This is a genomic window from Pseudomonas sp. MT3, assembly GCF_054720805.1.
The window spans coordinates 1-56136 of record NZ_JBTVPY010000008.1 but is presented as its reverse complement, the minus strand read 5'-3'; the positions used below and the strand labels follow the sequence as shown (position 1 = coordinate 56136).

Here is a 56136-nt window from a genome sequence, read left to right as displayed (position 1 = left end):
AGCTCGACGACCAGTGCTGGCCGGCCGCCCTGGCCGACCTGGACAAGAAGCAGCTCAAGCCGATCTTCAGCACCGACTTCACCCGCCAGCGCGCCGAGATCGCCTGGGGTCGCGGCAAGACCAAGGTGGTCATCGAGGCCGCGCTGGACCTGGGCAAGGTCATCGCCGGCAAGCAGGAAGAGGAAATCTGCGAGCTGGAGCTGGAACTGCGCCAGGGCGAACCCGCCGCGCTGCTGGAACTGGCGCTGGAACTGGCCGCCGACCTGGCGCTGATGCCCTGCGACATCAGCAAGGCCGAGCGCGGCTACCGGCTGTTCGACCCGGCCAGCTACAGCATCCAGCCCGATACCCAGAAGCTGCTGGCGGAAACTCCGCTCGACGGCGCCTTCGCCGCGCTGGCCTGGGCGCTGCTGGGCAGCAGCCAGCGCCTGGCCGAGCAATACCGCTTCAACGGCCACTGGCGTCTGCTGGAAGACTGGCTACGCCAGCTGGTGGACCTGCGCGCCCTGCTCGGCAGCCTCGGCCAGGCCGTGCCGCGCGCCACTACCCGCGAGCTGCGCGCCGCCCTCGATGCGCTGATCGCCGACTGGCTGCCGCGCATCGAACAGGGCCGCGACGACGAAGCCGTGCGCCAGCAGATGCCGGACGCCTTCCGCGAGGAACTGGCGAACACCCGCTGGGGCCAGTTCTCCCTGGGCATCTCGCGCTGGCTGCTGGCCAAGGCCTGGACCGAGGCGCGCAACGAGCGCGCCAACCGCCTGGGCGGCGCCGCGGTCGGCAAGTGGCTGCAACGCACGCTCGCCGAAGAGGCCCAGGCCATGCCGCTGCAACGCGCCCAGCAACTGCCCGAAGTGCTCGCCGACCAACTGCCGCGCCTGCAGCGCATGCTGGTCTGGCTGCGCCCGGCGCGCGGCGTACTGGACCTGCCGGAGGTCGACCGCCTGTACGGTGAACTGGCCAAGCTGGAAGAACTGCTGGCCGCCCCGGAGGCCGAGGATCGCCTGGATGCCCTGGCGGCCCAGGCCCATACTGTGCTCACCCTCAAGCCGTGGAAGGCGCTTTTGAAATAAGCTCCGGGCGAGCTCGCCGGCCCTTGTAGGAGCGAGCTTGCTCGCGAACCAGGCCTGGCACCAAGCCAAAGCGGTTCGCGAGCAAGCTCGCTCCTACATAAGCCTGTCACTTCACGCCAGGACCAACAGGAGTTCAGATGTCCGCCTACGCCCCCTCCGCCCAGGACCGCTTGCTCGACCTGGGCGATATTCTGCGCGAACTGGTGAGCCAGGGCCGCGTCGCCCAGGATGACGCCGAGCAGTGCCTGGCCATCCGCCGCAGCGCGGTGAACAACCAGCAGCACCCGCTGGAGTTTCTCGCCGCGCAGCAGGTCGAAGATCGCCAGCGCTGCGGGCGCAAGCTCGACCTCGACGCCCTGGTGCACTGGCTGGCGGACTACTCAGGGCAGCCCTATCGGCGCATCGACCCGCTGAAGATCGACGTGGCGGCGGTCACCCCGCTGATGTCCTACGCCTTCGCCCAGCGCCACCAGATCCTCGCGGTGGCCGTGGCGCCGGACGAAGTCACCATCGCCAGCGCGCAGCCTTTCGTGCAGGCCTGGGAAAGCAACCTGATCCACGTCCTCAAGCGCCCGATCAAGCGTGTGGTCGCCAGCCCCACCGACATCCAGCGCTTCACCGTGGAGTTCTACCGGCTGGCCAAGTCGGTCAGCGGCGCCACCGCCAAGGACCAGAAGGTCAGCGGCGTGGGCAACTTCGAACAACTGCTCAACCTGGGCGCGGCGGACCAGGAGCCCGATGCCAACGACGCGCACATCGTCACCATCGTCGACTGGCTGTTCCAGTACGCCTTCCAGCAGCGCGCCAGCGATATCCACATCGAGCCGCGCCGCGAGCAGGGCACGGTGCGCTTCCGCATCGACGGCGTGCTGCACAATGTCTACCAGTTCCCGCCGCAGGTCACGATGGCGGTGGTCAGCCGCCTCAAGTCCCTGGGCCGGATGAACGTCGCCGAGAAGCGCAAGCCGCAGGACGGCCGGGTAAAGACCAAGACCCCGGACGGCGCCGAGGTCGAGCTGCGCCTGTCGACCCTGCCCACGGCCTTCGGCGAGAAGATGGTGATGCGGATCTTCGACCCCGAAGTGCTGCTCAAGACCTTCGACCAGCTCGGCTTCTCGCCGGACGACCTGCGCCGCTGGCAGAGCATGACCAGCCAGCCCAACGGCATCATCCTGGTCACCGGCCCCACCGGCTCGGGCAAGACCACCACGCTGTACACCACGCTCAAGCAACTGGCCACCGACGAGGTGAACGTCTGCACCATCGAGGACCCGATCGAGATGATCGAGCCCTCGTTCAACCAGATGCAGGTGCAGCACAACATCGAGCTGACCTTCGCCAGCGGCGTGCGCGCCCTGCTGCGCCAGGACCCGGACATCATCATGGTCGGCGAGATCCGCGACCTGGAAACCGCCGAGATGGCGATCCAGGCGGCGCTCACCGGCCACCTGGTGCTCTCCACCCTGCACACCAACGACTCGCCCACCGCCATCACCCGCCTGCTGGAACTGGGCGTGCCCTACTACCTGATCCGCGCCACCGTGCTCGGCGTCATGGCCCAGCGCCTGGTGCGCACCCTGTGTCCGCACTGCAAGGAACCGATGGAACTGGACGAGGCGGACTGGCAGGAACTGACCCGGCCGTGGAACGCCCCGCTGCCGACCAGCGCCCATCGCGCCGTCGGTTGCCTGGAGTGCCGCGACACCGGCTACCGGGGCCGCGCCGGGGTCTACGAGATCATGCTGCTGAGCGAAACCGTGAAGGAGCAGATCAGCGCGGACACCGACCTGATCCCGCTGCGCCGCCAGGCCTTCAAGGAGGGCATGCGCAGCTTGCGCCTGTCCGGCGCGCAGAAGGTCGCCGCCGGGCTGACCACCATCGAGGAAGTACTGCGGGTCACTCCGCAGAGCGAGCAGAAGTAGCCTGTCGGCGGGGTATCGCCCTTCCGGCCGGCGCGGGGGTTGGTCCACGATAGCGCGCAGGGCCCGTAGCCGCCCCACAGGCAGTTTTCGACCAAGGAGCTTTTCACATGGAAATCGGTAGTGTCGTCCTGTTGTTCGTCATCCTGGCCATCGCCATCGTCCTGATGGGCTTCAAGGTGGTCCCGCAAGGCTTCGAATGGACGGTGGAGCGCTTCGGCCGCTACACCCATACGCTCAAGCCGGGCCTGAGCATCATCATCCCGGTGGTCGACCGCATCGGCCAGAAGATCAACATGATGGAGCGCGTGCTGGACGTCCCGCCGCAGGAAGCGATCAGCGCCGACAATGCCATCGTGCAGATCGATGCCGTGTGCTTCTTCCAGGTGGTCGACGCGGCGCAAGCGGCCTATGAAGTGAGCGGGCTGGAAAACGCCGTGCGCAACCTGGTGATGACCAACATCCGCACCGTGCTCGGCTCGATGGAGCTGGACCACATGCTCAGCCAGCGCGACGCGATCAACGAACGCCTGCTGCGCACCGTCGACGAGGCCACCGCGCCCTGGGGGCTGAAGGTCACCCGCATCGAGATCAAGGACATCAGCCCACCGGCCGACCTGGTGGAAGCGATGGCCAGCCAGATGAAGGCCGAACGCCTGAAGCGCGCGCAGATCCTCGAGGCCGAGGGCAAGCGCGCGGCGGAAATCCTCACCGCCGAAGGCAAGAAGCAGGCTCAGATCCTCGAAGCCGAAGGCCTGCGCCAGTCGGCCTTCCTCGAATCCGAGGCGCGCGAGCGCCAGGCCGAGGCCGAAGCCAAGGCGACCCGGGTGGTCTCCGAGGCCATCGCCAGCGGCAACGTGCAGGCGATCAACTACTTCGTCGCGCAGAAGTACGTCGACGCCCTCGGCCAACTGGCCAGTTCCAACAACAGCAAGATCGTGCTGATGCCGCTGGAAGCCAGCCAGGTGATCGGCGCGGTCGGCGGCATCGGCGAGATCGTCAAGGCCACCTTCGGTGACGCCAAGGGCCGCAACTGATGGCCGCCTTTCTGCAAAATCTCGGCTTCTGGGACTGGCTGGGCCTGGCCATCGTCCTGTTGATCCTGGAAATCTTCGGCGCCGGCGGCTACCTGCTGTGGATCGGCATCGCCGCGGCGCTGACCGGCGTTCTGGCATTCCTGCTGCCGGGGCTGGACTGGCTCTGGCAGTGCCTGGCCTTCGGCGTGCTGGCGATCCTCACCGCGCTGTACTGGTGGAACCACCAGCGCCTGAACAAGCGCCAGGCCGAACCCTCCGGCCTCAACCGCCGCGGCAGCGAGCTGGTCGGCCGCCAGTTCGCCCTGCACGACGCCATCGTCGGCGGCCGCGGCAAGATCCGCGTCGGCGACAGCGTCTGGCTGGTCAGCGGGCCTGACCTGCCCGCCGGCGCGCAGGTGCGCGTGACCGGGCAGGACGGTGTGCTGCTGCTCGTCGAGCCGATCTGAGCTCCGATCAAACCGGTATCTGTAGGAGCGAGCTTGCTCGCGAACCCGCCCCCGCTGCGGAGTTCGGTTCGCGAGCAAGGACTGGGCGTCCCCTTCGGTCCTACGAAAAGCAGAAAGCCGCCCTAGGGCGGCTTTTTCATTCAGGCGAAACTCAGCTCGCCGCCGGCTGCGCCGGGGCCCGGCGGTAGGCCCAGACCATCAGCGCGATACCGCCGAGGATCATCGGCACGCACAGCACCTGGCCCATCGTCAGCCAGCCCCAGGCGAGGTAGCCCAGTTGGGCGTCCGGTACGCGGACGAACTCGACGATGAAGCGGAAGATGCCGTAGCAGAGCACGAACAGGCCGGACACCGAGGCGGTCGGGCGCGGCTTGCGGGTGAACAGCCAGAGCACGACGAACAGCGCCACGCCCTCCAGGGCGAACTGGTACAGCTGCGACGGGTGGCGCGGCTCCGGGCCGCCGGTGGGGAAGATCATCGCCCAGGGCACGTCGGTCACCTTGCCCCATAGCTCGCCGTTGATGAAGTTGCCGATGCGCCCGGCGCCCAGGCCGATCGGCACCAGCGGCGCGATCAGGTCCATCAGCTGGAAGAAGCTCTTGTTGTTGCGCTTGCCGAACCACCAGGTGGCCAGCATCACGCCGATCAGCCCGCCGTGGAACGACATGCCGCCCTTCCATACCTCGAAGATCAGCGTCGGGTTGGCGATGTACTCGTCCAGGTTGTAGAACAGCACGTAGCCCAGGCGACCGCCCAGCACCACGCCGCAGGCCACCCAGAACACCAGGTCGGAGAGCTTCTCCTTGGTCCAGGTCGGGTCGAACTGCTTGAGCTGGCGCGACGCCAGCAGCCAGGCGCCGCCGATACCGATCAGGTACATCAGGCCGTACCAGTGGATTTTCAGCGGCCCGAGCGCTACGGCGACCGGGTCGATCTGTGGATAAGGCAGCATCCGCTTCTCCTAGCAGGAATTCAGATCAGGAAACTCAGCCCCACGCTGAACAACAGCAGGGCGAACAAACGCTTGAGTACCAGGGGCGGCAGGCGGTGCGCCAGTCGCGCCCCGATGCGCGCGAAAAACATGCTGGTCAGGGCGATGCCCACCAGCGCCGGCAGATAGACGAAGCCGATGCTCATCTCCGGCAACTGCGCGTTGTGCCAGCCGACGACGATGAACGATATCGCACCGGCGATGGCAATCGGCAGTCCACAGGCGGACGAAGTCGCAACCGCCTGTTGCATGGGGACGCCACGCCAGGACAGGAACGGCACGGTCAGCGAGCCGCCGCCGATGCCGAAGATCGCCGATGCCCAGCCGATCACACTGCCGGCGACGCCCAGTCCGACGCGGCCGGGCGGCTCGCCGCTGCCCTTGGGCTGCAAGCCGAGCGCCATCTGGATCGATACCAGGATGGCGAAAACCCCGATGATCTTCTGCAGCACCGGCCCCTGGATCTTCGACGCGGTGAGCGCCCCCAGGGCACTGCCGAGCAGGATACCGACGGTCATCCAGATGAACAGCGACCAGCGCACCGCGCCACGGCGGTGATGTTCGAGAATCGAGTTGACCGACGTGAAGATGATGGTCGCCAGTGAAGTGCCGACCGCCATTTGCGTCAGCACATCGGGCGAAAAACCGTGGGCGGTGAAACTGAACACCAGGGCCGGGACGATGATCAGCCCGCCGCCGACGCCGAACAGGCCGGCCAGCACACCGGCGCAGGCGCCCAGTACCAGATAGAGCACGAACTCCATGTGGGCAACCTCGGACGAATGAAAGCGGGCATGGTAGCCGATGCGCCCCAGGCGCTCCAGCCACCCACGGGCTCCGGCGGACTTGATAGACTGCCGGCACACTGAGGAGTTTGCCGGATGTGCCTGATCGTCTTCGCCTGGCGTCCCGACCACGCCATGCCGCTGATCGTTGCCGCCAACCGCGACGAGTTCTACGCCCGCCCCACCCTGCCGCTGGCGGCGTGGGAGGATTCCCCCGGCCTGTACGCCGGCCGCGACCTGGAAGCCGGCGGCACCTGGATGGGCATCGCGCCCGGTGGCCGCTTCGCGGCGCTGACCAACGTCCGTGATCCAGGCCAGCCGCTGGGGCCGCGCTCGCGGGGCGAACTGGTCGCCGCCTTCCTGCAAGGCCGCCAGGCGCCATTGGAGTACCTGCAGCACGTCGCGCGCCGCGCCAGCGACTACAGCGGTTTCAACCTGCTGGTCGGGGACGCGGAACAGCTCTGCTACTTCAACCCGCGCATCGGCCCGCCGACAGCCGTGGCCCCCGGCGTGCATGGCCTGTCCAATGCCGCGCTGGATACGCCCTGGCCGAAGCTGCTCCGCGCCTGCAACGCCCTGGAAACCCGGCTCGAACGGCCGGACGCCGGAGCGCTCCTCTCGCTGCTGGCCGACGAACGCCAGGCCAGCGACGGGGAGCTGCCTGAAACCGGCGTGGGCCTGGCCACCGAGAAGCTGTTGTCGAGCGTGTTCATTGCCAGCCAGAACTACGGCACCCGCGCCAGCACGGCGCTGATCGTCCACGCGGACGGCCACCGCGAGCTGCTGGAGCGCAGCTTCGGCCCCAGCGGCGCGCGCCTGGGCGATGTGCGCCTGAGCGTCTAGCAGGCCACGATGCAGTCGCGTTGCTGCTTGGCGCGATAGAGCCCGTCGTCCAGCCGGCGCATCAGCCCCATCAGATCCTCTGCGGGGCGCATCGCGGTAACGGCGAAACTGGCGGTGAGCTGCACCGGCAGGGAGATATCCGCGCGGCGCAGGCTCAGGCGCAGCCGCTCGGCCAGTTCCCGCGCCTCCTCGCAGGCGGTTTCCGGCAGCAGCACGATGAATTCCTCACCACCCCAGCGGGCGAAACAGTCTTCCTCTCGCAACCGCCGCCGCACCACTTCCGCCACGGCCACCAGCACGCGATCGCCGGCCGGATGCCCCAGGCTGTCGTTGATGCGTTTGAAATGGTCGAGGTCGAACATCATCACGGCGCAGGCATGGCCGTGGCGCTGCAGACGCTGCCATTCGGCGTGCAACTGCTGCTCGAAGCGGCGGCGGTTGGCAATCTGCGTCAGCGGATCGATCTCGGAGAGGCGCAGCGCTATGGCCGCCTGCTCGGCAAGCGCCTGGTTGGCCCGGCGCAGCGCCTCGGTGCGCGCGTCCACCAAGGCCTCCAGTTGCTGGTTGAGCGCCTGCAGTTCCAGATTCTTCTGCTGCAGCGCCAGCTCGGCCAGCTTGCGTTCGTGGATGTTGCGATGGGCGCCGATCATCCGGGTCGCCCGTCCCGTCTCGTCGTACTCGACGAAGCGCCCATGATCGCTGACCCACAAGTAGCTGCCGTCGAGGCAACGACAACGGTATTCCTCGGCGTACTGCTGGCTGCGCCCCTCGACGTAGGCGTTGAAGCCGTTCATCACCTGCTCGAAGTCTTCCGGGTGGATGACCTCATGCCAGGTGGCGACGTTCTCCGGCAGGCTGTCCGCATCGTAGCCGAGCATGGCGTACCAGCCGGGGCTGCGGCTGACATGGTTGCTACGGATGTGCCAGTCCCAGATGCCGTCGCTGACGATGTCCAGCGCCAGGCGCAAGGTGAGGGTATTGTCGTGGGAGTCCGTGCCAGGGTCGACGTCGAGCTCGCCCATAAGCTTCGCCTTGGCCGGCACGCCGGCCTCACCGTCTTGGAGCCCCCCGGCAATGCACGGAGCCGGGAGGATAGGAGGCCCGGCGTCAGGCCTGGATGGTTGCCGCCGGGTTGATCACGCGACCGAGGCCGAGGTTGCGCAAGGCCAGGTGCAGCGAACTGTGGATGACCTGCGGATTGTCGAAGGTCATCAGTTGGCTGAGCAGTTCGTGCGCCTTGGACAGGGTCATCTGGCGCAGCAGCCATTTCACCTTGGGCAGGTTGGTGGCGTTCATCGACAGCGAGTCGAAGCCCATGGCCATCAGCAGCACGGCGGCGGCCGGATCGCCGGCCATCTCGCCGCAGATGCTCACCGGCTTGCCTTCGGCATGGGAGTCGTCGACCACCTTCTTCAGCGCCTGCAGCACGGCCGGGTGCAGGTAGTCGTAGAGGTCGGCGACGCGCGGGTTGTTGCGGTCCACCGCCAGCAGGTACTGGGTCAGGTCGTTGGAACCGACCGAGAGGAAGTCCACCTGGCGCGCCAGTTCGCGGGTCTGGTACACCGCCGCGGGGATCTCCACCATCATGCCGATCGGCGGCATGGGGATGTCCACGCCCTCGTCGCGCACCTCGCCCCAGGCGCGGTGGATCAGGTGCAGCGCTTCTTCCAGCTCGTGGGTGCCGGAAATCATCGGCAGCAGGATGCGCAGGTTGTCCAGGCCTTCACTGGCCTTGAGCATGGCGCGGGTCTGCACCAGGAAGATTTCCGGGTGGTCGAGGGTGACGCGGATGCCGCGCCAGCCGAGGAAGGGGTTGTCTTCCTTGATCGGGAAGTAGGACAGCGCCTTGTCGCCGCCGATGTCCAGGGTGCGCATGGTCACCGGCAGCGGGTGGAAGGCGGAAAGCTGCTCGCGGTAGATGGCGAGCTGTTCCTTCTCGCTGGGGAAGCGGTCGTTGATCATGAACGGCACTTCGGTGCGGTACAGGCCGACACCCTCGGCGCCGCGCTCCTGGGCACGCGCCACGTCCGCCAGCAGGCCGGTGTTGACCCACAGCGGCATACGGTGGCCGTCCAGCGTCTCGCAGGGCAGCTCGCGCAATGCGGCCAGGCCCTTGCTCAGTTCTTTCTCTTCGGCGACCACTTCGCCGTACTGCTTGACCAGCTGCGGCGACGGGTTGGTGTAGATCTCGCCGTGGTAGCCGTCGACGATCAGGTCGATGCCATCGACCTTGGAATACGGCAGGTCGACCGCGCCCATGACCGTGGGGATGCCCATCGCGCGGGCGAGGATAGCGACGTGGGAGTTGCCCGAGCCAAGCACGGACACCAGGCCCACCAGCTTGCCCTCGGGCACTTCGCCAAGCATGGCCGGCGACAGCTCCTCACTGACGATGATGGTCTGGTCCGGGTAGGCCAGGGTCTGCTTACGCTCCTCCTGCAGGTAGGCGAGGATGCGGCGGCCGATATCCTTCACGTCGGAGGCGCGCTCGCGCAGGTAGGCGTCGTCCATCAGCTCGAAACGCTGCACGTGCTCCATCACCACCTGGCGCAGGGCGCCCTGGGCCCACTGGCCGGCGCGGATGATGCGCTTGACCTCCAGGCCGATGGAAGCGTCGTCGAGCATCATCAGGTAGACATCGAACAGCGCGCGTTCTTCCTTGCGCAGCTGGGTGGCCAGCTTGCTGGAGAGGTTGCGCATGTCCTCGCGGACCGATTCCAGCGCCTGCTTGAACAGCTCGACCTCGGCCTCGACGTCATCGATGGGCTTGTCCGGGACCACTTCCAGGTCGGCCGGCGGCAGCACCACCACGGCCTTGCCCACGGCCACGCCGGGCGCGCCAGGGACGCCGACGAACTTGGCCTCGCTGATGCCCTTGCCGAGCTTGCCCAGGCCACGGATCGTGCCGGTCGCCTCGGCATGGGCAATCACACCGGCGAGTTGCGCGCTCATGGTGACGAGGAAGGCCTCCTCGCCTTCGTCGAACTGGCGCTTTTCCTTCTGCTGCACGACCAGGACGCCCATCACCCGACGGTGGTGGATGATCGGCGCGCCGAGGAAGGAGGCATAGCGTTCCTCGCCGGTTTCGGCGAAGTAGCGGTAACGGGGGTGTTCGGAGGCGTTCTCGAGGTTCAGCGGCTCCTCGCGGGTGCCGACCAGGCCGACCAGGCCCTCGTTCGGCGCCATGCTGACCTTGCCGATGGAGCGCTTGTTCAGGCCCTCGGTGGCCATCAGCACGAAGCGGTTGCTCTCGGCGTCCAGCAGATAGACCGAGCACACCTGGGTGCCCATCGCCTCCTTCACGCGCTGCACGATGATGCCCAGCGCCGCCTTGAGGTCCTTGGCGGAGTTCACTTCCTGGACGATCTTACGCAGCGTGTTGAGCATGGCTCGGGGTCTAACTCCTTGAACTTGCGTGCTAGTCGCGCGCCAGGAGGCGCGGTGCCAATTCCTTCAGGGCCCGGCGGTAGACCTCGCGTTTGAAGGTCACGACCTGGCCGAGCGGGTACCAGTAGCTGACCCAGCGCCAGCCGTCGAACTCCGGTTTGCCGGTCACATCCATGCGCACCCGGCTTTCCTCGCCGGTCAGGCGCAGGAGGAACCATTTCTGCTTCTGCCCGATGCACAGCGGTTGGCTGTTGGTCCGAACCAGGCGTTGCGGCAGGCGGTAACGCAGCCAGCCACGGGTACAGGCAAGAATCCGTACGTCCTGTTCCTCCAGGCCGACTTCTTCGTTCAATTCGCGGAACAGCGCTTCCTCAGGGGTTTCGCGGGCGTTGATGCCACCCTGGGGAAATTGCCAGGCTTCCTGGTTGATTCGCCGTGCCCACAGTACCTGTCCGACATCGTTGCAAAGGATGATGCCGACATTGGGGCGAAAACCATCGGGATCGATCACGGCGGTACATCCTCGAAATCGCGTGTGCCCGCATTGTTCCACAAAGCTTGTGACAGCGGCAACGCGAGGCGCGGCGTCATGTGCAGGGCCGGCAAAAGCCGTTACTCTAGGCGACTTTCCAGCATTGGCAACCAACGGTAATTGAACGTGCGACTGGCTCTCTTCGATCTCGACAACACCCTACTGGCCGGCGACAGCGACCACAGTTGGGGCGAATGGCTGTGCCAGCGCGGGCTGGTGGATGCCGGCGAGTACCAGGCGCGCAACGATACCTTCTACGCCGACTACCTGGCCGGCACCCTGGACGTGTTCGCCTACCAGGCCTTCACCCAGGCCATCCTTGGCCGCAACAGCCTGGAGCAGTTGGCGATCTGGCACCGCCAGTTCATGGCAGAGGTGATCGAGCCGATCATCCTGGCCAAGGGCGAGGCCCTGCTGGCCGAGCACCGCGCCGCCGGCGACAAGCTGGTGATCATCACCGCCACCAACCGTTTCGTCACCGGCCCCATCGCCGAGCGCCTGGGCGTGGAAACGCTGATCGCCACCGAATGCGAAATGAAGGACGGTCTCTACACCGGCCGCACCTTCGACGTGCCCTGCTTCCAGGGCGGCAAGGTGACCCGCCTGCAGCGCTGGCTCGACGAAACCGGCCTGAAGCTGGACGACGCCTGGTTCTACAGCGACTCGCGCAACGACCTGCCGCTGCTGGAACGGGTGGCCAACCCGGTGGCCGTCGACCCCGACGACACCCTGCGCGCCGTCGCCAGCGAACGCGGCTGGCCGGTGATCAGCCTGCGCGGCTGAGAGCCTCGGAGGCCTTGCCGGCCATCCGCTGGAAGATCACCAGGAATACCAGGAACGCCGGCCAACCGGCGAGGCGCGCCATGAGGAAAGAGTGCGCAAGGGCCTGAGCATCTGGGTGACGCTCACGACAGGCGCATCAAACCGGTTTTCCGATCATCAGCACCAGAATCGCGACCACGCACAGCAGCGCCAGCACGAAGAAGACCAGGCCGAACTTCCACTGCCGCGCCGCGCCCGCAGAAATCGGCTCGCCACTGCTCTGTGCCACCAGCGCCAGCCCGCGGATACGCCACAAGCGGGTGGTGAACAGCAGCCAGAACAGCGTGGCGACGATCAGCAGGCAGGCGCTGCCCAGCAGCCAGGTCTGCCCCAGCGGCAGGCCTGCGCCGTGCACCATCTGCCAGCCGGTGACCGGCAGGCTGGCGATGCTGCCGGCGACCAGCACCCAGCCGGCCAGGCCGATACGTTGCAACGCCGTGGCGATCTTCCCGGCGTCGCCGCCGCGCCAGCTGCGCCAGCCGTACCAGGCCAGGCCGATGATCGCGAGGAACGGCAGCACTGCCGCGGCACCGTGGAGGATTCGGAAGGTCTGGTAGCTTTCCATGATCATGCGTTCCTGTGAACAATCCTGCGTTCAGCGAAGACTAGCACCCGCCGCGACGGCCCCGCTCCCCGGCGTCAGCCGAGGAACAGACGATAGGCCGGGTTGTCGCTTTCGTCCCAGTAGGGGTAGCCGATTTCTTCCAGCGCCTCGGCCACCAGGTGCTTCTCCTCGTCCGGCACCTGCAGGCCCGCCACCACGCGGCCATCGGCGGCGCCGTGGTTGCGGTAGTGGAACAGGGTGATGTTCCAGCGCCCGCCCAGGCGGTTGAGGAAGTTGAACAGCGCGCCCGGCCGCTCGGGGAACTCGAAGCGGAACACCTGCTCGCCGGAGACACGCGGAGAATGGCCGCCGACCATGTGGCGGATGTGCAGCTTGGCCAGCTCGTTGTCGGTCAGGTCCAGCACCGGGAAGCCCTGCTCCTGCAACTGCTGCACCAGCGCCGCGCGCGGGTCGTTCTCCGGGTGCGTCTGCACGCCGACGAAGATGTGCGCTTCGCTGTCGGTGTTGTAGCGGTAGTTGAACTCGGTGATCTGGCGCTTGCCGATGGCCTCGCAGAACGCCTTGAAGCTGCCCGGACGCTCGGGGATGGTCACCGCGATGATCGCTTCGCGCTTCTCGCCCAGCTCGGCGCGCTCGGCCACATGGCGCAGGCGGTCGAAGTTGATGTTGGCGCCCGAATCGATGGCCACCAGGGTCTGCCCACTGGCGCTCTCGCGCTCGACGTACTTCTTGATCCCCGCCACCGCCAGCGCCCCGGCCGGCTCGGTGATGGAGCGGGTATCGTCGTAGATGTCCTTGATCGCCGCGCAGATCTCGTCGGTACTGACGGTGATCACTTCATCGACATGCGTCTTGCACAGGTCGAAGGTGTGCTGGCCGATCTGTGCCACGGCCACGCCGTCGGCGAACAGCCCGACCTGCCCCAGCACCACGCGCTCGCCGGCGGCCATCGCGGCCTGCAGGCAATTGGAGTCATCCGGCTCGACGCCGATCACCTTGACGTCCGGGCGCAGGTATTTGACGTAGGCGGCGATACCGGCGATCAGGCCGCCGCCGCCGACCGGGACGAAGATCGCATCCAGGCGCCCCGGATGCTGGCGGAGGACTTCCATCGCCACGGTGCCCTGGCCGGCGATCACTTCCGGATCGTCGTAGGGGTGGATGTAGACGTAGCCCTTCTCTTCCACCAGCTTCAGCGAGTACGCCAGCGCCTCGGGGAAGGCGTCGCCGTGCAGCACGGCCTTGCCGCCACGGGCGCGCACGCCCTGCACTTTCAGCTCCGGCGTGGTGCGCGGCATCACGATGGTCGCCTTGATCCCCAGCTCGCGGGCCGCCAGCGCCACGCCCTGGGCATGGTTGCCCGCCGAGGCGGTGACCACGCCGCGCGCCAGTTCCTCCGGCGTCAGCTGTGCCAGCTTGTTGTAGGCGCCGCGAATCTTGAAGGAGAACACCGGCTGCAGGTCTTCGCGCTTGAGCAGAATCTGGTTGCCCAGGCGCTCGGAGAGCTGGCGGGCGGGCTGCAGGGGCGTTTCCACGGCAACGTCGTAGACACGCGAGGTGAGGATCTTCTTGACGTATTGTTCGAGCATCGGAAGGGCTATATCGGCGGCTTTTCGAGGAACCGCGAGTCTACTCCAGCCGGCACGGCGCGGGCCACCGAACAATCCGCGCGCAGATGACCATAACAGTTGCCCGGCGGCGCAACACCGGCGCGTCGTCGACCGCTATAATCCGCCCTTTCGACCATTCTCCGGCGCCGTTGCGCCCATCCAGGTAAGAAGACCCTCGCCATGAACCAGGATCAGCTCAAGCAGGCTGTGGCCCAGGCCGCCGTCGACCACATCCTTCCGCACCTCGACAGCAAGAGCATCGTCGGCGTGGGCACCGGCTCCACCGCCAACTTCTTCATCGACCTGCTGGCCAGGCACAAGGCCGAGTTCGACGGCGCCGTGGCCAGCTCCGAAGCCACCGCCGCCCGCCTGAAGGGCCACGGCATCCCGGTCTATGACCTGAACACCGTCAGCGAACTGGAGTTCTACGTCGACGGCGCCGACGAGACCAACGAGCGCCTGGAACTGATCAAGGGCGGCGGCGCCGCGTTGACCCGCGAAAAGATCGTCGCCGCGGTGGCCAAGGAATTCATCTGCATTGCCGACGCCAGCAAGCGGGTGCCGATGCTCGGCGGCTTCCCGCTGCCGGTGGAAGTCATCCCCATGGCCCGCAGCCACGTAGCGCGCCAGCTGGTGAAGCTGGGTGGCGACCCGGTGTACCGCGAGGGCGTGCTGACCGACAACGGCAACATCATCCTCGACGTGCACAACCTGCGCATCGACAGCCCGGTACAGCTGGAAGAGGCGATCAACAACATCGTCGGCGTGGTCACCAACGGCCTGTTCGCCGCGCGCCCGGCCGACCTGCTGCTGCTGGGCACCGCCGAAGGCGTGAAGACCCTCAAGGCCTGACCGCCAGGGCGCCATCTGCCCGATGGCGCCTTTCTTCCCGCTCGCGACCGTCTACGCTGGGAATACCAATCACCCAACGGAGAAACGGCATGGCCGGCAAGTTCCATCTCAAGAAGGCCAGTGATGGCCAGTTCCACTTCAACCTGCACGCCAGCAACGGCGAGATCGTGCTGACCAGCGAGCTGTACAAGGCCAAGACCTCGGCGCAGGACGGCATCGAGTCGGTGCGCAAGAACGCCCAGCGCGAAGGCGCCTTCGAGGTGAAGAGCGCCTCCAACGGCAAGCATTACTTCGTGCTCAAGGCCACCAACGGCCAGGTCGTCGGCCAGAGCCAGATGTACGCGAGCCTTGCCAATGCCGAGGGCGGCGTGGCCGCGGTGAAGCGCTACGCGCCAGAGGCCACGATCAGCGACGAAACCTGAAGCGCATCCTTTCGGAGTGCCTCGGACAACACGGCCGGCCCAACGGCCGGCCGTGTATCGCCATTGTTACAGCGAGGCGACACGTCCAGTCGCCCAGGCGTCAAATTCCGGCCATCTTCGGCGAAACGGTCCACATCCTGCTTTGCTCGGCGCACGCATCAAACGATGCGCGACTCAACCGACACAGAGGAAAGTGCCGTGTTCAAACCCTTAGCCGTTGCCGTCAGCCTTGGATGCGCCGCGCTGTCGGCCAATATCGACGCCTATGAATACGGGGACTACGCCGGGGACACCCTGGATACCCTGATCAACGACTATCCCGGGCGTTATCGCGGCACCACCAGCTTCGCCGGGGCCACCGCACTGATGCAGTCGCGCCTGGGCTTCGGCTACCAGACGCAGGTCCAGGACTTCACCTGGGCCGGCAACCGCAGCTCGCAGAACGTCATCGCCAGCGCGCCAGGCAGCAGCGGCCAGTTCGTGGTGCTGGGCGCCCACTACGACACCTACTACGGCCGCCCGACCCTGCAGGGCCTGGACGACAATGGCTCCGGGGCCGCCGTGCTGACCGAGATCGCCCGCAACCTGGGCGGCATTGCCCTGGAAAACGGCCTGGAAGTGGTCGGCTTCGGCGCCGAAGAGGAAGGCCTGCGCGGCTCCCGCGCCTACGTCGCCTCGCTCGGCGACGAGCAGCGCGCCAACCTGCTGGGGATGATCAACCTCGACAGCCTGGTCACCGGCGACAAGATGTACGCCCACGCCGGCTTCAACAGCGTCGACAACCCGGCGCTGGCCGCCTACCGCGAGCAGGTCCTGCGCATCGCCCAGGAGCTGAACATTCCGCTGCTCACCAATCCCGGGCTTGACCCGGCATACCCCACCGGCACCGGCTGCTGCAGCGATGGCGAGAGCTTCGAAGGCCTGAACGTGCCGGTACTGTTCGTCGAGGCGACCAACTGGGAACTCGGCGACCTGGACGGCTACATCCAGACCGACAACCCGGCCATCCCCGGCGGCGCCACCTGGCACAACCCGGCCCTGGACAACGAGCAGGTGCTCACCGGCGCCTTCGGCCAGGAACGCATCGACCAGCGCCTGCGCGACTTCTCGCGCCTGCTCACGCGCCTGCTGCTGGAGCTGACCAACGCCGACCTGCTGGCCTCCACCGCCTCCGGCGGCGCGATGGCGCGACAGATGGAAGACCAGTTGCAGCGCCAGCACCTGGCCCTTACCCGGCTGCATGACCGCCGCTGGCTAAGCCTGCTGGGCAGCACCCGCGCGGTGGGCAGCTTCGACGGCGAAGTCGGCGTGGAAGGCGAAACCACCCCGGAAAGCGGCTTCGACATGCCCGGCGACCCGCGCTCGCACCGCGCCGGCGTGCACCTGCTGGGCGACTACCGCGCCAGCGAGGCACTGACCCTCGGCGGCAGCCTGAGCTTCCAGCGCAGCCGCGACAACCTCGACCACAGCGCCCGCCTGGAAGCGGAAACCTGGCAACTGGGGCTCTACGGTCTGTTCAACGACGGCGGCCCGGCCTGGCTGGGCGGCGAACTGAGCGCCGGCTACAGCGACCTCGACAGCAAGCGCGCGGTCTACCTGCAGGCGAAGAACGGTCCCGTCCTGCTCGACCAGCGCCTCGACGGCGACACCAATGCCTGGTTCTGGGGCGCCCGCGTCGACGGCGGCTACGACTTCGATGTGGCCGGCATCAGGACCGGTCCGCAGGGCGGACTGGACTACGTGCACTACCGCATCGACGACTTCGACGAAGACGACGACCTGCGCACTGCGCTGGGCTTCGAGGAACAGGACTACGACTCGCTGGAGGCCAGCCTCGGCTGGGGCCTGCGCGGCGAACTGGCGCTGGGCAAGCGGATGGCCGTGAAACCCTACGCCAGCGTGCGCTGGGTGAAGGAACTGGAGGACGGCCGGCTGGACGACATCGCGCTGGCCGCCCTGGGCGATGGCCGCACCCGCGAGGCCGACCTGGGCGATGTGGACAAGGATTTCGGCCGCGCCCAGGCCGGCGCGTTGCTGGCCGTCTCCGAGCAACTGGGCGTGTTCGCCGAGGCCAATACGCGCTTCGCCCACAGCGAAGGCAGCCAGGCGTCCTATTCGCTCGGGGTGCAGTGGCAGTTCTGAGGAAGGAGTCGGGGACGCTCAGGGCGTTCCCGTCTCACGCTTCTTGAACACGTAGAACAGGTTGGGTTCGCTGACCAGGTACAGCGTGCCGTTGTCGTCCAGGGTGATGCCCTCGGCCTGCGGCACGCTGCGGCGCAGTCCGTGCATGCCGCGCCGCAGCGACAGCGAGCTGATCGGCTCGCCATCCGCGCTCAGTTCCAGCACCAGCCGCGACTCGTCGGACAGCGCCAGCAGGTGCCCGCTGCGCTCGTCGTACTGCAGGCTGGACAGGTCGCGGACGAACAGGTTGCGGTTGTGCCGCAGGTCGTCCACCACGTGCACGGCAAAGGGTTCGCCGGCCTGCGCCAGGGGGAAGCCGCGCACCTCGTAGATGCGCACCGGATCGCGCTCCTTGGCGACGAACAGGCGCTTGCCGACCGAGTCGTAGGCCAGCCCCTCGAAGCCCTTGTTGCCACCACGCCCGAGGGCCAGCGACAGTTGCTGGGCCTCGCTGGCATCGACGTGCGTGGTGTCGTCGCGCAGGGTCACCTGGAACAGGCGCTGGCGGCGCTCGTCGCTCAGCACGTAGACATCCTTGCTGATGTACTCGATGGCCTCGGTGTCGCCGAAGTCCTCCAGGCTGATCTTGCGCAGAACCCGCCCCTCCAGCGACAGCTCGATGATCTGCGCCGGCTGGTTGGTCACGCTGAAGAGGGTCTGGCGGTCGGGGTCGTAGGTCAGCGCCGAGACATCGTCGTCCAGCCCCTCGATCGGCTGCGCCTCCAGCACCACCCGGTAGTCCGGCAGCCACAGCGACTGCTCGCGCCAGACCTCGGCGTGACGCCACTCCTCGACGGCGAACCAGGCCCGCTCATAGACGCGCAGGACCTGCCCCAGCCAGAGCAACAGCGCCAGTGCGAGCAGCAGCAGTGCGGCGATCAGGCGACGAGGGGTGAGCAGGCGGCGCATGGAGGACTCGATGATCTCGGAAGGGCCGCGCAGCTTCGCAGCCACGGCTGAAGCCAAACTTAAAGGCGGCGATGGAAATGCCCGCAGGCTAGAGTCAGGTTAGCGCAAGACCGATCGATCATCCGCAAAGGTGTACCGATGCCCGCGTCCCTGCTTCCCGAACAACGCCAGCAAGCCACCCTGCATACCGTGGTGCTGGCCACCGAGGTGCTGCATCACGCGGGCGTGCCGCGCCAGCGGCTATTGGAAGGCAGCGGCATCGACGAAGCGGACCTGCTGACCCCGCACAAGCTCATCACCCATGCCCAGGAACTGCGGGTCTTCGCCAACGCCCTGGGCTGCCACCGCGATCCGGCGCTGGGCCTCTACCTCGGCCTGCGCATGCATGTCTCGGCGTACGGCATCCTCGGCTACAGCATGCTCGCCAGCCGCACCCTGCGCGATGCACTGCAACTGGCGCTGTCCTTTCCCGACCTGCTCGGCACCTATTTCCGGCTGGCGCTGCAACCGCAGGGCGACGAGGTCCGATTTACCGCCGACGGCTACCGCTACGCACCGGAGCTGACGGTGTTCAACACCGAACTGTGCCTGACCTCGCTGCTCACGGTGATCCGCGACCTGCTCGGCGAGTCGGTGCGTCCACGTCGCCTGTTGCTGGCTTATCGACCGCCGCTGCACGCCGCCACCTATACCGAGCGCCTGGGCTGCCCGGTGGAGTTTGGCGCGCCGACCAGCGCCCTGTGCTTCAGCCCGGCGCTGCTCGACCGCCCGTTGCCGCTGGCCGACCCGGTGAGCTGCCACAACGGCGTGCAGCAGTGCCTGCGCATGAGCGCGACGCTCAGCAGTCGCGGCGATGTGATCGAACAGTTGCGCCAGCACCTGGCCAGCCATCTGCAGGACACTGCCAGCCTGGACGCCGTGGCCCGGCACCTGCACCGCTCCACCCGCACCCTGCGCCGCCACCTGCAGCAGCAGAACACCAGTTATCAACAGGTGCTCGACGAGGTGCGCTTCGACCGTGCCCGGCAGTTGCTCAAGGACACCGACCTGCCGATCTACCTGATCGCCGAGCAGCTCGGTTACAGCGAGACGGCCAGCTTCCGTCATGCGTTCCAGCGTTGGAGTGGGTCGAGTCCGAGCCTGTACCGGGGCTGAAGCACCGCCGTCATCCCCCCTGTAGGAGCGAGCTTGCTCGCGAATCGCATGCGCACCGAGCTCCCGGGAAATTCGTTCGCGAGCAAGCTCGCTCCTACAAAGAGCCGGAACTCCGCACGACATCTCCTGACGCCCGGAATCCCGTGCCCCAAAAGCGATTTTCAACTTGGCCTGATTTATCCCTTATTGGCCTGATCTATCGTTCTGCGCGTCCCAGCCCTTGGTCATTATCAATCCGCAGCTAGGTGAAACGGTCCTAGAAACCGTAAAACCTCAACAATAACAACTGCTTAACTGCACGGTACGAGCATGACCAGCGCGATCACCATCGAGCGGATATGCATGGAGTTCGGTACACCCGGACAAGGCCTCAAGGCCCTGGACGACGTGTCACTGGAAATCCGCGCCAATGAGTTCTTCACCCTCCTCGGGCCTTCGGGCTGCGGCAAGACCACCTTGCTGCGACTGATCGCCGGCTTCGAACAACCTTCCTCCGGCAGCATCCGCCTCTACGGCGACGCGATGGAAGGCCTCCCGCCCTTCAAGCGCCCGGTCAACACCGTCTTCCAGAGCTACGCCCTGTTCCCGCACATGACGGTGGCCCAGAACATCGCCTTCGGCCTGGAAATGCAGGGCAAGCAGCGTGGCGACATCGACGCCACCGTGCAGAAGATGCTCGACCTGGTGCGCCTGCCGGACGTGGGCAACCGCCGCGCCGACCAGCTCTCCGGCGGCCAGCAACAGCGCATCGCCCTGGCCCGCGCGCTGGCCAGCCGACCCAAGGTGCTGCTGCTCGACGAATCGCTCTCGGCGCTGGACCTCAAGCTGCGCAAGGAAATGCAGATCGAGCTCAAGCGCCTGCAGCACGAGACCGGCATCACCTTCATCTTCGTCACCCACGACCAGGAAGAAGCCCTGACCATGTCCGACCGCATTGCGGTGATGAGTCGCGGCAAGGTCATGCAGATCGGTACGCCCACGGAAATCTACGAAGCGCCGGTCAACCGCCTGGTGGCCGACTTCATAGGCGAGACCAACTTCCTCGAAGGGGAATCCAGCGGCGACAGCGTGCGCCTGCCCGACGGCCAACTGCTGCCGGCGGCCACCACCCTGCCCGGCAAGGTGACCCTGGCGATCCGCCCGGAACGCACCGAGCTTGCGCTGGATGGCCAGCTCGAGGGCGTGGTGGAGAACATCGTCTACGTCGGCACCGACACCGTGTACCACCTCAACGTCGCCGGTCAGGGCGGCTTCCGCGTCCGTCAGCAGAACCGTGACGGCGCCCATTCCACCCACGCCCCGGGCGCACGGGTACGGGTTCGCGTGCCCGCCACCGCCATCCGGGTGCTGGCCGAATGAGCACACTGCGCGCACAAGCCGAACGCAAATCGCTGCTCAATCGCCTGGCCCTGACCAGCCCGGCGATGATCATGCTGGTGGTGTTCCTCGTCGTGCCGCTGGGCATCATGTTCGCCGTGTCGATCCAGGCACCGGGGGACTACGGCGGCGTGAAATGGGGCCAGCACAGCGTCGAGGCCTACATCAACTTCCTCTGGGAACGCGACCTGGACGACAGCCTGGCGTTCAACGCCGACTACCTGGGCATCTTCCAGCGCTCGTTCTGGCTGTCGGTCCTGACCACCCTGGGCTGCCTGCTGATCGGCTTCCCCACCGCGCTGTACCTGGCGCTGCAGGACGAGCGTCGGCGCAACCTGCTGCTGTTCCTGGTCACGGTGCCGTTCTGGACCAACCTGCTGGTGCGGGTCTACGCCTGGATCCTGCTGCTGCGCAACGGCGGGCTGATCGACGAGGGGCTGCACGGGCTGGGCTTTGCCAATGCATCGCTGGGCCTGCTCTATACCGACAACGCGGTGATCATCGGGCTGCTCTACACCTACCTGCCGTTCATGGTGCTGCCGGTCTATACGAGCCTGGAGAAGATGGACTGGCGCCTGGTGGAAGCGGCCTTCGACCTGGGCGCCAACCGCTGGAAGGCACTCAGGCGGATCATCATCCCGCTGGCCATGCCTGGCATCGTCGCCGGCTGCATCCTGGTGTTCATCCCCTCGCTGGGCAGCTACATCATTCCCGAGCTGCTGGGGGGCGGTAAGTCGCTGATGATCGGCAACCTGATCCAGCTGCAGTTCGGCACGGCACACAACTGGCCGTTCGGCGCGGCGCTGTCCTTCGCCCTGCTGGCCTTCGTGCTGCTGGCGATGCTGATCTACAGCATGCGCTTCAAGCAGGGCGGCGCGGGAGGTCATCCATGAAGTCGGCCAATCCGCTCTGGCGCTTCACCGGGGTCAGGCCCGCCGCCTGGCTGTTCTTCGCCTTCCTCTACGTCCCGATCATCGTGCTGGTGGTATTGAGCTTCAACAGCGGGCAGTCGGCGACGCTGTGGGAGAGCTTCAGCTTCAAGTGGTACGCCGTGGTGGCCGATGACCCGGAAATCCTCCGCGCGGCGAAGAACTCGCTGATCGTCGCCAGCCTCGCCACCCTCATCGCCACCTCGCTGGCCACCCTCGCCGCCCTCGGCATGCGCGGTCGTACCTTCCGGGGCCAGGGCCTGATGAGCGGCGTGCTGGGCCTGCCGCTGCTGGTGCCGGAGATCGTCACCGCCGTCGCGACCCTGATGTTCTTCGCCTTCATCGGCCTGAAGCTGTCGCTGTTCACCATCCTGCTGGCGCACATCGTGTTCTGCATTCCCTTCGCCTACCTGCCGATCCGCGCCCGACTCGAAGGCATGGACCCCAGACTGGCGGAAGCGGCGGCGGACCTCTATGCCTCGCCGTGGAAGACCTTCTGGAAGGTGACCTTCCCCCTGCTGACGCCGGGGATAGTGTCCGGGGCGATGCTGGCGTTCATCATCTCGATGGACGATTTCGTCATCACCTACTTCGTCGCCGGCGCCGGGGCCACCACCCTGCCGGTGTACATCTTCAGCTCCATCCGCATGGGGATTTCCCCGAAGATCAACGCCATATCTTCAATAATACTGTTAATTTCCATCGCGTTCGTTGCGTTGTCGTACTACGTCGGCCAGCGTCGCCGCTGACCTCCTGCCGCCAAGCAAAACAACATTGCAAGGAGCTTCACCGATGAAATTCCGCCGTACCCCCATCGCCCGCGCGCTCGTCGCCGCCAGCCTGCTGCTGGCCGGTAGCGCCCATGCCGAAGGCACCCTGCACTTCGCCAACTGGTCGGACTACTTCCCGCCGGAGCTGCTGAAGAAGTTCGAGAAGGACACCGGCATCCACGCCACCCTGGACTCCTACGACAGCAACGAAACCCTGCTGGCCAAGCTCAAGGCCGGCGGCGGCGCCTACGACGTGGTGGTGCCGTCGGACAGCTTCATCGAGATCTTCGTCAAGGAAGGCCTGCTGCAGAAGCTCGACAAGGCGCAGTTGCCGAACCTGGCCAACCTCAAGGACAAGTTCAAGACCCTGGCCTACGACCCGGGCCACGACTACACCGTACCCTACCTGTGGGGCACCACCGGCTACAGCTACGACAGCGCCAAGGTCCCCGGCGGCAAGCTGGAGGAAAGCTGGAAGCCGTTCTTCGAGCCGCCGGCCGAGCTGAAGGGCAAGGTGGTGGCGCTCAACTCCATCGAGGAGCTGTATGCCCCGGCGTCCTATTACCTGGGCATCGACGAGTGCACCGAGGACCCGAAGGAAGCGGCGAAGATCCAGGACCTGCTGCTCAAGCAGAAGCCGATGCTGGCGATGTACAACAGCGACGGCACCATCGAGCGCATGGCCGCCGGTGAAGTCTCCATGCACCAGCAGTGGAACGGCGCCTTCCACCGCGCCCACGCCCAGCGCGCCAGCCTGGTCTACGTCTATCCGAAGGAAGGCATCCGCCTGTTCATCGACAACCTGGCCATTCCCAAGGACGCCACCAACATCAAGGAAGCCCACGTCTTCCTGAACTGGATGATGCAGCCGGAAAACATTGCCGCCGCCTCCAACTTCGCCAAGTACAACAACGCCATCGAAGGCTCGGACAAGTACATGGAGAAGGAGCTGTTCGACGACCCGGCGATCAACACCCCGGCCGACAAGCTGGACCGCCTCAAACCCTTCCAGCTGTGCTCGCCCAAGGCGCTGCAACTGCGCTCCAAGGTGTGGACCAAGCTGAAGAAGTGATCCGCGGATTCCCCGGCGCGGCGGTGCGCGCCGGGGAATCCTGACAGCCAATTTGGCCATTTCGATCCCTTTTTGACCCTTTGCAGGGTTCTGCCCGGCCCCCTCGGTTGCTAGAGTCGGGCGGCTCGCGCAGGGAGCGGCTGGAAAGGCGGCCAGCTCCGGCGCCACCTGACTGGCGCAGGAAAATCCCAAGGGAACGCGAGCGCGTTATCCACAAGAACAAAGTCCCCGAGAACGCCCATGACCAGCTTTTGCGTCACCCTGCTGCACAGCCCTTCATTCCTCGCCCGTCGTCGCTGCTGCGGCTGATCCGCAGCCCGACGACAACCGGGCGGCCGCCGATCGCCGTCCCATCGCGCTCCCTACAAAAGCCAGAACAATCGCGAGGAATCCCCAATGGCCAGCCAACACAGCGCCAGCACTGCACACACCATCAAGGGTGACGCGGCCTCCGCCGACGCCCGCCTGAAACGCGTCCTGGGCCTGCCCGCCCTGGTCTTCTTCGGCCTGGTCTACATGGTCCCGCTGACCATGTTCACCACCTATGGCGTGGTCACCGAGATGACCGGCGGGCGTACCGCCAGCGCCTACCTGATCACCCTGCTGGCGATGCTGTTCACCGCCGCCTCCTACAGCTTCATGGTGCGCAAGTACCCCATTGCCGGCTCGGCGTACTCCTACACCAGCCTGAGCTTCGGCCCGGCGGTCGGCTTCCTGTCCGGCTGGTCGCTGCTGCTCGACTACCTGTTCCTGCCAATGATCAACTACCTGCTCATCGGCCTGTTCATGAACATCGCCTTCCCGGAAGTCCCGGCCTGGGTGTTCGTGGTCGCCTCCATCACCCTGGTCACCGTGCTCAACGTGGTCGGCATCAGCCAGGTGGCGGGCATGAGCAACGTCATCGTCGGCGCTCAGCTGGTGTTCATCGTGGTGTTCGTGGTGATGTCGATCAAGAGCCTGGCCGGTGGCGCCGCGATCGACTTCAGCCTGCCCTTCGTCGGTGACGGCAGCCAGCCCGGCTTCGCCCCGCTGATGGCTGGCGCCGCAGTGCTCTGCCTGTCGTTCCTGGGCTTCGACGCCGTCTCGACGATGGCCGAGGAAACCCGTGACGCCCGCCGCGACATCCCGCGCGCGATCATCATCACCACTGTCATCGCCGGCCTGATGTTCACCCTGCTGGCGATCATCAGCCAGCTGGTGTTCCCCGGCAGCGTATTCCAGAACGCCGACTCGGCGGCCAATGAGGTGATGCTCAAGGCCGGCGGGCAGTTCCTGACCAACTTCTTCACCGCCGCCTACATCGCCGGCTGCATCGGCTCGGCGCTGGCCTCACAGGCCTCGGTGTCGCGCATCCTGTTCACGATGGGCCGCGATGGCATCCTGCCGCGCAGCCTGTTCGGCGTCCTCCACGCGCGCTTCCAGACCCCGGTGGTGGCGATCCTGGTGGTCTCGGCGGTTTCCCTGCTGGCCATCGTGCTGGACCTGACCACCCTCGCCTCGATGATCAGCTTCGGCGCCCTGGTGGCCTTCTCCGTGGTCAACCTGGCGGTGATCCGCACCTACCTGGGCGTCGAACGCCGCCGCGGCGCCGGCAACCTGCTGAAGTACGGGCTGATTCCCTTCATCGGCCTGTGCCTGACCCTGTGGCTGTGGACCAGCCTGTCGCAGCTGACCCTGATCGTGGGCCTGAGCTGGTTCGCCATCGGCTTCACCTACCTGGCGCTGCACACCGGCGGCTTCCGCCGCAAGGCGCCGAGCGTGAACTTCGAGGAAAACGCCTGACCCTGTGTTCGACGCGGCGCCGGGCCATGCCCATTGCTGCGTTGAACGCGACCCGACAACCGGAACCAGCGGGCGCCATCCGGCGCCATGAGGAGCGCGTGATGTTGACGATCTACACCGACGACCATCGCTTGCACCACGGTCAGCACGAGCTGATCGGCGGCCAGTTCACTCCCTGCTTCGAAAAGCCCAGCCGCGCCGACATGGTGCTGGACCGGGTCAAGGCGGTGAAACTGGGCGACATCCAGCCGCCGCGCGACTTCGGGCTGGAGCCGATCCTGCGGGTGCACGACGAAGGCTTCGTGCGCTTCCTGCAACACGCCTGGCGCGACTGGCTGGCCACCGGCCGCACCCACGACATGCTGCCCATCGCCTGGCCCACCCGGCGCCTGCGGCAGAAGGAGCCCGACAGCATCGACGGCCGCCTGGGCTACTACTCCTTCGACGCCGGCGCACCGATCACCGCCGGCACCTGGCAGGCGATCACCAGCTCGGTGAACGTCGCCATGACCGGCCAGGCCGAACTGGCCAAGGGCGCGCGCTCGGTGTTCTCCCTCTGCCGTCCGCCGGGCCACCACGCCTCGGCGGACTTCATGGGCGGCTACTGTTTCCTCAACAACGCCGCCATCGCCGCCCAGTCGATCCTCGACCAGGGCGCCAGCCGGGTGGCCATCCTCGACGTGGACTACCACCACGGCAACGGCACCCAGGACATCTTCTACGACCGCGCCGACGTGCTGTTCACCTCGATCCACGGCGACCCGCGCTTCGAGTACCCGTACTTCCTCGGCTACGCCGACGAGAAGGGCGAGGGTGTGGGCGAAGGTTTCAACTTCAATTACCCGCTGGCCTCGGGCAGCGACTGGTCGGTGTGGAGCCTGGCGCTGCAGGCGGCGATCCGGCAGATCTCGGCGTACAAGCCCGACGTGCTGATCGTCTCGCTGGGCGTGGACACCTTCAAGGAGGACCCGATCTCCCAGTTCAAGCTGGACAGCCCGGACTACCTGCGCATGGGCGAAGCCATCGGCAAGCTGGGCCTGCCGACCCTGTTCGTCATGGAGGGGGGGTACGCGGTGGAAGAGATCGGCATCAACGCGATCAACGTGCTGCAGGGTTTCGAAAGCTTCGGTTGAGGGCTGTTCTGTAGGAGCGAGCTTGCTCGCGAACCGCATCCCACCGATCAATCCGACGTGCGCGGAGGGCTGGTTCGCGAGCAAGCTCGCTCCTACAAAGATCAAATGCCAAAAGCAAAAAAGCCGTGCCGGGGATGGGGTTCCCGGCGCGGCTTTTTTATCGAGAGCGGATTACTGGAGGAGTTCGACGCGGTCCACGTCGATATCGGTGGCCTTCTGCCGGTGGTGGTCAACCTCGCCGGTCAGACGCACCTTGGTGTTCTCGGAGACCGAGGCGCCGGCCGGCCAGTCGTCGTGGTCGATCTCGACCTGGATGCTGCCGGTGGCATCCTTGAACTCGTAGTGCTCACCGCCGATGCGCTTGGTGATGACGCCTTCGAGCACCACCGGGGTATCGTCGGCGGCGGACTGCGCCTGCTTGACCGTGGTGATCTGCGCGGCGGCGGCAACGGGCTTGGCATCGCTGCCCGGTCCGGTGTAGCCGGCGGCCAGGGTGAGGGTGGAGAACAGACCAGCGGCAGCGATCAGGGGGAGATGACGAAGTTTCATGGAAGTGCCTCCTGCGGCGTTTTCGATGGAGTCAGCTTAGTGCCAGTGGCTGAAATCAGCCTGAATCCGGACTTAACCCAACCTTAAAGCCATCCGACCTGCACTCCCCCGCTCTGGATCAATCTGTTTTGGCGGTCGGCTCGCGCTTGAACACGTAGAACAGGTCCGGCTCGCTGACCATGTAGATGGTGCCCTGCTCGTCGATGGCTACGCCCTCGGCGCGCGGGATGCGGTCGTCCAGGCCGTTGAGCCCGCCGAGCAGGCTGATGAAGCTGATTGGCTCGCCTTTCTCGTCCAACTCCAGCAGCAGATGCGATTCCGCCGACAGCACCAGGGTGTGCCCGGTACGCGGGTCGATGCTCAGAGCCGAGACATTAGTCATCAACAGATCGCTGGGCAGCGGCTGCAGCGCACCGCTCAGGTGGGGGCCGCCGTCACTGGCGAGGGTGAACAGCGCCAGCGGGTCACGCTCCTGCCCCAGCACCAGTCGATGCTGCCGCGGGTCCCAGGCGATGCCCTCGATACCCTTGTTCTTCTTCCCGCGCTCGCCCAGGTCGAAGCTGGAGAGCTTGGCGGTGCTCAGCTCACGGGTCTGCGGGTCGATATGGAAGATGGTCAGGGAGTTCTGGCGTTCGTCGGTCACGGCGACATTGCCGCTCTCCAGTACCGCAACGCCCTCGGGGTTCGACATGCCCAGCAGCGGGATCACCCGCAGCACATCACCGGTGAGCGACAGCTCGGCCAGCAGCGGCTTCTTGCCGGTGACGGTGAACAGGGTGCGGGTCACCGGGTTGTAGGCCAGGTCGGAGGTCTCCTGTCCTTCGAGGCCACCCTTGAGCGGCTTGGCCTGTATCACCGCGCGGTAACCGGGCAGCCAGACGCTTTCCGAGCGCGCCTGGGCACTGGTGTCCTGCTCGCGCAACCAGAGGCGAGCGCGGTCATCCCAATGGAAGCGGGAAGTCAGGTAGCCGAGGATCACCAGGACGAACAGCAGAGCCAGCAGCAGCCAGCGTGGACGAAGGATGGACATGGTCATGACGACTCTTGTTGGTCAGCACGGCAAGGTACCCCGCAACAAGCGAAGGCCGCACAAACGGCGGCCTTCGGCGGGACAACGGTTAAAGCACGCGGCTTTCGAAACGGCTGGCGCCGGGAAGTTCCAGCACCACGGCGCTGCCGCTCTTGAGCGGGCCGACGCCCACCGGCGTGCCGGTGGACACCACATCCCCCGGCTGCAGCGAGAAGTGCCCGCAGATGTGCTGGATCAGCGGCACGATGGGGTTGAGCATGTCGCGGCTGTTGCCGTCCTGGCGGACTTCACCGTCGATCTCCAGGCGGATGCCGATGTCGGTCGGGTCCGGGAAGTGGTCGGCGCTGACGAAGGGCGCCAGCACGAAGGCGCCGTCGAAGGACTTGGCCAGCTCCCACGGCAGGCCCTTTTCCTTCAGCTTGGCCTGCACGTCGCGCAGGGTCAGGTCCAGCGCCGGGGCGTAGCCGGAGATGGCATCCAGCACTTCCTCGGTGCTCGGCTTGCGCGACAGCGGCTTGCCGATCAGCACGGCGATTTCCGCCTCGTAGTGGACCGAGCCGCGGTCTTCCGGGATGGCGAAGCCGCCCGCGTGGGAGACGGTGCAGGAACCGGGCTTGATGAACAGCAGCGGCTCGGTCGGCACCGGGTTGTTCAGTTCCTTGGCGTGCTCGGCGTAGTTGCGGCCGACGCAGACCACCTTGCCCAGGGTGAAATGGATCGGGGTGCCGTCGACATACTGATGCTGGTAACTCATGACCGACTCCTGAACGCATGGAAGAGTGAGCCGCGCGGGGCTCGTGGTTCCGCGCGGTTGCCCGCATCCTGCCGGCGCACGCGCCACTTCCCGTGGCGCTGACGTGCGAAGGGCCGGCCCCTCTATCCAAAGAACCGGCCCTCCTGTGTATGCGTCGGCTTACTCGGCGAAGATCTTGCCGGGGTTCATGATCCCGTTCGGATCGAACACCGCCTTGACCGCCTTCATGTAGCCGATTTCAGCCTCCGAGCGAGAGTACCCCAGGTAATCGCGCTTGGTCATGCCCACGCCGTGCTCGGCGGAAATCGAGCCGTTGTACTTCTGCACGGTCTCGAACACCCACTTGTTGACGGTGGCGCACTTGCCGAAGAACTCGTCCTTGGACAGGTTCTCGGGCTTGAGGATATTCAGGTGCAGGTTGCCGTCGCCGATATGGCCGAACCACACCACTTCGAAGTCGGGGTAATTGGCTTCGACGATGGCATCGATGTCCTTGAGGAAGGCCGGGACCTTGCCGACGGTCACCGAGATGTCGTTCTTGTAGGGCGTCCAGTGGGAGATGGTCTCGGAGATGTACTCGCGCAGCTTCCACAGGTTCTGCAGTTGCTGCTCGCTCTGGCTCATCACGCCATCCAGCACCCAGCCCTGCTCCACGCAATGCTCGAACGTGGCCAGTGCCTCGTTGGCCACTTCCTCGGTGCTCGCCTCGAACTCCAGCAGGGCATAGAACGGGCAGTCGGTCTCGAAGGCCGGCGGCACGTCGCCACGGGCCATGACCTTGGCCAGCGCCTTGTCGGAGAAGAACTCGAAGGCAGTCAGGTCCAGCTTGCTCTGGAAGGCGTGCAGCACCGGCATGATCGAGTCGAAGTCCGGGGTGCCGAGGACCATCGCGGTGAGGTTCTTGGGCGTACGCTCCAGGCGCATGGTGGCCTCGACCACGAAGCCCAGGGTGCCTTCGGCGCCGATGAACAGCTGGCGCAGGTCATAGCCGGTGGCGTTCTTGATCAGGTCCTTGTTCAGTTCGAGCAGGTCGCCCTTGCCGGTGACGACCTTCATGCCGGCCACCCAGTTGCGGGTCATGCCGTAGCGAATGACCTTGATACCGCCGGCATTGGTGCCGATGTTGCCGCCAATCTGGCTGGAACCCGACGACGCGAAGTCCACCGGGTAGTACAGGCCGTGCTCTTCGGCGAAGGTCTGCAGCTGCTTGGTGATCACGCCCGGCTGGCAGACCACGGTGCGGTCGAATTCGTTGAATTCCAGCACCTTGTTCATGTAGTCGAAGGCCACGACCACCTCGCCGTTGGCGGCGACGGCGGCGGCGGAGAGACCGGTACGGCCACCCGAGGGAACCAGCGCGACCTTGTGCTCATTGGCCCAGCGGACGATGGCCTGGACCTGCTCGGTACTCTTGGGGAAGGCGATCGCCAGGGGCGCCGGGGCGAAATGCTTGGTCCAGTCCTTGCCGTAGGTATCGAGGGAATCGGCGTCTGTCAGCAGCTTCCCGGCGTCCAGCAGGGGCTTGAGCGATTCGATCAGGGCGTCGCGGGTCATTGGAGGAACTCTCAAATGGTTCATGGTCGTCCTGAGAACAGCTCAGGTCGCAACCGGGCAAGGAAAAGGGAGAACATGCTAGCATACGCACCCCAGACAGATCGCCACTTGGCGCCGAGCTGCCTGGCACCGGCCGGTCCGGCCTGAGCTGTTCAATTTCTCGCCACATCCCGGGACTACAGGTTCAAAGCAGATGAGCAAGACTTCTCTCGACAAGAGCAAGATCAAATTCCTTCTCCTTGAAGGCGTGCACCAGAACGCCCTCGACACCCTCAAGGCGGCCGGCTACTCCAACATCGAGTACCTCAAGACTGCCCTGTCCGGTGACGAGCTGAAGGCAAAGATCGCCGATGCACACTTCATCGGCATCCGCTCCCGCACCCAGCTCACCGAAGAAGTCTTCGATGCTGCCAAGAAGCTGATCGCCGTCGGCTGTTTCTGCATCGGCACCAACCAGGTCAACCTGAACGCAGCCCGCGAGCGCGGTATCGCCGTGTTCAACGCGCCCTACTCCAACACCCGTTCGGTCGCCGAGCTGGTGCTGGCCGAGGCCATCCTGCTGCTGCGCGGCATCCCGGAGAAGAACGCCTCCTGCCACCGTGGTGGCTGGATCAAGTCCGCGGCCAACTCCTTCGAGATCCGCGGCAAGAAGCTGGGCATCGTCGGCTACGGCTCGATCGGCACCCAGCTCTCGGTGCTGGCCGAGGCCCTGGGCATGCAGGTGTTCTTCTATGACACCGTGACCAAGCTGCCGCTGGGTAACGCCCAGCAGGTCGGCAACCTGCACGATCTGCTCGGCATGTCCGACATCGTTTCGCTGCACGTGCCGGAACTGCCGTCCACCCAGTGGATGATCGGCGAGAAGGAAATCCGCGCTATCAAGAAAGGCGGCATCCTGATCAACGCCGCCCGTGGCACCGTGGTCGAGCTGGACCACCTGGCCGCCGCGATCAAGGACGAGCACCTGATCGGCGCCGCCATCGACGTGTTCCCGGTGGAGCCCCGTTCCAACGACGAAGAATTCGAAAGCCCGCTGCGTGGCCTGGACCGTGTGATCCTGACCCCGCACATCGGCGGCTCCACCGCCGAAGCCCAGGCCAACATCGGCCTGGAAGTGGCCGAGAAGCTGGTCAAGTACAGCGACAACGGCACCTCGGTGTCCTCCGTCAACTTCCCGGAAGTAGCCCTGCCGTCGCACCCGGGCAAGCACCGCCTGCTGCACATCCACGCCAACATCCCGGGCGTGATGAGCGAAATCAACAAGGTGTTCGCCGACAACGGCATCAACATCTCCGGCCAGTACCTGCAGACCAACGACAAGGTCGGCTACGTGGTGATCGACGTCGACGCCGAGTACTCGGACCTGGCGCTGGAGAAGCTGCAGCACGTGAACGGCACCATCCGCAGCCGCGTGCTGTTCTAAGCGCGGTACGGTGGCAAGAAAAAAGGAGGCCTCGGCCTCCTTTTTTCGTTTTTGCACCGGGCGTTTCCCTCGTAGGAGCGAGCTTGCTCGCGAACCGCGTCATGGCGGATTGTTCGCGAGCAAGCTCGCTCCTACGAAAAGCAGCGGCCTTTCGGGCTCACTTCACGTTGACGGTAATCTGCTGCGACTCCACCGGCGGGTCGAATGGCACGTGGTTCTTGTCGCCCACCAGCAACTGCAGGGTGTGCTTGCCTGGCGGCAGGGTCACCTGGGTCTCGGTCTGGCCCTTGCCGAAGTGCTTGATGGTGTCGGTCATCGGCAGCGGCAGGTTCATCGCCGGCTGCTCCTTCAGGTCGATCAGCAGGTGATGGTGGCCGGTGGCCGGCGAATCGACGCCGGCGGGCGCGACGCCCATGCCCTTGAGGCCGAACTTGACGGTGAAGGTCTTGCCGACGGTGGCGCCGTCGGCCGGCTCGATGAAGTACACCTTGGCGCCTTCCGGGGCGGGGGTGCGCGGCAGATCGGCGGCGACCGCGGAAGTCGCGGCGAGCAGCGCAGCGAGGCCGAGGCAAGGCAGCATGGTTCTCATGGGATTCTCCTTCTTCACGGGATTCGGGAAGCGGCGAAAAGGGGGCCGCTCACCCACATGGAACCCACAAGCATAGGCGGCGCCACCGCAGGCTCAAGAAAAAGAATGCGTCTTCAAATGTCTTCGACCGCTCTAGCCCCCGGCTTCCAGCCCGGCCAGGCAGACCGCGGCGGCATCCAGCTCTTCCTCGCTGAACACCAGGACCCCCATGCGCTTGAGCGCGGCGGCGGTGACGCCCTCGCCGGCAACCTTCTGCCCGCTGAAGCTGCCATCGTAGTTCTCGCGGTGGCCGCAGGAGGGGCTGCGCGCCTTCAGCACGGCGAGACGGATATCGTGATGCTGCACCAGCTTCACCGCCGCCTCGGCACCCGCCAGGAACGCCTGGCTGACGTCCTCGCCATCGACGGTGACGACCGGCCTGACCCGCGTCAGCACCGCCATGCCCTGGCCGCCGGGAATCTCCGCCGGCGCGCGAGGCGTCGGCAGGCCGCCGGCCACTTCCGGACACAGCGCCACCACCCGCCCCTGCGCCAGCCAGCGCGCCAGCAGGTCGAACGGGCCGTGCGCGCCACCGTCGTAGCGAACGCGGTGTCCGAGCAGGCAACGGCTGACGAGAACCTTCTGCATGGGCCAATCACTCCATTTCGAATCGTCACAGACTAGCCGCTCGACTCCACCGGGTCACGCGGGGTAACACGACGTTCATCGGCGATCCGCCTCCGGATATTTCGAGCCCGCCGAAAGTCTGGGCGCGCGCTCCGCTACCGGTCGTCGCCTGCCATCCGGGCACAACCTTTGTCGGGAACAGCTGCCCGGCACTGGCCGTCCGGCCAGCGCCTGACCAGACTGGCGCACCGGCCAATCGCCACGGAGCCCCACCATGTCCCGCCTGTTCGCCCTGTCCGCAGCCACTGCGGCGCTATTCCACCTGCCACTCAGCCAGGCGGCCCTCGAGCCCCTCGACAACGAGCGCCTCGGCGCGGTCAGCGGACAGGACGGCATCAGCATTCGTGCCGACGTGCTGGCCCGCATCGGCAGCGCGGCCTGGAACGATGACGGCGGCAGCGTCTCGCTGCGCAACGTCTACATCGACAACGGCTGCGTGAACGCCGGCGACTGCCCGAATGGCCGCGGCGGCAGCCTGCCCTACGGCGCCGCGCAACTGGGGTTGAGCCTGCCGATCTTCGGCATCGAGCTGCCCACCCTGAAGATCGACGTGGTGCAAGGCGCCAACGGCACGCAACAGTTGGCCCTCACGCTGCCGGACCTCACCGCCATCAACCAGCAGCTCAACAACAGCGGCCTGCCGGCGCAGACCATCCGTGTACGGGTGATGGGCGATCTCTATGTCGGCAACGGGCGCCTGGGAAGGCTGGAAGTCCGCGACATCCAGGACATCAGCGGGACCATCAAGGTCTGGGGGCACTGAGCCCAAGGCTCAGAAGGATGAATCCCCGCGCCGGCGGAACCAGCCGGTCAGCGACAACCGATCATGGCTGGCGGGCAGTACTTCATGGGGAAAATCGCCGGAAAGGAACACCGCCAGCCGTCCGCCGAACGGCGCCAGGTCCAGCGTTTGCTCGCCGGGCAGGTACATCCGCAGGGCGCCGCCCTGCTCTTCCTGCCAGCCGGGGTTGAGATAAAGCACCACCGATACGGTACGGCGGTCATCATCGCGGAAGCGGTCCAGGTGTTTCTGGTAGAAGGCGCCAGGCGGATAGAGGGCGAAATGTCCCTCGAAGTCCTCCAGCCCCAGGAACAGCGAACGGTTGATCTGCCGGCGCAAGGCATCGAGCACCGCCAGGTAACGGTCGCAGGCCTCGGACCGGCCGGGCTCGATCCATTGGGTACGGTCGCCGCGAACCCCTTCGCGCACGGCCAGCCCGTCTCCGTGCCCGATGGCAGCGGCGGCCAGCGTCCCGGCGACGTCACAGGCACGGCACTCCGCCGCCAGCGCGGCGGTCAGAGAAGCAGGAAGAAAGGCATCCTGCACCGACCAGCCCCTTTCTGCGAGGTCGTCGGCAATGCGTTGCAACGGGAGAGAATTGGCGTCGAAGTTCATTGCGCATTGTAACGTCCGACGCCAGTGGCTCGACAAGCAGGGCAAGCCTTGCCGACAATAGCCCCGGCGAGCGAACCCTGCCGCCCAAAAGGAGTTGCAATGCGCGTACTGCTGGCCCTCACCCTTCTTGTACTGGGCATGCCTGCCCTGGCCGACAACTACCAGCGCCTGTACCAGGCCGCCGGCTGGCCGGAGCAACGAGCGCACTTCAATGACGCCCTGCACGCGGCGCAGAAGCGCTACCAGGGCAATCTCCCACCGGCGCTCTACCAGGCCCTGGTGGACAACAGCAACCGCCGCTTCGCCGCCGCCGACATCGACCAGCGCGCCCTGAACGGCTTGCGCCAGAACCTGCCGGACAGCACGGCGGCGGTGAATTTCTTCGAATCCCCGCTGGGCCGCAAGGTCGCCGGCGCAGAGTCCCTGGCCACCCGCAGCGACCAGTTGCAGAAGTACGCCAACGGCCTGCCGCGCCAGCAGGCCAGCGAGGCCCGCAAGCAGATCGTCCATCGCCTGAGCCAGGTTCTGCCGGCCCGCGAAGCCGGCGCCGAGGTCAGCCTGGCGCTGGCCAGCGTGGCCGCCGACAGCCTGAGCCAGATGCTCCCCGGCCTGCTCGGTGGCGGACAGGCCCAGGGCATGCTCGACGGCCAACGGCAGAAGCTGATGGGGCAGATCGGCGCCGATCTGGATAACACCCTGCTCTACGTCTATCGCGGGCTGAGCGATGCCGAACTGAGCCAGTTCGCCGCCTTCAGCGAGTCCCAGGCCGGACGCGACTACTACCGCGCCGCGCTGGCCGCCCTGCGCGCCGGGCTGTCCGTTTCGTCTGGCGCTCAGTAATCGGACTTTTCCTGCCGAGCTTGAAGACCATTCCGAGGAACCGAGCCCGTAGAATCCTCCCCGTTGTACTGGGGGTGGCGCCTGAGGAGGATGGCGCAAGGAGTGAAGGACACACCCCCTCCCGCCTTCGTTCCGCCTCTATCCCAAGCGCTCGCTGAGAAACTCGAAATAGCGCCGGCGCAGGGTCTCGCTCTCGTTCGCCAGATGGTGCCGCGCCCCCGTCAGCAGCAGGCACTCGATCCTCTCGAACTTGTCCTCCAGCACCCTCAGGTTGTATTGCCAGTCCACGGTTTCGTCGGCGTCGCCCTGTATCACCAGCAGACTCTGCTGGCCCGGCGAGGCCGCCTCGATATGCGGAATCCAGCGAGCCAGCGCCCCCACCCAGGCAGTTGGCAGCGTGCGCGGCTGCAACGGATCGCGATCCCGCAGGAAAGCCAGGAACTCCGCATCGGAAGAGTTATCGGTAAAGCGTCGCGGAATCGAATCCACGAAAGGCCGCAGCACCTGGTAGCTCAACTTCGACCAGCCCCAGGCCCGTGGACGAACCAGCGGCGCCAGCAGGATGGTACGTCCCAATTCCGGCCGCGCATCGCCGGTCAGCAGGTAATCCAGCAGGATCGCCCCACCGGTACTCTGTCCGCACAGGTGCCACGGCTGCGGCAGGTCCAGCGCCTGGGCCTGGGCGAGCAGACCGGCCAGCACGCTCTGGTACTCGGAGAAGTCGCCGATGCTGGCCGCCTTGCCTTCCGACAGGCCGTGCCCCGGCAGGTCGCAGGCCAGCACCGCGAAGCCCAGGCCGACGGCCCAGTCAATCACGTGGCGGTACAGCCCCATGTGGTCGTAGTAGCCGTGCAAGAGCAGCAGGGTGCCGCGCGCCAGCGCCGGCCGCCAGAATTGCGCGGCGATGCGATAGCCGCCCGCCTCGAAGGTGCCCAGGCGGCTCTGCAGGCCGGGATGACGCCCGGACAGGTCGAGCCCGTAGAAACGCTGGTACAAGGCGATCCCGCCCTCCGTCGTCGCTGCGGTCAGTGGTCGCAGGAGCGGACGCAGCAGATCGGGCTGGAAGGCTTCGGACATGGGGCGATTCGCTTATCGACGGGAGGGAAAGGAAGAGCACTGCGCGTTGCGGGATATTCAGCCGCGGCCGTCCTCATGGCAAGCTTGGCAGCTATCTTACCGGCTTTGTCACTGGCCGTTTTTCTGGCCGCTCACTCCGAGAACAGCATGTCCACCCGCCGCAAAACACTCATCGGCTGGCTGATCGCCGCCCTCTGCCTCGCCGGCCTGCTCAGTGCCTACTGGTGGTACGAGAAGCGCTACATCCGACCCTTCAGCCACCAGCCGCAGCTGTTCTCCGGCGACCACCTGATGCTGCCGGCGCAGTTGTCAGGCCCCGGACACATCCGCCTGGTGCATTTCTGGGACCCGGCCTGTCCGTGCAATGTCGGCAACCAGCAGCACCTCGCCGAGCTGATCGCGCGCTTCGCGCCGCAGGGCGTGGACTTCTATGCCGTACAGCGGCCCGGCAGCCACGGGCAACTACCCGACACCCTCAAATCCATGCGCACGCTGCCGCCCCTGCCCGGCGCCGAACAACTGCCGGCCAGCCCCGCCGTGGCGATCTGGGACGCCCAGGGCAACCTCGCCTACGTCGGCCCCTACAGCGAAGGCGCCGTGTGCACCTCGAGCAACAGCTTCATCGAGCCGATCCTCGATGCGCTGGTGCAGGGCCGGCGCGTCCAGGCGACCCACACCCTCGCCGTCGGCTGCTACTGCCCCTGGACGAAGTCATGACACAACAGCAGAAATGATCGGCGATCCGTGGCTACACTTGTAGCGCCGGCCCATGAGGGGCCGTTCGCTATCAAGGAGTTCACATGCGTTTTCATCCCGCCCTCGCCCTGTGTGCCGTTCTCGGCCTGCCCCTGACCGCCACCGCCGCTGATCCGGCACCCAACAGCAACGCGGTCATGAGCGAGCACAAGCAGGCGATCGACAATCGCCTGGCCGACATCGACTACAAGCGCAAGCGCATCGTCGAAGCCAACATGTCGCTCGACGCGAAGGAAACCGAGAAATTCTGGCCGATCTACAACAGCTACCGCACCGAGGCGGACAAGCTGAGCAAGCAGACGCTGAAGATCATCCTCGACTATGCGAAGAGCTATAACACCGGCTCGGTGAGCGACGAGGACGCGGCCAAGCTGCAGAAGCAGGTACTGGAGCTGCAGGACGACAAGCAGGACCTCAAGGAGAAATACGTCAAGCGTATTGCCAAGGAAGTGTCGCCCAAGCGCGCCCTGCGCTTCCTGCAGATCGAAGACCAGCTCGATGCAATGGCCCTGCTGGACGTGACCCGCGAGATCCCGCTGGCCCAGTAAGCCCCCTCAGAACTCGGCACCGCCCCCGCGCATCCGCTGCCGGTAGCGCTCCGGCGGCGCCGAGTACCAACGCCGGAACGCCCGGTAGAACGGCGACAGCTCGGCGAAGCCGCAGGCCCGCGCCACCTCGCGGATCGCCACCCCCTGCTCCAGCATCTGCGCGGCGCGCTGCCGTCGAACCTCCTCCCGCACATCCCTGAAAGTCTGCGCCCTGGCCGCCAGGCTGCGCTGCAACAGCCCCGGACGCACGCCCAGCTCGCCGGCGCAACTGCGCAGCGAACACTCTCCCGCTCCGAGCCGAATGCCGATCAGGTAGCGCAGACGATTGAGCAGGTCATTCTCGTCGAAAGTCCCCAATTGCTCGCGGGCATGCCCGCTGAGCAGACGGTGCAGGTCGGGGTTGGCCGTGCGTGACGGGCGCGACAACAGCGCCCGGTCGAACAGCAGGGCATCGTTGGGCTGGCCGAAGCTCGGCGTCAGCCCGAAGAGCCGCCGATGCTCGGTCAGGCGGCGCGGCTGGGCATGGCGGAATTCGACGGCGCAGGCATGGAACTCGCCGTCGGTGATCAGCGCCAGCAGCTTGAGGAACAGCAGCATCAGGCACTCCATCTGCTGCCGCAGGCTCGGCACGCCGAGGTAGTTGAGGTCGAGGATCAGCCGCACCTGCTCGCCCTCCTCGCGCATCTGCGCGGCGAAGCCGCCGGAGAGGATGTGCTGGAAGCGCAGGAAGCTGGCCAGCGCCTCACGCAGGTCGATGCTGGCCATCAGCAGGTAGCCGACCACATCCAGCAGGCGCGGCTTCATCACCTCGCCCAGGTGCAGGCCGATGTCGCGGTCGCCGGTGATCTCGTCGAGGGTCGCCCAGAACAGCGGGGCGTCGTCATGCACCAGGCGCCCGCTCTGGGCCGGCGCCGGCAGGCGGACCTTCTGCAAGGCCTGGCGATAGATATCGGTCGGGTCGAAGCCCAGTTCGGCCAACGCTTCGTACAGCAGGCGGCGCAAGGTGGCGGACTGGGTCAGCGCCGGGGTCTCGGGGAAGTTCAGTTCGGGGGCGGACATGGGTTCTCCTTGGATTGACCGAAGAATTTCAGCATGGAGAGATTTGGTCAATGAACGGCAGCGACGTTCCTTTGCAGAATCGCCGCATAACAACAAGGAGTTGCCGCATGAAACGCACTTTGACTGTCCTCGCCGTCGTTGTCGCCGCTGCCGCGGCGGGTGCCGGCTGGTACCTGCACGGCAAGCAGCCGGTACGCGATGGACAACTGCCCCTGGCCGGCCTGCACGGCGAGGTCAAGGTTCGCTACGACGAACGTGGCGTGCCGCACATCAAGGCGGGCAGCGAGGATGACCTGTACCGGGCGATCGGCTACGTCCACGCCCAGGATCGCCTGTTCCAGATGGAGATGCTGCGGCGCCTGTCCCGTGGCGAGCTGGCCGAGGTGCTGGGACCCAAGCTGGTGGACACCGACCGCATGTTCCGCAGCCTGCGCATCCGCGACAAGGCGGCCGAGTACGTGGCGCGCCAGGACAGGAACTCCCCGGCCTGGAAGGCCCTGGAGGCCTACCTCGACGGCGTCAACCAGTTCCAGGCCAGCCACCCGCGGCCGCTGGAGTTCGACATCCTTGGCATTCCCAAGCGACCCTTCACTCCCGAGGACACCGTCAGCGTCGCCGGCTACATGGCCTACAGCTTCGCCGCCGCCTTCCGCACCGAACCGGTGCTGACCTATGTGCGCGACGAGCTGGGCGCGGACTACCTGAAGGTCTTCGACCTCGACTGGCACCCCGACGGCGTGCTCAAGCCGAGCCCGCTGGCGGCCGCCGACTGGCAGGACCTCAATGCCATCGCCCGGATCAGCCATGCGGCGCTGGAAGAGGCCGGCCTGCCGCAGTTCGAGGGCAGCAACGCCTGGGCCGTCTCCGGTAGCCGCACCAGGAGCGGCAAACCGCTGCTGGCGGGCGATCCGCACATCCGCTTCGCCGTACCGGCGGTGTGGTACGAGATCCAGGCCAGCGCTCCAGGCTTCGAGCTCTACGGGCACTACCAGGCGCTCAACCCCTTCGCGTCGCTCGGGCATAACGAGCAGTTCGGCTGGAGCCTGACGATGTTCCAGAACGATGATGTCGATCTGGTCGCCGAGAAGGTCAACCCGGACAACCCCAACCAGGTCTGGTACCACGGCCAGTGGGTCGACCTGAAAAGCGAAGAACAGAGCATCGCGGTCAAGGGCGAGGCGCCGGTGAAGATCACCCTGCGCAGCTCGCCCCACGGCCCGCTGGTCAACGATGCCCTCGGCACGGCGTCGGGCAAGACGCCAATCGCCATGTGGTGGGCCTTCCTCGAAACCCAGAACCCGATCCTCGACGCCTTCTACCAGCTCAACCGCGCCGACACCCTGGACAAGGCCCGCGCCGCGTCCTCGAAAATCCACTCGCCGGGCCTCAACGTGGTCTGGGCCAACGCCCGTGGCGACATCGGCTGGTGGGCCTCGGCGCAACTGCCGGTGCGTCCGGACGGGGTCAATCCGAACTTCCTGCTCGACGGCGCCGGCGGCCAGGCCGACAAGTCCGGCTTCTACCCCTTCAGCGAAAACCCGCAGGAGGAGAACCCCGCGCGTGGCTACATCGTCTCCGCCAACTTCCAGCCGGTGCCCGCCAACGGCCGCCCGGTGCCCGGTTACTACAACCTGCCCGATCGCGGTCAGCAGTTGAACCAGCGCCTGGCCGACGCATCGGTGAAATGGGACCTGCAGAACAGCCAGGCACTGCAACTGGACACCGCCACCGGCTACGGCCCGCGCGTTCTCAAGCCGCTGCTGCCGATCCTGCGTGAAGCGGCGGCAAGCGACGAAGAGAAGGCGCTGGTGGACAACCTGGCCAGTTGGCAAGGCGACCATCCGCTGGACTCCGTGACCGCCACGGTGTTCAACCAGTTGCTCTACCAGGTGGCCGACGGCGCCATGCGCGACGAGATGGGCGATGCCTTCTTCGACAACCTGCTGTCCACCCGCGTGCTCGACGTGGCCCTGCCGCGCCTGGCCGCCGACGAGCACTCGCCCTGGTGGGACAACCGCAAGACGCCGCAGAAGGAAACCCGCGCCGATATCGTCAAGGCGGCCTGGAAGGACAGCCTGGCGCACCTGCGCGCCACCCTCGGCCAGGACTCGAAACAGTGGCAGTGGGGCAAGGCGCACACTCTCACCCACGGCCACCCGCTGGGCCAGCAGAAGCCGCTGGATCGGATCTTCAACGTCGGCCCGTTCGCCGCTCCTGGCGGCCACGAGGTGCCGAACAACCTGTCCGCCCGCGTCGGCCCGGCGCCCTGGCAGGTGATTTACGGCCCGTCCACCCGTCGCCTGATCGACTTCGCCGATCCCACTCACAGCTTGGGCATCAACCCGGTCGGGCAAAGCGGCGTCCCGTTCGACAAGCACTATGACGACCAGGCGCAGGCCTACATCGAGGGCCAGTACGTGCCCCAGCACTACGAAGACGCCGAGGTGAAGGCAAACACCCAGGGGCTTCTCAAGCTGGTCCCGGCGAGCCGCTGACCCCCCGCCCAAAAGAAAACCCCGCGAAAGCGGGGTTTTCCTTTGGGGCCTGAAAGAGAGTGCTGCGGGAGATGCCGAAGCTCCCTGGCGCGTTATTTCCCCTAGGGATAACTCTTGGGGTGTTGTATTGGGCGCCCTCTCCCGCACGTATGCCAAGGATTTCACTAGACGATGCCGCTGACGTTCCCGGCCCTGGTTCGGGGGAGGCCGGTAGACGCCATCGAACGAGTTAAATACTAGTTGGCCATTTCACCGGAGTAGGGCTTTGCACTTACAGATTTTTCCGATAATTCCAGGGAATCCAGACACTTCGGAATAACGCGGACACAAAAAACACGGGCCACCCGAAGGTGGCCCGTGGTTCGACAATCGCCGGAAGCAACCGGCCGACAAGACGGTGTCAGGCGGTGGCTGTCGAACTCTTTTGCTGCCAATCGGTCGCGTTGGATTCCATCGCTTCCTGAATGGCGCGCTTGCGACGCTCCTCGGCCTGGCGGGTGAAGTACCAGGCGAAGAAGGTGAACAGCGAAACGGTCAGCAGGATCAGGCTGGCGACGGCGTTGATCTCCGGCTTCACGCCCAGGCGCACGGCGGAGAACACTTCCATCGGCAGGGTGGTGGAGCCAGGACCGGACACGAAGCTGGCCAGTACCAGGTCATCCAGCGACAGGGCGAAGGACATCATGCCGCCCGCCGCCAGCGACGGCGCGATCATCGGGATGGTGATCAGCATGAACACCTTCCAGGGCTTGGCGCCCAGGTCCATCGCCGCTTCCTCGATGGACAGATCCAGCTCGCGCAGGCGCGCCGACACCACCACCGCCACGTAGGACGAACAGAAGCTGGTGTGGGCGATCCAGATGGTCACGATGCCGCGCTCCTGCGGCCAGCCGATCAGCTGGGCCATCGCCACGAACAGCAGCAGCAGCGACAGACCGGTGATCACCTCGGGCATGACCAGCGGCGCGGTGACCATGCCGCCGAACAGCGTACGGCCACGGAAATGCGGGATGCGGGTCAGCACGAAGGCGGCCAGGGTGCCCAGTGCCACGGAGGAGATCGCGGTGTAGAAGGCGATCTCCAGCGAGCGGAACACCGAACCGATCAGTTGCTGGTTGTCCAGCAGGCCGACGTACCACTTGATCGACCAGCCACCCCACACGGTCACCAGCTTCGAGCCGTTGAACGAGTAGATGACCAGGATGAGCATCGGCACGTAGATGAAGAGCAGGCCCAACACCAGCATGATGTTGGAGAACGACCAACGCTTGTTCATACCTTGCCCTCCAGCTCTTTAGCCAGGCTCGTGGGTAAAGAGTCTGTTAAAGAGGATAATGGGCGGATTGCCTTGAAGAAACTCATACCTTGCCCTCCAGCTCTTTAGCCTGGTTCTTGTTAAAGAGGATGATGGGGATGATGAGGATGGCCAGCATCACCACGGCGAGGGCGGAAGCCACCGGCCAGTCGCGGTTGTTGAAGAACTCCTGCCACAGCACCTTGCCGATCATCAGCGTCTCGGGGCCGCCGAGCAGTTCCGGGATCACGAACTCGCCCACCGCCGGGATGAACACCAGCATGCAGCCGGCGATGATGCCGTTCTTGGACAGCGGCACGGTGATCTTCCAGAAGCTGGTGAAGCTGCGCGCGCCAAGGTCGGACGCGGCTTCGAGCAGGCTCATGTCGTGCTTCACTAGGTTGGCGAACAGCGGCAGGATCATGAACGGCAGGTAGGAGTAGACGATACCGATGTACACCGCGAAGTTGGTGTTGAGGATCGTCAGCGGCTCGTTGATCACGCCCAGCCACATCAGGAAGCTGTTGAGCAGGCCATTGTTGGACAGGATGCCCATCCAGGCGTACACGCGGATCAGGATCGCCGTCCAGGTCGGCATCATGATCAGCAGCAGCAGCACGGTCTGCATTTCCTTGCTGGCGCGGGCGATGGAGTAGGCCATCGGGTAGCCGATGAGCAGGCACAGGAAGGTACTGATCGCCGCCATCTTCAGCGAGCCCAGGTAGGCGTCGATGTAGAGCGGGTCGTCCGTCAGCATCAGGTAGTTGCCCAGGTTCATCACGACCTGGAGCGTCTGGTCGGCGTACTGGAACACTTCGGTGTACGGCGGAATGGCTACGTCCGCTGCCGCCAGACTGATCTTCAGCACGATGGCGAAGGGCAGCAGGAAGAACAGGAACAGCCAGAAGAACGGCACACCGATCACGGCATGCCGGCCGTTCGGCAGGCGTTTCATGAGCGATTTGCTGATGTTCATGATTGCAGTACCACACCGCTGTCGTCGTACCAGCTGATGTAAACCGACTGGTCCCAGGTCGGGCGCGCCACGTGGCGCTCGGCGTTGGCCATGAAGGCCTGGACGATGAAGCCCGAAGCCAGCTTGATGTAGTACACCGAGTGACCGCCCAGGTAGGCGATGTCGTGAACGGTGCCCTGGGCGACGTTGAAGCCTTCGTGCTCGAGGTTTTCCGGCTTCTGCGCGCTGACCATGACCTTTTCCGGACGCAGCGCGTAGGTCATGCGCTTGTTCTCGGCACGAGTACTGATGCCGTGGCCGATGTAGATCGGGTTTTCCAGCTGCGGGCAGGCGATGACCGCGTGGTCCTGCAGGTCCTCGACGATCTCGCCGTCGAACAGGTTGACGTTGCCGATGAACTCGCAGATCAGGCGACTGGCCGGAGTCTCGTAGATGTCCATCGGGCTGCCGATCTGCTCGATGCAACCCAGGTGCATGATGGCGATGCGCTGGGCCATGGTCATGGCCTCTTCCTGGTCGTGGGTCACCATCACACAGGTCACACCCACGCGCTCGATGATCTCCACCAGTTCCAGCTGCATCTGCGAACGCAGTTTCTTGTCCAGCGCGCCCATCGGCTCGTCGAGCAGCAGCAGCTTCGGACGCTTGGCCAGCGAGCGGGCCAGGGCCACGCGCTGGCGCTGGCCGCCGGAGAGCTGGTGCGGCTTGCGCTTGGCGTACTGGGTCATCTGCACGAGCTTGAGCATCTCGTCGACGATCTTGTCGATCTCGGCCTTGGGCAGGCCGTCCTGCTTCAGGCCGAAGGCGATGTTCTGCGCCACGCTCATGTGGGGGAACAGGGCGTAAGACTGGAACATCATGTTGATCGGCCGCTCATAGGGCGGCAGGTCGGTAATGTCCTGGCCATCGAGGAAGATGCGACCTTCAGTGGGACGCTCGAAACCAGCCAGCATGCGCAGCAGGGTCGACTTGCCCGAACCCGAGCCACCGAGCAGGGCGAATATCTCGCCCTTCTTGATGTCAAGGGACACGCTGTCCACAGCCAACGTTTCGTCGAACTGCTTGCTGACCCGGTCGATTTTTACCAGAACCTCTTTAGGCTTCTGGTCGCCACTCAAGGCTTTCTTGTAGGCACCGGAGGCTATTGCCATTACCACAACTCCCAAATCATAGAGGCCCGGCCCCCGCGGCCGGGCATGCTTGGATTACTACGTCTGCGGCTTACTTGCCGGACTTGATCTTGGTCCAGGAACGGGTCATTAGGCGCAGGACCTTCGGCGGCAGCTCGTGCTGCACGAAGAGCTTGTCGAGAACCTCCTGGGGTGGATACACCTCAGGATTGTTGCGCACGGACTCATCCATGAATTCGCCAGCCTTGAGGTTCGGGTTGGCGTAACCGACGTAATCGCTGACCTTGGCGATCACCTCGGGCTTGAGCAGGTAGTTGATGAAGGCATGGGCGGCTTTCGGGTTGGAGGCATCCTTCGGGATGGCGAGGATGTCGAACCACAGGTTGGCGCCTTCCTTCGGAATCGCATAGGCGATGTTGACGCCCTTGCCGGCTTCCTTGGCACGGTTGGCGGCCTGGAATACGTCGCCGGAGAAGCCCGCCGCCACGCAGATGTTGCCGTTGGCCAGGTCGGAAATGTACTTGGAGGAGTGGAAGTAGGTGACGTACGGACGCACCGCCATCAGCTTGTCTTCGACTTTCTTGTAGTCGTCCGGGTTGCTGCTGTTGGGATCCAGCCCCAGGTACTTGAGCACGGCCGGCATCATCTCGTCGCCCGAATCGAGGAAGGCAACGCCGCACTGGCTGAGCTTCTTCATGTTCTCGGGCTCGAACAGGACGGCCCACGAATCGATGGTGTCGACACCCAGGACGGCCTTGACCTTCTCGACGTTGTAGCCGATGCCGTTGGTGCCCCACAGGTACGGCACGCCGTACAGGTTGCCCGGGTCGTTGGCCTCGAGCTGCTTCATCAGTTTCGGATCGAGGTTCGACCAGTTGGGCAGTTGGCTCCTGTCCAGCTTCTGGAACGCACCGGCCTTGATCTGGCGACCGAGGAAGTGGTTGGACGGCACGACCACGTCATAGCCGGTGCGGCCGGCCAGCAGCTTGCCTTCCAGGGTTTCGTTGGAGTCGAAGACGTCATACACCGGCTTGATACCGGTTTCCTTCTCGAAATCGTCCAGGGTGGTCTCGCCGATGTAGTCCGACCAGTTGTAGATATGCACGGTCGGTCCCGCCTGGGCCACGCTGGCCAGGCCGAAAACGGAGAGTGCGGCGATCAGGGTTCTGCGGAAGGGAGTGCGCACACGTGAGTCCTCTCGTTGTTTTGACTTCTTCTGTCGGTTGGCGACGACGGCCGTTCCGTGGATAGCGCCAAAGCCTTCAGGAGCGCGAGAGCACCCCGACTTGCGCAGCCATTCCACTGATGGAAGCTACGGATTGCCTGCCGGGAGGACGGGGGAGCGAACCCCCCCGCCACCTGCCCGGTACACCTGCCGGCGCGCGAGCGCACCGGCGACTACCCGATCACTTGCCGGACTTGATGGTGGTCCAGCTGCGAGTCATCAGACGCTGGGTCTTCGCCGGCAGGTCCGGGAAGGCGTACAGCTTCTTCATGGTTTCCGGCGTCGGATACACGCCCGGGTCGTTACGGATCGCCTCATCCACCAGCGGAGTGGCAGCGGCGTTGCCGTTCGGGAACTGGACGACGTTGGTGATCTCGGCCATGACCTTCGGCTCAAGCAGGAAGTTGATCCACTTCAGCGCGGCTTCCGGGTTCTCGGCATCCTTCGGGATCGCGACGGTATCGAAGAACGCACCGGCACCTTCCTTCGGAATGTTGTACTTCACGGTGACCTTGTTCTTGGCTTCTTCCGCGCGGGATTTGGCCTGGTACACGTCGCCCGAGTAGCCGACGGCCACGCAGATGTTGCCGTTGGCAATGTCGGAGATGTACTTCGAGGAGTGGAAGTAGGAGATGTACGGACGAATCTTCAGGAACAGCGCTTCGGCTTCCTTCAGCTGTTTCGGGTCCTGGCTATCGGGCTTGTAGCCCAGGTAGTGCAGGGCGGCCGGCAGCATTTCGGTCGGCGAATCGAGGAAGCTCACGCCGCACGCCTTCAGCTTCTGGATGTTTTCCGGCTTGAACACCAGGTCCCAGGAGTCCACCGGGGCGTTGTCGCCCAGCGCGGCCTTGACCTTGTCCGGGTTGTAACCCAGGCCGATGGTGCCCCACATGTAGGGGATCGCGTACTGGTTGCCCGGGTCGCTGATCTCCAGGGTCTTCATGATGTCCGGGTTCAGGTTCTTCCAGTTCGGCAGCTTGGCGCGATCCAGCGGCTGGTAGACGCCGGCCTTGATCTGCTTGGCGAGGAAGGAGTTGGACGGTACCACGATGTCATACCCCGACTTGCCGGCCAGCAGCTTGGCTTCCAGCACTTCGTTGCTGTCGTAGACGTCGTAGACGACCTTGATTCCGGTTTCCTTGGTGAACTTGTCTACGGTGTCCGGCGCGATGTAATCCGACCAGTTGTAGACGTGCAGCACTTTGTCATCTGCCTGCGCCATACCAGCCACAGCGCCCGCCAGCGTCACAGCGAGCAGGGATTTGCCGAAGGTGTTGAACATGCGGGTAGCTCCATTTGTTTTTTTGATGTTCCGGGTGGCGTGGACAGTTCGATCCGTCACCACCCGGTGAGCCTGGCCAACGCACAGGCGCAGTCTGTCAAAGGTCCGGTGAAAGACTCAAGACAGAACGGCTGCGGCGGTCTGATCGAGGCACTTGCGCGCCAGGGTGATCAGGTCATCGATCTGCGATTTCTCGATCACCAGCGGCGGCGAAATAATCATAGTGTCTCCCACCGCGCGCATGATCAGACCGTTGCGGAAACAGTGCTCGCGGCACAGCATCCCCACACCCTTGCCGTCGAAGCGCTCGCGGGTCTTCTTGTTCTTCACCAGTTCCAGTGCTGCCACCAGACCGACGCCGCGGGCTTCGCCTACCAGGGGATGGTCGGCCAGCTCCTGCCAGCGTTTCTGCAAATACGGTGCCGTTTCGGCCTTCACCTTCTCGACGATCTTCTCTTCACGCAGGATGCGGATGTTTTCCAGCGCGACGGCGGCCGCGACCGGGTGACCGGAGTAAGTGAAGCCGTGGTAGAACTCCCCACCCTCATTCAGGGTATGGACGATCTCGTCACGAACGATCACGCCGCCCATTGGGATGTAGCCGCTGGTCAGGCCCTTGGCGATCGGCATCAGGTCCGGGGCGTTGCCGTAGTACTGGCTGCCGAACCACTCGCCGGTACGGCCGAAGCCGCAGATGACTTCGTCGGCGATGAACAGGATGTCGTACTTGGCGAGGATCTCGCGGATCTTCGGCCAGTAGGTTTCCGGCGGAACGATCACGCCGCCCGCGCCCTGGATCGGCTCGGCGATGAAGGCGGCGACCTTGTCTTCGCCGACTTCGAGAATCTTCTTCTCCAGTTGCTCGGCAGCCCAGACGCCGAACTCTTCCGGCGACATGTCGCCACCCTCGCCATACCAGTACGGCTGCGGGATGTGCACGATGCCCGGGATTGGCAGGTCGCCCTGCTCGTGCAGCGCCTTCATGCCGCCCAGGCTGACGCCGGCGACGGTGGAGCCGTGGTAGCCGTTCCAGCGGCCGATGACCACTTTCTTCTGCGGCTGGCCCTTGATGGTCCAGTAGTGGCGAACCATGCGCAGCACGGTGTCGTTGGACTCCGAGCCCGAGCCGGTGAAGAACACGTGGTTCATGCCTTCGGGGGCGATGTCGGCGATCGCCTTGGCCAGCTCCAGCGCCGGCGGGTGGGCAGTCTGGAAGAACAGGTTGTAGTAGGGCAGTTCCTGCATCTGCTTGTAGGCGGCTTCAGCAAGCTCCTTGCGACCGTAGCCGACGTTCACGCACCACAGGCCCGCCATGCCGTCGAGGATCTTGTTGCCCTCGCTGTCCCACAGGTAGATACCCTCGGCCTTGGTGATGATGCGCGCGCCCTTCTCGTTCAACTGCTTGTAGTCGGTGAACGGAGCCAGGTGGTGTTCGCGGCTGAGCGCCTGCCAATGTTGGGTATTGGCGCTGGTCTGGTTAGTCATCTTGATAAAACCTCTTTTCTAAGAAACACGGGACCCGGCCACGCGCCGGACCCCACGCCGATCAGACAGAAAGCAGGAGGAACTCGCGCTCCCAGGAACTGATTACTCGCTTGAAGTTCTCGTGCTCGGCGCGCTTCACCGCGACGTAGCCCCGAATGAACTTGTCACCCAGGTATTTCTCCAGGGTCTTGCTACCCTCCATGCACTCCAGGGCAGCTTCGATGGTCAGCGGTAGACGCAGGTTACGCCGTTCATAGCCACGGCCCTTGACCTGGGCACTGGGTTTGAAGCCTTCGACCATGCCGATGTAGCCGCACAGCAGGCTGGCGGCCAGGGCCAGGTAAGGGTTGGCGTCGGCGCCGGCCAGGCGGTTCTCCACCCGACGGTTGTCCGGGGTGGAATCCGGTACGCGCAGGCCCACGGTGCGGTTCTCCTCGCCCCACTCCACGTTCACCGGCGCCGAGGTGTCGGGCAGGAAGCGGCGGAACGAGTTGACGTTCGGGGCGAACAGCGGCAGCGCCTCGGGGATCAGCTTCTGCAGGCCGCCGACGTGGTGCAGGAACAGCTCGCTCATGCTGCCGTCGGCGTTGGAGAAGATGTTCTTGCCGGTCTTGATGTCGACGATGCTCTGGTGCAGGTGCATGGCACTGCCCGGCTCGCCGGTCATCGGCTTGGCCATGAAGGTCGCGGCGACGTTGTGCTTGAGCGCCGCCTCGCGCATGGTGCGCTTGAACACCACGATCTGGTCGGCCAGGTCGAGGGCATCGCCATGACGGAAGTTGATCTCCATCTGCGCGGTGCCTTCTTCATGGATCAGGGTATCCAGATCCAGGCCCTGCAGTTCGCACCAGTCGTACATGTCCTCGAACAGCGGGTCGAACTCGTTCGCCGCGTCGATGGAGAAGGACTGGCGGCCAGTTTCCTGGCGACCGGAACGGCCTACCGGAGCCTGCAGCGGGTAGTCGGGGTCGTCGCTGCGTTTGGTCAGGTAGAATTCCATTTCCGGGGCGACAATCGGCTTCCAGCCCTTGTCGGCGTAGAGCTTGAGCACACGCTTGAGCACGTTGCGCGGCGACAGCTCGATGGGGTTGCCCAGCTTGTCGTAGGTGTCATGGATGACCATCGCGGTCGGCTCGATGGCCCAGGGGACGAGGAACACGGCATTCTCGTCCGGGCGGCAGACCATATCGATGTCGGCCGGGTCCAGCAGGTCGTAATAGATGTCGTCCTCGACGTAATCACCGGTCACGGTCTGCAGGAGAACGCTCTCCGGCAGGCGCATGCCCTTCTCGTTGAGGAATTTCGCGGTCGGCGCGATCTTGCCCCGGGCGATCCCGGTCAGGTCGGCGATCATGCATTCCACTTCGGTGATCTTGCGTTCCTTCAGCCAGCTGCTCAGCTGGTCTAACTTGCTAGTCATAAAGACCTCAGGGGTTGAGAGTCCGGCCCCAACGCCGGACTCAACGGTTCCCCGCCCTCTTGCCGCAGGCTTTGCCGAATGCCTGGAAGATAGCGAGATAGTTGGGGTTCGTTTCGACCTGCCATTCCGGGTGCCACTGCACCCCGACGGCAAAGGTCGCACCTTCGACGGAGAAGGCTTCAACCAACCCGTCAGGCGCCAGAGCTTCTACACGAAGGCCGGGCGCCAGACGATCAACGCCCTGGCCGTGAATGGAGTTGACCTGGAACTGCGAGGGTAGCCCGATGCCGGCGAAAACGCCGCCCGGCTGCACGTCGACGACGTGCCGCAGACCATATTGGATTTCGATCGGCTCACCGGCGGGTTCGCGGTGGTCCATGAAGCCTTCGACTTCGTGCACCTTCTGGTGCAGCGAACCGCCGAAGGCGACGTTCATTTCCTGGAAGCCGCGGCAGATCCCCAGCACCGGAATCCCGGCCGCGACGGCACGGCGAATCAGCGGCAGTGTGGTGCTGTCGCGCGCGGGATCATGAAGAGTGCCGGCAACGCTCGCGGAGCCACTATAATGATGAGGTTCGACATTCGACGCCGAGCCTGTGAACAGCAGGCCGTCGAGTGCGGCCAACATGGCTTCCTGGTCGATAGCCTCGCCCAGGGAGGGAACGATCACCGGAATGCCCCGGGCCCCGGAGATCACAGCTCTGAGGTATTTGTCGCCAGTGACGTGGTAGGGTTTCGAACCGATCTGCTTGAGGCAGGCGGACACGCCGATTATCGGCAGGCGAGACATGAGGCACCCGTGTTTGTATGTGTTATGGGCTTGGGACCGAGCTTAGCCTTGTTCATTTTTTTACACAATAGGGATGTAAAAAATCAAACACGCCCTACTGAACAGCCCGCCAGCCAAGGCTTTCCGAGCGCCTAAAGCGACCTGAAACGCCCCATAAATGGCCTATCAGCGCTGATATGCCCCTTTTTGGTGCGACATTGACAACCCCTGCCAATTCGGATTGACTCACACCTCAGCCTTCGAATGATTGAAATTTTTAACAATAAAGGTGTTACATCATGCCGGTACCCCAGAGTGCCGTTTCGCTTGAAGAAGCGAGTGAGTTCCTGAAGGAACACCCCGAGGTCCAGTTCGTCGACCTCCTGATTGCAGACATGAATGGTGTGGTCCGCGGCAAGCGCATCGAACGCACCAACCTGCCCAAAGTCTATGAGAAAGGCATCAATCTCCCCGCCTCTCTCTTCGCTCTCGACATCACCGGCTCCACTGTAGAAAGCACCGGCCTCGGCCTGGACATTGGCGACGCGGATCGCGTCTGCTACCCCATCCCCAACACCCTGTCGATGGAACCCTGGCAGAAGCGCCCGACCGCGCAACTGCTGATGACCATGCACGAGATGGAAGAGCGCCAGCCGTTCTTCGCCGATCCCCGTGAAGTGCTGCGCCAGGTGGCGCAGAAGTTCACCGACATGGGCCTGACCATCGTCGCGGCCTTCGAGCTGGAGTTCTACCTGATCGACCAGGAGAACGTGAACGGCCGTCCGCAGCCGCCGCGCTCGCCGATTTCCGGCAAGCGTCCGCAATCGGTCCAGGTCTACTCCATCGACGACCTCGACGAGTACGCCGACTGCCTGCAGGACATCATCGACGGCGCCCGCGCCCAGGGCATCCCGGCCGACGCCATCGTCAAGGAAAGCGCCCCGGCCCAGTTCGAAGTCAACATGCACCACGTCGACGACGCCCTGAAGGCCTGCGACTACGCGGTCCTGCTCAAGCGCCTGATCAAGAACGTCGCCTACGACCACGAGATGGACTCGACCTTCATGGCCAAGCCCTACCCGGGTCAGGCCGGCAACGGTCTGCATGTCCACGTCTCGCTGCTCGACAAGGACGGCAAGAACATCTTCACCAGCGAGGATCCCGAGCAGAACGCCGCGTTGCGCCACGCGATCGGCGGTGTGCTCGAGACCCTGCCGGCGTCGATGGCGTTCCTCTGCCCGAACGTCAACTCGTACCGCCGCTTCGGTTCGGCCTTCTTCGTGCCGAACGCACCGAGCTGGGGCCTGGACAACCGTACCGTCGCCCTGCGCGTGCCGACCGGAGCGCCGGAAGCGGTGCGCCTGGAACACCGTGTCGCCGGCGCCGACGCCAACCCGTACCTGCTGCTCTCCGCGGTACTGGCCGGTATCCATCACGGCCTGACCAACCAGGTCGAGCCGGGCGCACCGATCGAAGGCAACGCCTACGAGCAGTTGGAACAGAGCCTGCCGAACAACCTGCGCGATGCCCTGCGCGAGCTGGACGACAGCGACGTGATGAACAAGTACATCAGCCCCGAGTACATCGACATCTTCGTCGCGTGCAAGGAGCATGAGATGCAGGAGTTCGAATATTCGATCTCCGACCTCGAGTACAACTGGTATCTGCATACCGTATAAGTGGTAAATGAAACGCCGGCCTTCGCGCCGGCGTTTTCTTGTGCCTCTGGCACACAGGGGACTGCGACATCGCAACGGCGAGGAGGGGCGCCAGGGCGAGCCGCATCCGTCGTTCCCTCCTGCCCGCGATGCCTCCGTCCGCCCGATCCGGGCGTCCATCGCTTCGTCGTGTCTTTGCTGCTCGCGCTTTCCGCGGCTGACGCCGCATCCGCTGATTACGTGGTTCATTCAGGGAGATCGCCAATGCCACGCCTGTACGCCTTGATTCTGCTGCTGTTGTGCCCGTTGTCCGGCTGGGCCGACTCGGTCATTCGCATCTATAACTGGAACGACTACATCGCCCCCGAGGTGCTCAAGGACTTCGAGAAGGACACCGGCATCCGCGTCGAGTACCACACCTACAGCACCGCCGAAGAGGTCAAGAAGGCCCTGGCCAGCGGCGAGCACATCGACGTCGCGGTGCCCTCGCACAACGACCTGCCGGCGCTGATCAGGGACAAGCTGATCCAGCCGCTGGACTTCGCCAAGCTGCCCAACCGCAGCCACCTCGACACCCAGCTGCTGAGCAAGCTGGCCGCCGTCGACCCGAACAACCGGCATGCCGTACCCTACCTGTGGGGCGCCGTGGGCCTGGCGATCAACGAACCCGAAGCGGAGAAGGCCTACGGCGGCAAGCTGCCCGACAGTTGGAGCATCCTGTTCGACCCGCAGCAGAGCCAACGCCTGAAGGCCTGCGGGATGAGCATCCTGGATGCCCCGGACGAAGCCTTCTCGGTGCTGATGAACTACCAGGGCCGCAACTTCGCCCGCAGCGCGCCGTCGCAGATCCGCCGCGCCGGCGAAGTGCTCGCCGAGCTGCGCCCGAACCTGCGCTACATCGACAGCGAGCGCTACATCCAGGACCTCAATGCCGGCAAGCTGTGTGTCGCCATGGCCTGGGTCGGCGACGCCCTGGGCGCGGCCAACGCCGGCCAGCCGGTACGCTTCGTGGTGCCGCAGGAAGGCTCGGTGCTGTTCATCGACAACCTGGTGATCCCCACCTCCGCCGAGCACCCCGACCTGGCGCACAGGTTCATCGACTACCTGATGCAGCCCAAGATCGCCGCGCAGATCACTACCGCCACCCTCTACCCCAACGGCAACAAGGATTCCGCGCCGTTCCTCGATGCCGCCCTGCGCGACCAGCCCGGCCTCTACCCGGACCAGGAGACCAAGCGCCGCCTGTTCGCCCTGGAAACCGCGCCGGAGAAGACCGCTCCGGTGATCCTCGAAGTCTGGGACACGCTGCGCGCCGGCGGCAGCTGACTTGCCGAGTACCCCGGAGCTGGCGTCCAATAGCCGCCCAGCTCCGGAGGTCTTCATGCTCGTCCCCTCTCCTACTCGCAAGCCCCGCGCCAGCAGCCAGGCACGTATCGCCGTGATCCTCGAGGCTGCCCGCACTCTGCTGGCCGAGAGCGGCGCGGCGAACCTGTCGATCTACGTAGTGGCCGAACGCGCGGGGATACCGCCATCCTCCGTCTACCACTTCTTCCCCAGCGTGCCGGCCCTGCTCCAGGGCCTGACCAGCGACGTCCACGCCGCCTTCCGCGCCTGCCTGGAGCAGCCCGTCGACCACGCCTCCCTGCGCGACTGGCGCGACCTTGCGCGGCTGGTCGAGCAACGCACCCTCGCGGTGTACGCCGATGACGCCGCCGCGCGCCAGTTGATCCTCGCCAGCCACGGTCTCGCCGAAGTCACCCAGGCCGACAGCCAGCACGACGTGCAACTCGGCCAGGCCATGCGCGGACTGTTCGAACGCCACTTCGAGCTGCCGCCGCTACCGCAGGACCTCGAAGTATTCAGCCTGGCCATCGAACTGGGCGACCGCGTCTACGCCCTCTCCGTGCAACGCCACGGGCAGATCACCGAGCGCCTGGCCGAGGAAGGCATGCGGGTGATCGACGCCTACCTGTCGCTGTACCTGCCGCCCTGCCTGCCGAAACGGCCCGCGCCCCTCAAATAATCGATTTATATCCGACAAGCACTCGGGCAGGCGGGCGAAATATTTCCATATTACCCTTCATAAATCGATTTTTATCGGCTATAAATCCTTCCACCTGAAGACGCTTCGGCGCGGTGCCTTGGCGGGCGACCTATACTGGCCGCTTGCGGCACTCGACGGCGACGTCCTCTCGAATGACATAACCCACACCGCAGGATGGGTGGAACGCAACGGTACCCATCGATAAGTATCCACCTTGCCCCCCCGTCGAAGCACTCACCAAGGACCGCCCCATGACCACGCTGACCAGCACTCCCCGCGCCGATGGCTTCCGCATGCCGGCGGAATGGGAACCCCATACCCAGACCTGGATGGTCTGGCCCGAGCGTCCGGACAACTGGCGCCTGGGCGGCAAGCCCGCGCAGGCCGCCTTCAGCGCCGTGGCCCGCGCCATCGCCCGCTTCGAGCCGGTGACCATCGGCGTCTCCGCCGGTCAGTACGAGAACGCCCGCGCCCAACTGGCCGACGCAACGAACATTCGCGTGGTGGAAATCAGCAACGACGACGCCTGGGTGCGCGACACCGGCCCGACCTTCGTCACCGACGACAAGGGCGAAGTGCGCGGCGTGGACTGGACCTTCAACGCCTGGGGCGGCCTGGAAGGCGGCCTGTACTTCCCCTGGCACCGCGACGACCAGGTGGCGAGCAAGATCCTCAGCATCGAGCGCTGCGCCGGCTACCGCACCGAAGGCTTCGTACTGGAAGGCGGCTCGATCCACGTGGACGGCGAAGGCACCCTGATCACCACCGAGGAATGCCTGCTCAACCACAACCGCAACCCGCACCTGACGCGCGAAGAGATCGAGGCCAACCTGCGCGGGCACCTGGCCATCGACACCGTGGTCTGGCTGCCGGACGGCCTGTTCAACGACGAAACCGACGGTCATGTGGACAACTTCTGCTGCTACGTGCGCCCCGGCGAAGTCCTGCTGGCCTGGACCGACGACGTCAACGACCCGAACTACGCGCGCTGCCAGGCCGCCCTGCGCGTGCTGGAGACCGCCCGTGACGCCAAGGGCCGCCAACTCACCGTGCACAAGATCGTCATCCCCGGTCCGATCCATGCGACCGAAGCCGAGTGCGAAGGCGTCGACATGGTGATCGGCACCCAGCCGCGCGATCCGTCGATCCGCCTGGCCGGTTCCTACGTCAACTTCCTGATCGTCAACGGTGGCATCATCGCTCCGCGCTTCGACGACCCGGCGGATGCCGAGGCCGAAGCCACCTTGAAGCGCATCTTCCCCGAGCACGAAGTGGTGATGGTACCGGGCCGCGAGATCCTCCTGGGCGGCGGCAACATCCACTGCATCACCCAGCAGCAGCCGGCACCGCAGAAGCGCTGACTCGCTGGCACTGAAAAAGGGCCGTCGCCTTCCCGGACGACGGCCCTTTTACATTCCGCAGAAGCCCCTATCGGAGCGTCCCGTGTAGCGAACCGCATCGGCTCCGGCGCCGTCGGTGAATCCGTTCGCGAGCAAGCTCGCTTGTATGGCGTAGGGTAGGAGCCTGT

51 protein-coding genes (1 of these 51 only partly in view) are annotated in these 56136 nt (G+C 65.3%); 26 read left to right on the top strand and 25 right to left on the bottom strand.

What is annotated here, in order from left to right:
• From ACYCAX_RS10155 to ACYCAX_RS10140, 4 genes are all read left to right on the top strand, one after another.
• On the top strand, positions 1 to 1070 hold the 3' portion of the coding sequence (locus tag ACYCAX_RS10155) for a CYTH domain-containing protein (protein ID WP_460247910.1). 295 nt of this gene lie to the left of the window's left edge; 1070 of the gene's 1365 nt are visible here — the last part of the coding sequence; its start codon lies off the left edge, out of view; its stop codon occupies positions 1068 to 1070.
• Positions 1071 to 1207: 137 nt separating this feature from the next.
• Positions 1208 to 2992: a GspE/PulE family protein gene (locus tag ACYCAX_RS10150; protein ID WP_015479416.1), complete on the top strand. Its 1785-nt coding sequence runs from the start codon at positions 1208 to 1210 to the stop codon at positions 2990 to 2992.
• A 107-nt stretch (positions 2993 to 3099) separates the two neighbouring features.
• Complete coding sequence (locus ACYCAX_RS10145) at positions 3100 to 4026, top strand: SPFH domain-containing protein (RefSeq protein WP_015479417.1); 927 nt, start codon at positions 3100 to 3102, stop codon at positions 4024 to 4026.
• On the top strand, positions 4026 to 4472 hold the full coding sequence (locus ACYCAX_RS10140) for an NfeD family protein (protein ID WP_294981658.1): 447 nt from the start codon (positions 4026 to 4028) through the stop codon (positions 4470 to 4472). Before ACYCAX_RS10145 ends, ACYCAX_RS10140 begins: the two co-directional genes overlap by 1 nt.
• Before the next feature lie 151 nt (positions 4473 to 4623).
• Here the strand turns inward: ACYCAX_RS10140 and lgt are convergent, their stop codons facing one another.
• On the bottom strand, positions 4624 to 5424 hold the full coding sequence (gene lgt / locus ACYCAX_RS10135) for a prolipoprotein diacylglyceryl transferase (RefSeq protein WP_015479419.1): 801 nt from the start codon (positions 5422 to 5424) through the stop codon (positions 4624 to 4626).
• Positions 5425 to 5444: 20 nt separating this feature from the next.
• A complete protein-coding gene (locus ACYCAX_RS10130) occupies positions 5445 to 6227 on the bottom strand; it encodes a sulfite exporter TauE/SafE family protein (RefSeq protein WP_294981604.1) in 783 nt (260 codons plus the stop codon).
• 117 nt (positions 6228 to 6344) lie between these two features.
• Here ACYCAX_RS10130 and ACYCAX_RS10125 point away from each other — a divergent pair, with 117 nt between their 5' ends.
• On the top strand, positions 6345 to 7091 hold the full coding sequence (locus ACYCAX_RS10125) for an NRDE family protein (RefSeq protein ID WP_460247909.1): 747 nt from the start codon (positions 6345 to 6347) through the stop codon (positions 7089 to 7091).
• On the opposite strand, the gene ACYCAX_RS10120 is transcribed toward ACYCAX_RS10125, so the two are convergent.
• The 3 genes from ACYCAX_RS10120 to ACYCAX_RS10110 form a co-directional block, all read right to left on the bottom strand.
• Complete coding sequence (locus ACYCAX_RS10120) at positions 7088 to 8113, bottom strand: sensor domain-containing diguanylate cyclase (protein ID WP_015479422.1); 1026 nt, start codon at positions 8111 to 8113, stop codon at positions 7088 to 7090. The genes ACYCAX_RS10125 and ACYCAX_RS10120 overlap by 4 nt on opposite strands.
• 85 nt (positions 8114 to 8198) lie before the next feature.
• Positions 8199 to 10478, bottom strand: a complete 2280-nt coding sequence (ptsP, locus tag ACYCAX_RS10115; protein ID WP_015479423.1) for a phosphoenolpyruvate--protein phosphotransferase — start codon at positions 10476 to 10478, stop codon at positions 8199 to 8201.
• A gap of 31 nt (positions 10479 to 10509) precedes the next feature.
• Complete coding sequence (locus ACYCAX_RS10110) at positions 10510 to 10989, bottom strand: RNA pyrophosphohydrolase (protein ID WP_015479424.1); 480 nt, start codon at positions 10987 to 10989, stop codon at positions 10510 to 10512.
• 147 nt (positions 10990 to 11136) lie between these two features.
• On the opposite strand from ACYCAX_RS10110, the gene ACYCAX_RS10105 reads away from it, so the two are divergent.
• Positions 11137 to 11793, top strand: coding sequence for a histidinol-phosphatase (locus tag ACYCAX_RS10105; RefSeq protein WP_294971889.1), 657 nt, complete (start codon positions 11137 to 11139; stop codon positions 11791 to 11793).
• Between the two features lie 136 nt (positions 11794 to 11929).
• Here the strand turns inward: ACYCAX_RS10105 and ACYCAX_RS10100 are convergent, their stop codons facing one another.
• Positions 11930 to 12397: a DUF2269 domain-containing protein gene (locus ACYCAX_RS10100; protein WP_294971892.1), complete on the bottom strand. Its 468-nt coding sequence runs from the start codon at positions 12395 to 12397 to the stop codon at positions 11930 to 11932.
• Positions 12398 to 12471: 74 nt separating this feature from the next.
• On the bottom strand, positions 12472 to 13998 hold the full coding sequence (gene ilvA, locus ACYCAX_RS10095; RefSeq protein WP_086009631.1) for a threonine ammonia-lyase, biosynthetic: 1527 nt from the start codon (positions 13996 to 13998) through the stop codon (positions 12472 to 12474).
• A 189-nt stretch (positions 13999 to 14187) separates the two neighbouring features.
• Here ilvA and rpiA point away from each other — a divergent pair, with 189 nt between their 5' ends.
• The 3 genes from rpiA to ACYCAX_RS10080 all read left to right on the top strand — a co-directional run bounded on the left by rpiA (position 14188) and on the right by ACYCAX_RS10080 (position 17423).
• The gene (gene rpiA / locus ACYCAX_RS10090) at positions 14188 to 14859 is read left to right on the top strand and encodes a ribose-5-phosphate isomerase RpiA (RefSeq protein WP_015479430.1); all 672 of its coding nucleotides are present in this window, start codon (positions 14188 to 14190) and stop codon (positions 14857 to 14859) included.
• Positions 14860 to 14948: 89 nt separating this feature from the next.
• Positions 14949 to 15281: a YegP family protein gene (locus ACYCAX_RS10085; protein WP_015479431.1), complete on the top strand. Its 333-nt coding sequence runs from the start codon at positions 14949 to 14951 to the stop codon at positions 15279 to 15281.
• Between the two features lie 198 nt (positions 15282 to 15479).
• Positions 15480 to 17423 carry an autotransporter outer membrane beta-barrel domain-containing protein gene (locus tag ACYCAX_RS10080; protein WP_460247908.1) on the top strand — a complete coding sequence of 648 codons (1944 nt, stop codon included), beginning with the start codon at positions 15480 to 15482 and terminating at the stop codon, positions 17421 to 17423.
• An 18-nt stretch (positions 17424 to 17441) separates the two neighbouring features.
• Here ACYCAX_RS10080 and ACYCAX_RS10075 read toward each other — a convergent pair whose 3' ends face one another.
• Positions 17442 to 18371: an SdiA-regulated domain-containing protein gene (locus ACYCAX_RS10075; protein ID WP_041712249.1), complete on the bottom strand. Its 930-nt coding sequence runs from the start codon at positions 18369 to 18371 to the stop codon at positions 17442 to 17444.
• Positions 18372 to 18509: 138 nt separating this feature from the next.
• Between ACYCAX_RS10075 and ACYCAX_RS10070 the strand changes: the two genes are divergently transcribed.
• From ACYCAX_RS10070 to ACYCAX_RS10040, 7 genes are all read left to right on the top strand, one after another.
• Positions 18510 to 19526 carry an AraC family transcriptional regulator gene (locus ACYCAX_RS10070; protein ID WP_460247907.1) on the top strand — a complete coding sequence of 339 codons (1017 nt, stop codon included), beginning with the start codon at positions 18510 to 18512 and terminating at the stop codon, positions 19524 to 19526.
• Between the two features lie 309 nt (positions 19527 to 19835).
• Positions 19836 to 20885, top strand: a complete 1050-nt coding sequence (locus ACYCAX_RS10065) for an ABC transporter ATP-binding protein (protein WP_294971905.1) — start codon at positions 19836 to 19838, stop codon at positions 20883 to 20885.
• Positions 20882 to 21796 (top strand): ABC transporter permease, encoded by a 915-nt coding sequence (locus ACYCAX_RS10060; RefSeq protein WP_015479436.1) that lies wholly within the window; start codon positions 20882 to 20884, stop codon positions 21794 to 21796. The genes ACYCAX_RS10065 and ACYCAX_RS10060 overlap by 4 nt, the downstream gene beginning before the upstream one ends.
• On the top strand, positions 21793 to 22581 hold the full coding sequence (locus ACYCAX_RS10055; protein WP_015479437.1) for an ABC transporter permease: 789 nt from the start codon (positions 21793 to 21795) through the stop codon (positions 22579 to 22581). Before ACYCAX_RS10060 ends, ACYCAX_RS10055 begins: the two co-directional genes overlap by 4 nt.
• 43 nt (positions 22582 to 22624) lie before the next feature.
• Positions 22625 to 23674: an ABC transporter substrate-binding protein gene (locus ACYCAX_RS10050; RefSeq protein ID WP_460247906.1), complete on the top strand. Its 1050-nt coding sequence runs from the start codon at positions 22625 to 22627 to the stop codon at positions 23672 to 23674.
• Positions 23675 to 24070: 396 nt separating this feature from the next.
• Positions 24071 to 25456: an APC family permease gene (locus ACYCAX_RS10045; RefSeq protein WP_460247905.1), complete on the top strand. Its 1386-nt coding sequence runs from the start codon at positions 24071 to 24073 to the stop codon at positions 25454 to 25456.
• 101 nt (positions 25457 to 25557) lie between these two features.
• Entirely contained in the window at positions 25558 to 26589 is a 1032-nt protein-coding gene (locus ACYCAX_RS10040; RefSeq protein ID WP_460247904.1) for a histone deacetylase family protein, read from the top strand.
• A 171-nt stretch (positions 26590 to 26760) separates the two neighbouring features.
• Here the strand turns inward: ACYCAX_RS10040 and ACYCAX_RS10035 are convergent, their stop codons facing one another.
• The 4 genes from ACYCAX_RS10035 to ACYCAX_RS10020 all read right to left on the bottom strand — a co-directional run bounded on the left by ACYCAX_RS10035 (position 26761) and on the right by ACYCAX_RS10020 (position 30476).
• Positions 26761 to 27138, bottom strand: coding sequence for a NirD/YgiW/YdeI family stress tolerance protein (locus ACYCAX_RS10035; protein ID WP_460247903.1), 378 nt, complete (start codon positions 27136 to 27138; stop codon positions 26761 to 26763).
• A gap of 118 nt (positions 27139 to 27256) precedes the next feature.
• A complete protein-coding gene (locus tag ACYCAX_RS10030) occupies positions 27257 to 28174 on the bottom strand; it encodes an SdiA-regulated domain-containing protein (RefSeq protein WP_015479442.1) in 918 nt (305 codons plus the stop codon).
• A gap of 82 nt (positions 28175 to 28256) precedes the next feature.
• Complete coding sequence (locus tag ACYCAX_RS10025) at positions 28257 to 28922, bottom strand: fumarylacetoacetate hydrolase family protein (RefSeq protein ID WP_015479443.1); 666 nt, start codon at positions 28920 to 28922, stop codon at positions 28257 to 28259.
• A gap of 159 nt (positions 28923 to 29081) precedes the next feature.
• Positions 29082 to 30476 carry an FAD-binding oxidoreductase gene (locus ACYCAX_RS10020; protein ID WP_015479444.1) on the bottom strand — a complete coding sequence of 465 codons (1395 nt, stop codon included), beginning with the start codon at positions 30474 to 30476 and terminating at the stop codon, positions 29082 to 29084.
• Positions 30477 to 30669: 193 nt separating this feature from the next.
• Between ACYCAX_RS10020 and serA the strand changes: the two genes are divergently transcribed.
• Positions 30670 to 31899: a phosphoglycerate dehydrogenase gene (gene serA, locus ACYCAX_RS10015; protein WP_015479445.1), complete on the top strand. Its 1230-nt coding sequence runs from the start codon at positions 30670 to 30672 to the stop codon at positions 31897 to 31899.
• Positions 31900 to 32056: 157 nt separating this feature from the next.
• Here serA and ACYCAX_RS10010 read toward each other — a convergent pair whose 3' ends face one another.
• A complete protein-coding gene (locus ACYCAX_RS10010; RefSeq protein WP_041712253.1) occupies positions 32057 to 32488 on the bottom strand; it encodes a DUF4399 domain-containing protein in 432 nt (143 codons plus the stop codon).
• A gap of 132 nt (positions 32489 to 32620) precedes the next feature.
• Positions 32621 to 33115: a 2-thiouracil desulfurase family protein gene (locus ACYCAX_RS10005; RefSeq protein ID WP_015479447.1), complete on the bottom strand. Its 495-nt coding sequence runs from the start codon at positions 33113 to 33115 to the stop codon at positions 32621 to 32623.
• Positions 33116 to 33368: 253 nt separating this feature from the next.
• Between ACYCAX_RS10005 and ACYCAX_RS10000 the strand changes: the two genes are divergently transcribed.
• Positions 33369 to 33917 (top strand): DUF6160 family protein, encoded by a 549-nt coding sequence (locus ACYCAX_RS10000; protein ID WP_015479448.1) that lies wholly within the window; start codon positions 33369 to 33371, stop codon positions 33915 to 33917.
• 9 nt (positions 33918 to 33926) lie between these two features.
• Here the strand turns inward: ACYCAX_RS10000 and ACYCAX_RS09995 are convergent, their stop codons facing one another.
• Positions 33927 to 34550, bottom strand: coding sequence for a 2OG-Fe(II) oxygenase (locus ACYCAX_RS09995; protein ID WP_460247902.1), 624 nt, complete (start codon positions 34548 to 34550; stop codon positions 33927 to 33929).
• Positions 34551 to 34649: 99 nt separating this feature from the next.
• Between ACYCAX_RS09995 and ACYCAX_RS09990 the strand changes: the two genes are divergently transcribed.
• Positions 34650 to 35390 carry a hypothetical protein gene (locus tag ACYCAX_RS09990; RefSeq protein ID WP_015479450.1) on the top strand — a complete coding sequence of 247 codons (741 nt, stop codon included), beginning with the start codon at positions 34650 to 34652 and terminating at the stop codon, positions 35388 to 35390.
• 138 nt (positions 35391 to 35528) lie between these two features.
• Here ACYCAX_RS09990 and bipL read toward each other — a convergent pair whose 3' ends face one another.
• Positions 35529 to 36467 carry a phospholipase BipL gene (gene bipL, locus ACYCAX_RS09985; protein WP_015479451.1) on the bottom strand — a complete coding sequence of 313 codons (939 nt, stop codon included), beginning with the start codon at positions 36465 to 36467 and terminating at the stop codon, positions 35529 to 35531.
• Between the two features lie 147 nt (positions 36468 to 36614).
• On the opposite strand from bipL, the gene ACYCAX_RS09980 reads away from it, so the two are divergent.
• Together ACYCAX_RS09980 and ACYCAX_RS09975 are read left to right on the top strand one after the other, a co-directional pair.
• On the top strand, positions 36615 to 37184 hold the full coding sequence (locus ACYCAX_RS09980) for a DUF6436 domain-containing protein (RefSeq protein WP_015479452.1): 570 nt from the start codon (positions 36615 to 36617) through the stop codon (positions 37182 to 37184).
• 83 nt (positions 37185 to 37267) lie between these two features.
• Complete coding sequence (locus ACYCAX_RS09975; RefSeq protein ID WP_015479453.1) at positions 37268 to 37771, top strand: hypothetical protein; 504 nt, start codon at positions 37268 to 37270, stop codon at positions 37769 to 37771.
• A gap of 6 nt (positions 37772 to 37777) precedes the next feature.
• On the opposite strand, the gene ACYCAX_RS09970 is transcribed toward ACYCAX_RS09975, so the two are convergent.
• On the bottom strand, positions 37778 to 38830 hold the full coding sequence (locus ACYCAX_RS09970; RefSeq protein WP_460247901.1) for an AraC family transcriptional regulator ligand-binding domain-containing protein: 1053 nt from the start codon (positions 38828 to 38830) through the stop codon (positions 37778 to 37780).
• A gap of 107 nt (positions 38831 to 38937) precedes the next feature.
• Here ACYCAX_RS09970 and ACYCAX_RS09965 point away from each other — a divergent pair, with 107 nt between their 5' ends.
• Positions 38938 to 41325, top strand: coding sequence for a penicillin acylase family protein (locus ACYCAX_RS09965; protein ID WP_460247900.1), 2388 nt, complete (start codon positions 38938 to 38940; stop codon positions 41323 to 41325).
• A gap of 400 nt (positions 41326 to 41725) precedes the next feature.
• Here ACYCAX_RS09965 and ACYCAX_RS09960 read toward each other — a convergent pair whose 3' ends face one another.
• From ACYCAX_RS09960 to ACYCAX_RS09925, 8 genes are all read right to left on the bottom strand, one after another.
• On the bottom strand, positions 41726 to 42601 hold the full coding sequence (locus ACYCAX_RS09960; protein WP_460247899.1) for an ABC transporter permease subunit: 876 nt from the start codon (positions 42599 to 42601) through the stop codon (positions 41726 to 41728).
• Positions 42602 to 42683: 82 nt separating this feature from the next.
• Entirely contained in the window at positions 42684 to 43565 is an 882-nt protein-coding gene (locus tag ACYCAX_RS09955; protein ID WP_294972069.1) for an ABC transporter permease subunit, read from the bottom strand.
• 26 nt (positions 43566 to 43591) lie between these two features.
• On the bottom strand, positions 43592 to 44746 hold the full coding sequence (locus ACYCAX_RS09950; protein WP_460247898.1) for an ABC transporter ATP-binding protein: 1155 nt from the start codon (positions 44744 to 44746) through the stop codon (positions 43592 to 43594).
• Positions 44747 to 44816: 70 nt separating this feature from the next.
• Positions 44817 to 45911: a polyamine ABC transporter substrate-binding protein gene (locus tag ACYCAX_RS09945; protein ID WP_460247897.1), complete on the bottom strand. Its 1095-nt coding sequence runs from the start codon at positions 45909 to 45911 to the stop codon at positions 44817 to 44819.
• A gap of 220 nt (positions 45912 to 46131) precedes the next feature.
• Positions 46132 to 47232 (bottom strand): polyamine ABC transporter substrate-binding protein, encoded by a 1101-nt coding sequence (locus ACYCAX_RS09940; protein WP_015479460.1) that lies wholly within the window; start codon positions 47230 to 47232, stop codon positions 46132 to 46134.
• A gap of 117 nt (positions 47233 to 47349) precedes the next feature.
• Positions 47350 to 48717, bottom strand: coding sequence for an aspartate aminotransferase family protein (locus ACYCAX_RS09935; RefSeq protein WP_294971981.1), 1368 nt, complete (start codon positions 48715 to 48717; stop codon positions 47350 to 47352).
• A gap of 61 nt (positions 48718 to 48778) precedes the next feature.
• The gene (locus ACYCAX_RS09930; RefSeq protein ID WP_015479462.1) at positions 48779 to 50137 is read right to left on the bottom strand and encodes a glutamine synthetase family protein; all 1359 of its coding nucleotides are present in this window, start codon (positions 50135 to 50137) and stop codon (positions 48779 to 48781) included.
• Positions 50138 to 50177: 40 nt separating this feature from the next.
• Entirely contained in the window at positions 50178 to 50927 is a 750-nt protein-coding gene (locus tag ACYCAX_RS09925) for a gamma-glutamyl-gamma-aminobutyrate hydrolase family protein (protein ID WP_294971985.1), read from the bottom strand.
• Between the two features lie 278 nt (positions 50928 to 51205).
• Between ACYCAX_RS09925 and ACYCAX_RS09920 the strand changes: the two genes are divergently transcribed.
• From ACYCAX_RS09920 to aguA, 4 genes are all read left to right on the top strand, one after another.
• Positions 51206 to 52585, top strand: a complete 1380-nt coding sequence (locus tag ACYCAX_RS09920; RefSeq protein ID WP_015479464.1) for a glutamine synthetase family protein — start codon at positions 51206 to 51208, stop codon at positions 52583 to 52585.
• A gap of 243 nt (positions 52586 to 52828) precedes the next feature.
• Entirely contained in the window at positions 52829 to 53890 is a 1062-nt protein-coding gene (locus tag ACYCAX_RS09915; protein ID WP_294971989.1) for a polyamine ABC transporter substrate-binding protein, read from the top strand.
• A 55-nt stretch (positions 53891 to 53945) separates the two neighbouring features.
• A complete protein-coding gene (locus ACYCAX_RS09910) occupies positions 53946 to 54587 on the top strand; it encodes a TetR/AcrR family transcriptional regulator (protein WP_294971991.1) in 642 nt (213 codons plus the stop codon).
• 272 nt (positions 54588 to 54859) lie between these two features.
• Positions 54860 to 55969 carry an agmatine deiminase gene (aguA, locus tag ACYCAX_RS09905; protein ID WP_460247896.1) on the top strand — a complete coding sequence of 370 codons (1110 nt, stop codon included), beginning with the start codon at positions 54860 to 54862 and terminating at the stop codon, positions 55967 to 55969.
• Positions 55970 to 56136: the final 167 nt, after the last annotated feature.

Excerpts from the sequence above, each read along its gene's own strand:
- ACYCAX_RS10145 (WP_015479417.1), top strand. The coding sequence starts at position 3,100 with ATGGAAATCGGTAGTGTCGTCCTGTTGTTCGTCATCCTGGCCATCGCC.
- ACYCAX_RS09930 (WP_015479462.1), bottom strand. The coding sequence starts at position 50,137 with ATGACTAGCAAGTTAGACCAGCTGAGCAGCTGGCTGAAGGAACGCAAG.
- bipL (WP_015479451.1), bottom strand. The coding sequence starts at position 36,467 with ATGTCCGAAGCCTTCCAGCCCGATCTGCTGCGTCCGCTCCTGCGACCA.
- ACYCAX_RS09910 (WP_294971991.1), top strand. The coding sequence starts at position 53,946 with ATGCTCGTCCCCTCTCCTACTCGCAAGCCCCGCGCCAGCAGCCAGGCA.
- ACYCAX_RS10030 (WP_015479442.1), bottom strand. The coding sequence starts at position 28,174 with ATGACCATGTCCATCCTTCGTCCACGCTGGCTGCTGCTGGCTCTGCTG.
- ACYCAX_RS10000 (WP_015479448.1), top strand. The coding sequence starts at position 33,369 with ATGTCCCGCCTGTTCGCCCTGTCCGCAGCCACTGCGGCGCTATTCCAC.
- ACYCAX_RS10085 (WP_015479431.1), top strand. The coding sequence starts at position 14,949 with ATGGCCGGCAAGTTCCATCTCAAGAAGGCCAGTGATGGCCAGTTCCAC.
- ACYCAX_RS09925 (WP_294971985.1), bottom strand. The coding sequence starts at position 50,927 with ATGTCTCGCCTGCCGATAATCGGCGTGTCCGCCTGCCTCAAGCAGATC.
- ACYCAX_RS10120 (WP_015479422.1), bottom strand. The coding sequence starts at position 8,113 with ATGGGCGAGCTCGACGTCGACCCTGGCACGGACTCCCACGACAATACC.
- ACYCAX_RS09965 (WP_460247900.1), top strand. The coding sequence starts at position 38,938 with ATGAAACGCACTTTGACTGTCCTCGCCGTCGTTGTCGCCGCTGCCGCG.
- ACYCAX_RS10020 (WP_015479444.1), bottom strand. The coding sequence starts at position 30,476 with ATGACCCGCGACGCCCTGATCGAATCGCTCAAGCCCCTGCTGGACGCC.
- ptsP (WP_015479423.1), bottom strand. The coding sequence starts at position 10,478 with ATGCTCAACACGCTGCGTAAGATCGTCCAGGAAGTGAACTCCGCCAAG.
- rpiA (WP_015479430.1), top strand. The coding sequence starts at position 14,188 with ATGAACCAGGATCAGCTCAAGCAGGCTGTGGCCCAGGCCGCCGTCGAC.
- ACYCAX_RS09960 (WP_460247899.1), bottom strand. The coding sequence starts at position 42,601 with ATGAACAAGCGTTGGTCGTTCTCCAACATCATGCTGGTGTTGGGCCTG.
- ACYCAX_RS10070 (WP_460247907.1), top strand. The coding sequence starts at position 18,510 with ATGCCCGCGTCCCTGCTTCCCGAACAACGCCAGCAAGCCACCCTGCAT.
- ACYCAX_RS10150 (WP_015479416.1), top strand. The coding sequence starts at position 1,208 with ATGTCCGCCTACGCCCCCTCCGCCCAGGACCGCTTGCTCGACCTGGGC.
- ACYCAX_RS10040 (WP_460247904.1), top strand. The coding sequence starts at position 25,558 with ATGTTGACGATCTACACCGACGACCATCGCTTGCACCACGGTCAGCAC.
- ACYCAX_RS10010 (WP_041712253.1), bottom strand. The coding sequence starts at position 32,488 with ATGAGAACCATGCTGCCTTGCCTCGGCCTCGCTGCGCTGCTCGCCGCG.
- ACYCAX_RS10005 (WP_015479447.1), bottom strand. The coding sequence starts at position 33,115 with ATGCAGAAGGTTCTCGTCAGCCGTTGCCTGCTCGGACACCGCGTTCGC.
- ACYCAX_RS10050 (WP_460247906.1), top strand. The coding sequence starts at position 22,625 with ATGAAATTCCGCCGTACCCCCATCGCCCGCGCGCTCGTCGCCGCCAGC.
- ACYCAX_RS09920 (WP_015479464.1), top strand. The coding sequence starts at position 51,206 with ATGCCGGTACCCCAGAGTGCCGTTTCGCTTGAAGAAGCGAGTGAGTTC.
- ACYCAX_RS09990 (WP_015479450.1), top strand. The coding sequence starts at position 34,650 with ATGCGCGTACTGCTGGCCCTCACCCTTCTTGTACTGGGCATGCCTGCC.
- ACYCAX_RS10065 (WP_294971905.1), top strand. The coding sequence starts at position 19,836 with ATGACCAGCGCGATCACCATCGAGCGGATATGCATGGAGTTCGGTACA.
- ACYCAX_RS10035 (WP_460247903.1), bottom strand. The coding sequence starts at position 27,138 with ATGAAACTTCGTCATCTCCCCCTGATCGCTGCCGCTGGTCTGTTCTCC.
- ACYCAX_RS10125 (WP_460247909.1), top strand. The coding sequence starts at position 6,345 with ATGTGCCTGATCGTCTTCGCCTGGCGTCCCGACCACGCCATGCCGCTG.
- ACYCAX_RS09995 (WP_460247902.1), bottom strand. The coding sequence starts at position 34,550 with ATGAACTTCGACGCCAATTCTCTCCCGTTGCAACGCATTGCCGACGAC.
- ACYCAX_RS09980 (WP_015479452.1), top strand. The coding sequence starts at position 36,615 with ATGTCCACCCGCCGCAAAACACTCATCGGCTGGCTGATCGCCGCCCTC.
- lgt (WP_015479419.1), bottom strand. The coding sequence starts at position 5,424 with ATGCTGCCTTATCCACAGATCGACCCGGTCGCCGTAGCGCTCGGGCCG.
- ACYCAX_RS09975 (WP_015479453.1), top strand. The coding sequence starts at position 37,268 with ATGCGTTTTCATCCCGCCCTCGCCCTGTGTGCCGTTCTCGGCCTGCCC.
- ACYCAX_RS10060 (WP_015479436.1), top strand. The coding sequence starts at position 20,882 with ATGAGCACACTGCGCGCACAAGCCGAACGCAAATCGCTGCTCAATCGC.
- serA (WP_015479445.1), top strand. The coding sequence starts at position 30,670 with ATGAGCAAGACTTCTCTCGACAAGAGCAAGATCAAATTCCTTCTCCTT.
- ACYCAX_RS09915 (WP_294971989.1), top strand. The coding sequence starts at position 52,829 with ATGCCACGCCTGTACGCCTTGATTCTGCTGCTGTTGTGCCCGTTGTCC.
- ACYCAX_RS10055 (WP_015479437.1), top strand. The coding sequence starts at position 21,793 with ATGAAGTCGGCCAATCCGCTCTGGCGCTTCACCGGGGTCAGGCCCGCC.
- ACYCAX_RS10130 (WP_294981604.1), bottom strand. The coding sequence starts at position 6,227 with ATGGAGTTCGTGCTCTATCTGGTACTGGGCGCCTGCGCCGGTGTGCTG.
- aguA (WP_460247896.1), top strand. The coding sequence starts at position 54,860 with ATGACCACGCTGACCAGCACTCCCCGCGCCGATGGCTTCCGCATGCCG.
- ACYCAX_RS10025 (WP_015479443.1), bottom strand. The coding sequence starts at position 28,922 with ATGAGTTACCAGCATCAGTATGTCGACGGCACCCCGATCCATTTCACC.
- ACYCAX_RS09970 (WP_460247901.1), bottom strand. The coding sequence starts at position 38,830 with ATGTCCGCCCCCGAACTGAACTTCCCCGAGACCCCGGCGCTGACCCAG.
- ACYCAX_RS10100 (WP_294971892.1), bottom strand. The coding sequence starts at position 12,397 with ATGGAAAGCTACCAGACCTTCCGAATCCTCCACGGTGCCGCGGCAGTG.
- ACYCAX_RS09950 (WP_460247898.1), bottom strand. The coding sequence starts at position 44,746 with ATGGCAATAGCCTCCGGTGCCTACAAGAAAGCCTTGAGTGGCGACCAG.
- ACYCAX_RS09935 (WP_294971981.1), bottom strand. The coding sequence starts at position 48,717 with ATGACTAACCAGACCAGCGCCAATACCCAACATTGGCAGGCGCTCAGC.
- ACYCAX_RS09940 (WP_015479460.1), bottom strand. The coding sequence starts at position 47,232 with ATGTTCAACACCTTCGGCAAATCCCTGCTCGCTGTGACGCTGGCGGGC.
- ACYCAX_RS10140 (WP_294981658.1), top strand. The coding sequence starts at position 4,026 with ATGGCCGCCTTTCTGCAAAATCTCGGCTTCTGGGACTGGCTGGGCCTG.
- ACYCAX_RS10075 (WP_041712249.1), bottom strand. The coding sequence starts at position 18,371 with ATGCGCCGCCTGCTCACCCCTCGTCGCCTGATCGCCGCACTGCTGCTG.
- ACYCAX_RS10045 (WP_460247905.1), top strand. The coding sequence starts at position 24,071 with ATGGCCAGCCAACACAGCGCCAGCACTGCACACACCATCAAGGGTGAC.